At 61.6% G+C, this 57,671-nt stretch carries 48 protein-coding genes, 3 pseudogenes and 1 other annotated feature (1 of these 52 running past the window's edge); of the genes and pseudogenes, 23 read left to right on the forward strand and 28 right to left on the reverse strand.

What is annotated here, in order from left to right; genetic code table 11:
• Positions 1-548: 548 nt before the first annotated feature.
• The 5 genes and pseudogenes from AWB72_RS19220 to AWB72_RS19240 all read right to left on the reverse strand — a co-directional run bounded on the left by AWB72_RS19220 (position 549) and on the right by AWB72_RS19240 (position 5,388).
• Positions 549-1,755, reverse strand: a pseudogene (locus AWB72_RS19220) (DesA family fatty acid desaturase).
• A 444-nt stretch (positions 1,756-2,199) separates the two neighbouring features.
• The gene (locus AWB72_RS19225) at positions 2,200-2,586 is read right to left on the reverse strand and encodes a hypothetical protein (RefSeq protein WP_087128447.1); all 387 of its coding nucleotides are present in this window, start codon (positions 2,584-2,586) and stop codon (positions 2,200-2,202) included.
• Positions 2,587-2,663: 77 nt separating this feature from the next.
• The gene (locus AWB72_RS19230; RefSeq protein WP_143754646.1) at positions 2,664-2,930 is read right to left on the reverse strand and encodes a hypothetical protein; all 267 of its coding nucleotides are present in this window, start codon (positions 2,928-2,930) and stop codon (positions 2,664-2,666) included.
• Between the two features lie 83 nt (positions 2,931-3,013).
• Positions 3,014-3,418 (reverse strand): type II toxin-antitoxin system HicB family antitoxin, encoded by a 405-nt coding sequence (locus AWB72_RS19235; protein WP_087128633.1) that lies wholly within the window; start codon positions 3,416-3,418, stop codon positions 3,014-3,016.
• 778 nt (positions 3,419-4,196) lie between these two features.
• Positions 4,197-5,388 (reverse strand): IS3 family transposase gene (locus tag AWB72_RS19240; RefSeq protein ID WP_374728907.1). Its coding sequence is split into 2 segments (ribosomal slippage): positions 4,197-5,091 and positions 5,090-5,388, totalling 1,194 coding nucleotides; the frame shifts between segments, so codons are not numbered across the junction.
• Between AWB72_RS19240 and AWB72_RS29470 the strand changes: the two are divergent.
• Both AWB72_RS29470 and AWB72_RS19255 read left to right on the forward strand, forming a co-directional pair.
• Positions 5,344-6,290: pseudogene (locus AWB72_RS29470) on the forward strand (IS3 family transposase); the annotation flags it as partial. The gene AWB72_RS19240 and the pseudogene AWB72_RS29470 overlap by 45 nt on opposite strands.
• Positions 5,646-5,762, forward strand: a sequence feature (AL1L pseudoknot). It overlaps the preceding pseudogene by 117 nt.
• 69 nt (positions 6,291-6,359) lie before the next feature.
• A pseudogene (locus AWB72_RS19255) lies at positions 6,360-6,998 on the forward strand (transposase); the annotation flags it as partial.
• A 173-nt stretch (positions 6,999-7,171) separates the two neighbouring features.
• Here AWB72_RS19255 and AWB72_RS19260 read toward each other — a convergent pair.
• From AWB72_RS19260 to AWB72_RS28600, 3 genes are all read right to left on the reverse strand, one after another.
• The gene (locus AWB72_RS19260) at positions 7,172-7,429 is read right to left on the reverse strand and encodes a DUF6429 family protein (protein WP_087128454.1); all 258 of its coding nucleotides are present in this window, start codon (positions 7,427-7,429) and stop codon (positions 7,172-7,174) included.
• On the reverse strand, positions 7,426-8,520 hold the full coding sequence (locus AWB72_RS19265; RefSeq protein WP_087128456.1) for an IS630 family transposase: 1,095 nt from the start codon (positions 8,518-8,520) through the stop codon (positions 7,426-7,428). Before AWB72_RS19265 ends, AWB72_RS19260 begins: the two co-directional genes overlap by 4 nt.
• A gap of 3,133 nt (positions 8,521-11,653) precedes the next feature.
• Positions 11,654-12,049, reverse strand: coding sequence for a hypothetical protein (locus tag AWB72_RS28600; RefSeq protein WP_143754649.1), 396 nt, complete (start codon positions 12,047-12,049; stop codon positions 11,654-11,656).
• An 849-nt stretch (positions 12,050-12,898) separates the two neighbouring features.
• Between AWB72_RS28600 and AWB72_RS19300 the strand changes: the two genes are divergently transcribed.
• Complete coding sequence (locus AWB72_RS19300; protein WP_244285689.1) at positions 12,899-13,855, forward strand: SGNH/GDSL hydrolase family protein; 957 nt, start codon at positions 12,899-12,901, stop codon at positions 13,853-13,855.
• A gap of 869 nt (positions 13,856-14,724) precedes the next feature.
• The gene (locus AWB72_RS19305) at positions 14,725-15,540 is read left to right on the forward strand and encodes a class I SAM-dependent methyltransferase (protein WP_087128467.1); all 816 of its coding nucleotides are present in this window, start codon (positions 14,725-14,727) and stop codon (positions 15,538-15,540) included.
• A gap of 44 nt (positions 15,541-15,584) precedes the next feature.
• Here the strand turns inward: AWB72_RS19305 and AWB72_RS19310 are convergent, their stop codons facing one another.
• From AWB72_RS19310 to AWB72_RS19340, 7 genes are all read right to left on the reverse strand, one after another.
• Positions 15,585-16,799 carry a lipopolysaccharide biosynthesis protein gene (locus AWB72_RS19310; protein ID WP_244285690.1) on the reverse strand — a complete coding sequence of 405 codons (1,215 nt, stop codon included), beginning with the start codon at positions 16,797-16,799 and terminating at the stop codon, positions 15,585-15,587.
• 77 nt (positions 16,800-16,876) lie between these two features.
• Positions 16,877-18,028 carry a glycoside hydrolase family 99-like domain-containing protein gene (locus AWB72_RS19315; RefSeq protein ID WP_208863158.1) on the reverse strand — a complete coding sequence of 384 codons (1,152 nt, stop codon included), beginning with the start codon at positions 18,026-18,028 and terminating at the stop codon, positions 16,877-16,879.
• On the reverse strand, positions 18,025-19,254 hold the full coding sequence (locus tag AWB72_RS19320) for an O-antigen ligase family protein (RefSeq protein ID WP_143754650.1): 1,230 nt from the start codon (positions 19,252-19,254) through the stop codon (positions 18,025-18,027). Before AWB72_RS19320 ends, AWB72_RS19315 begins: the two co-directional genes overlap by 4 nt.
• A 141-nt stretch (positions 19,255-19,395) precedes the next feature.
• Positions 19,396-20,283 (reverse strand): glycosyltransferase family 2 protein, encoded by an 888-nt coding sequence (locus AWB72_RS19325; protein WP_159459382.1) that lies wholly within the window; start codon positions 20,281-20,283, stop codon positions 19,396-19,398.
• Between the two features lie 38 nt (positions 20,284-20,321).
• Positions 20,322-21,221 (reverse strand): glycosyltransferase family 2 protein, encoded by a 900-nt coding sequence (locus AWB72_RS19330; protein ID WP_087128472.1) that lies wholly within the window; start codon positions 21,219-21,221, stop codon positions 20,322-20,324.
• A gap of 77 nt (positions 21,222-21,298) precedes the next feature.
• The gene (locus AWB72_RS19335) at positions 21,299-23,536 is read right to left on the reverse strand and encodes a polysaccharide biosynthesis tyrosine autokinase (protein ID WP_087128473.1); all 2,238 of its coding nucleotides are present in this window, start codon (positions 23,534-23,536) and stop codon (positions 21,299-21,301) included.
• A 103-nt stretch (positions 23,537-23,639) separates the two neighbouring features.
• On the reverse strand, positions 23,640-24,911 hold the full coding sequence (locus AWB72_RS19340; protein ID WP_208863159.1) for a DUF1972 domain-containing protein: 1,272 nt from the start codon (positions 24,909-24,911) through the stop codon (positions 23,640-23,642).
• A 260-nt stretch (positions 24,912-25,171) separates the two neighbouring features.
• On the opposite strand from AWB72_RS19340, the gene AWB72_RS19345 reads away from it, so the two are divergent.
• Both AWB72_RS19345 and AWB72_RS28945 read left to right on the forward strand, forming a co-directional pair.
• Entirely contained in the window at positions 25,172-26,272 is a 1,101-nt protein-coding gene (locus AWB72_RS19345) for a GNAT family N-acetyltransferase (protein ID WP_087128477.1), read from the forward strand.
• A 131-nt stretch (positions 26,273-26,403) separates the two neighbouring features.
• Positions 26,404-26,568, forward strand: a complete 165-nt coding sequence (locus tag AWB72_RS28945; RefSeq protein WP_159459384.1) for a hypothetical protein — start codon at positions 26,404-26,406, stop codon at positions 26,566-26,568.
• A 25-nt stretch (positions 26,569-26,593) separates the two neighbouring features.
• Here AWB72_RS28945 and AWB72_RS19355 read toward each other — a convergent pair whose 3' ends face one another.
• Positions 26,594-27,634, reverse strand: a complete 1,041-nt coding sequence (locus AWB72_RS19355) for a helix-turn-helix domain-containing protein (RefSeq protein WP_159459385.1) — start codon at positions 27,632-27,634, stop codon at positions 26,594-26,596.
• A 37-nt stretch (positions 27,635-27,671) separates the two neighbouring features.
• Positions 27,672-28,607 carry a GNAT family N-acetyltransferase gene (locus AWB72_RS19360; protein WP_159459386.1) on the reverse strand — a complete coding sequence of 312 codons (936 nt, stop codon included), beginning with the start codon at positions 28,605-28,607 and terminating at the stop codon, positions 27,672-27,674.
• 1,127 nt (positions 28,608-29,734) lie between these two features.
• On the opposite strand from AWB72_RS19360, the gene AWB72_RS19365 reads away from it, so the two are divergent.
• From AWB72_RS19365 to AWB72_RS19380, 4 genes are all read left to right on the forward strand, one after another.
• Complete coding sequence (locus tag AWB72_RS19365; RefSeq protein ID WP_087128483.1) at positions 29,735-30,595, forward strand: hypothetical protein; 861 nt, start codon at positions 29,735-29,737, stop codon at positions 30,593-30,595.
• A gap of 26 nt (positions 30,596-30,621) precedes the next feature.
• On the forward strand, positions 30,622-31,881 hold the full coding sequence (locus tag AWB72_RS19370; RefSeq protein ID WP_159459387.1) for a flippase: 1,260 nt from the start codon (positions 30,622-30,624) through the stop codon (positions 31,879-31,881).
• A 171-nt stretch (positions 31,882-32,052) separates the two neighbouring features.
• Positions 32,053-32,364, forward strand: coding sequence for a DUF4148 domain-containing protein (locus AWB72_RS19375; protein WP_087128486.1), 312 nt, complete (start codon positions 32,053-32,055; stop codon positions 32,362-32,364).
• 222 nt (positions 32,365-32,586) lie between these two features.
• Positions 32,587-33,360 (forward strand): DUF2242 domain-containing protein, encoded by a 774-nt coding sequence (locus AWB72_RS19380; protein ID WP_087128488.1) that lies wholly within the window; start codon positions 32,587-32,589, stop codon positions 33,358-33,360.
• 88 nt (positions 33,361-33,448) lie between these two features.
• Here AWB72_RS19380 and AWB72_RS19385 read toward each other — a convergent pair whose 3' ends face one another.
• Positions 33,449-33,823, reverse strand: a complete 375-nt coding sequence (locus AWB72_RS19385; RefSeq protein WP_087128489.1) for a BON domain-containing protein — start codon at positions 33,821-33,823, stop codon at positions 33,449-33,451.
• Positions 33,824-34,364: 541 nt separating this feature from the next.
• On the opposite strand from AWB72_RS19385, the gene AWB72_RS19390 reads away from it, so the two are divergent.
• From AWB72_RS19390 to AWB72_RS19405, 4 genes are all read left to right on the forward strand, one after another.
• Entirely contained in the window at positions 34,365-35,846 is a 1,482-nt protein-coding gene (locus AWB72_RS19390; protein ID WP_087128491.1) for a TAXI family TRAP transporter solute-binding subunit, read from the forward strand.
• 176 nt (positions 35,847-36,022) lie between these two features.
• On the forward strand, positions 36,023-36,703 hold the full coding sequence (locus tag AWB72_RS19395) for a 2-hydroxychromene-2-carboxylate isomerase (RefSeq protein WP_040051091.1): 681 nt from the start codon (positions 36,023-36,025) through the stop codon (positions 36,701-36,703).
• Between the two features lie 176 nt (positions 36,704-36,879).
• Positions 36,880-37,848, forward strand: coding sequence for a LysR family transcriptional regulator (locus tag AWB72_RS19400; RefSeq protein WP_087128492.1), 969 nt, complete (start codon positions 36,880-36,882; stop codon positions 37,846-37,848).
• A 17-nt stretch (positions 37,849-37,865) separates the two neighbouring features.
• Entirely contained in the window at positions 37,866-38,783 is a 918-nt protein-coding gene (locus AWB72_RS19405) for an AraC family transcriptional regulator (RefSeq protein ID WP_087128494.1), read from the forward strand.
• A gap of 9 nt (positions 38,784-38,792) precedes the next feature.
• Here AWB72_RS19405 and xdhC read toward each other — a convergent pair whose 3' ends face one another.
• From xdhC to xdhA, 3 genes are read right to left on the reverse strand one after another with little or no spacing between them, the layout of a single operon-like run.
• Positions 38,793-39,290, reverse strand: coding sequence for a xanthine dehydrogenase accessory protein XdhC (gene xdhC, locus AWB72_RS19410; protein WP_087128495.1), 498 nt, complete (start codon positions 39,288-39,290; stop codon positions 38,793-38,795).
• A complete protein-coding gene (xdhB, locus tag AWB72_RS19415) occupies positions 39,287-41,650 on the reverse strand; it encodes a xanthine dehydrogenase molybdopterin binding subunit (protein ID WP_087128497.1) in 2,364 nt (787 codons plus the stop codon). Before xdhB ends, xdhC begins: the two co-directional genes overlap by 4 nt.
• Positions 41,651-41,662: 12 nt before the next feature.
• A complete protein-coding gene (gene xdhA, locus AWB72_RS19420) occupies positions 41,663-43,177 on the reverse strand; it encodes a xanthine dehydrogenase small subunit (protein ID WP_087128498.1) in 1,515 nt (504 codons plus the stop codon).
• Between the two features lie 341 nt (positions 43,178-43,518).
• Between xdhA and AWB72_RS19425 the strand changes: the two genes are divergently transcribed.
• Positions 43,519-44,736 (forward strand): MFS transporter, encoded by a 1,218-nt coding sequence (locus AWB72_RS19425; protein ID WP_087128500.1) that lies wholly within the window; start codon positions 43,519-43,521, stop codon positions 44,734-44,736.
• 23 nt (positions 44,737-44,759) lie between these two features.
• Here the strand turns inward: AWB72_RS19425 and AWB72_RS19430 are convergent, their stop codons facing one another.
• Both AWB72_RS19430 and AWB72_RS19435 read right to left on the reverse strand, forming a co-directional pair.
• On the reverse strand, positions 44,760-45,065 hold the full coding sequence (locus AWB72_RS19430; RefSeq protein WP_040051098.1) for an addiction module antidote protein: 306 nt from the start codon (positions 45,063-45,065) through the stop codon (positions 44,760-44,762).
• Positions 45,066-45,068: 3 nt separating this feature from the next.
• Complete coding sequence (locus tag AWB72_RS19435; protein WP_087128501.1) at positions 45,069-45,374, reverse strand: type II toxin-antitoxin system RelE/ParE family toxin; 306 nt, start codon at positions 45,372-45,374, stop codon at positions 45,069-45,071.
• Positions 45,375-45,534: 160 nt separating this feature from the next.
• Here AWB72_RS19435 and AWB72_RS19440 point away from each other — a divergent pair, with 160 nt between their 5' ends.
• From AWB72_RS19440 to AWB72_RS19450, 3 genes are all read left to right on the forward strand, one after another.
• Entirely contained in the window at positions 45,535-46,281 is a 747-nt protein-coding gene (locus AWB72_RS19440) for a GntR family transcriptional regulator (RefSeq protein ID WP_040051100.1), read from the forward strand.
• A 15-nt stretch (positions 46,282-46,296) separates the two neighbouring features.
• Positions 46,297-47,730: a multidrug transporter subunit MdtD gene (gene mdtD, locus AWB72_RS19445; RefSeq protein WP_087128503.1), complete on the forward strand. Its 1,434-nt coding sequence runs from the start codon at positions 46,297-46,299 to the stop codon at positions 47,728-47,730.
• 233 nt (positions 47,731-47,963) lie between these two features.
• The gene (locus AWB72_RS19450) at positions 47,964-49,235 is read left to right on the forward strand and encodes an EAL domain-containing protein (protein WP_087128504.1); all 1,272 of its coding nucleotides are present in this window, start codon (positions 47,964-47,966) and stop codon (positions 49,233-49,235) included.
• Positions 49,236-49,257: 22 nt separating this feature from the next.
• Here the strand turns inward: AWB72_RS19450 and AWB72_RS29195 are convergent, their stop codons facing one another.
• From AWB72_RS29195 to xseA, 3 genes are all read right to left on the reverse strand, one after another.
• Entirely contained in the window at positions 49,258-49,410 is a 153-nt protein-coding gene (locus AWB72_RS29195) for a hypothetical protein (RefSeq protein WP_167550969.1), read from the reverse strand.
• A gap of 150 nt (positions 49,411-49,560) precedes the next feature.
• Positions 49,561-50,142 (reverse strand): superoxide dismutase [Fe], encoded by a 582-nt coding sequence (gene sodB / locus AWB72_RS19455; RefSeq protein WP_040051104.1) that lies wholly within the window; start codon positions 50,140-50,142, stop codon positions 49,561-49,563.
• Between the two features lie 206 nt (positions 50,143-50,348).
• The gene (xseA, locus tag AWB72_RS19460) at positions 50,349-51,716 is read right to left on the reverse strand and encodes an exodeoxyribonuclease VII large subunit (protein ID WP_087128506.1); all 1,368 of its coding nucleotides are present in this window, start codon (positions 51,714-51,716) and stop codon (positions 50,349-50,351) included.
• Positions 51,717-52,191: 475 nt separating this feature from the next.
• Between xseA and lpxK the strand changes: the two genes are divergently transcribed.
• From lpxK to AWB72_RS19485, 5 genes are all read left to right on the forward strand, one after another.
• Positions 52,192-53,208 (forward strand): tetraacyldisaccharide 4'-kinase, encoded by a 1,017-nt coding sequence (gene lpxK, locus AWB72_RS19465; protein WP_087128507.1) that lies wholly within the window; start codon positions 52,192-52,194, stop codon positions 53,206-53,208.
• On the forward strand, positions 53,189-53,395 hold the full coding sequence (locus tag AWB72_RS19470) for a Trm112 family protein (protein WP_087128509.1): 207 nt from the start codon (positions 53,189-53,191) through the stop codon (positions 53,393-53,395). The genes lpxK and AWB72_RS19470 overlap by 20 nt, the downstream gene beginning before the upstream one ends.
• A 19-nt stretch (positions 53,396-53,414) precedes the next feature.
• On the forward strand, positions 53,415-54,206 hold the full coding sequence (gene kdsB / locus AWB72_RS19475) for a 3-deoxy-manno-octulosonate cytidylyltransferase (protein ID WP_087128511.1): 792 nt from the start codon (positions 53,415-53,417) through the stop codon (positions 54,204-54,206).
• Positions 54,207-54,493: 287 nt separating this feature from the next.
• Positions 54,494-55,156 carry an adenylate kinase gene (gene adk / locus AWB72_RS19480; protein WP_087128512.1) on the forward strand — a complete coding sequence of 221 codons (663 nt, stop codon included), beginning with the start codon at positions 54,494-54,496 and terminating at the stop codon, positions 55,154-55,156.
• A 131-nt stretch (positions 55,157-55,287) separates the two neighbouring features.
• Positions 55,288-56,046, forward strand: a complete 759-nt coding sequence (locus AWB72_RS19485; RefSeq protein WP_087128514.1) for a 3-hydroxyacyl-CoA dehydrogenase — start codon at positions 55,288-55,290, stop codon at positions 56,044-56,046.
• A 22-nt stretch (positions 56,047-56,068) separates the two neighbouring features.
• Here AWB72_RS19485 and AWB72_RS19490 read toward each other — a convergent pair whose 3' ends face one another.
• Positions 56,069-56,914 carry a SirB1 family protein gene (locus AWB72_RS19490; protein WP_087128516.1) on the reverse strand — a complete coding sequence of 282 codons (846 nt, stop codon included), beginning with the start codon at positions 56,912-56,914 and terminating at the stop codon, positions 56,069-56,071.
• Positions 56,914-57,671: the 3' portion of a murein biosynthesis integral membrane protein MurJ gene (gene murJ / locus AWB72_RS19495; protein ID WP_040051111.1), read on the reverse strand. The gene runs 793 nt beyond the window's last position; only the last 758 of its 1,551 coding nucleotides appear in the window; the start codon falls outside the window, past its right edge; its stop codon occupies positions 56,914-56,916. The genes AWB72_RS19490 and murJ overlap by 1 nt, the downstream gene beginning before the upstream one ends.

A 57,671-nucleotide genomic window follows, 5' to 3' on the forward strand; every position in this document is an offset into this window, starting at 1 on the left:
GCCTCGTGAGTTTCGTCGGCAAGCAGTTTCTCCAACCTAAGCGTGACCGGGTGTCCGGTTATGCGGGGGCAAGTCCACCACGGCCAGTTCTACCGCACCTTTACTGGCGCGATCGCTTGCTTCGCCTAGTCAACACGTTTCATCTCCTTCCACAGCAGTCCGGGGCCATTGATGAGCTCTTGCGTCGACTCGATCGTTACGAGGATGGGAGGTACAAACGCTGACCAAGGTCGGCCGCTGCAGCTTGTGCGCCTGTTCAATTCACCACAGACGATCGCACGAGCCGTCAATCGCTTGCAACTCGCCCAGCACGTACCATCGGGGGCGATATTGGACGGCGGGACATGCCGTTAATAGCAAGAGGTATTCGTCCGGTGCCGAGATCGCGCGAATACGTTCATCAGTTCCGCAACCGAAAGAATATTGCCCGGTCCGTAACAGGCGCCCCGCATGCGTACGAGGCGCCCTGACGGCTGCGCATCTTCCTCCCCGCCGGCGGGCGCTACGAGCTTCATCGCGGGGTCAATACCGACGGACACCGGTGATCGTTAGACCGCGTACTGGCGCAGACGCAATGGAAACGCCTCGATCGCCTGGATGCCGCTGTGCTCAGCCGCGCGGCACCACTTCTGCAACTGCTGAACAGCTGTTCGCGCGACGCACTCGAATGAGCCCAGATAACCAACGGTCCGTGACGCAACTCGATGCAGGTGCGCAGCGTCGAGTTATCTATCCACGCGCCGGGGAATGGCGGCAGCTGAGACGGCTTGCCGCAAGCGGCCGACGCCTGCGGCCGAAGCAATTCGCGCACGCTGCACCGAAGCACAATCTTTTCCCGGCGACGGAGGTGCCGGTCCCTCGCTAAGGCCTGGACGCAGACGACTTCCGCAGACTTTAGATATGAGGCCATGACCTCATGGCGGTGACGCAGTACCGCGCTTGCAGCGTGGCGCCGTCGACTGTGCGCTTGCCGGCGATCAGGCGCGGCGGCAGCGACACTTTCCTGACAGTCGCGAGCTTGAGCGCCGACAGGATGCGAATGTACATCCAGCCCACATCGAGTTCGTACCACTTGTTCGACAGCTTAGCGGACGTCGGATATGCATGGTGATTGCTGTGAAGTTCCTCCCCTTCGATTAGGATGCCGAATGCAATCGCGTTCGTGCTCGCGTCATCGGTATCGAAGTTGCGATAGCCGAGGAAGTGCCCGAAGCCGTTGACAACGCCGCCCGCCCAGAAAGGGATCCACATCATCTCCACCGCCCACACCGCCACGCCGAGCACGCCGAACAGCGCAACGTCAATGACCATCAGCAGGCTGACGCCAAGATTTCGGTATCTCATATATACATTTCGCTCTAGCCAGTCCGTAGGCATACCCGAACCGAACCTGCGCAAGGTCTCCTCACTCAGCGACTCGGCGGTGTACAGCTCCGCTCCCTCAAAGACTACTTTACGGACTCCGCGCATTCGCGGACTATGCGGGTCATCCGCCGTCTCGCACTTCGCGTGATGCTTCCTATGCACCGCGGCCCAGGAGCCGCCGGATATGCCAGTCGTCAACCAAAGCCAAAACCGAAAGAAATGACGGACGGCCGGGTGCAGGTCGAGCGAGCGGTGCGCGAGGCAGCGATGAAGGTATAGCGTCACGCTAACGATCGTGATGTGCGTCATCACGATCGTGCTCAGCAATACTTGCCACCATGAAAGCGCAACTAGGCCACTGGAGAGGAACAGGAGCAGATTGCCTAACATATAAACTTCTTTCAGCCGCTGAGCGACAGATGTGTGCTTGTTCACTGGCATGACAGCTAAAAGATTTGGTATCCGGCAAAGCCCATTCTCAGCCGCCCGCGTCTCAACCACCTGCCGCCTGGCATCAAGGCCGAGCGCTAAGGCCGGCTCAACTTGATCCCCCGCACCCAGCTATCGACGCGCTTGTTTCCATGACGAAGCTAATGAATTTCCCTGCAACGTAAATTTCCTGTCCGTCATGACGCGGGCGTCGACTTCTGCGATGTCGCTCGCGGCACCTGGCGATGCGGCAGATACTTTCGATAAATCGGGGGCAGAAGGAAAGTGCAATCCCGTTCCGCATCGCAAGAGTTTTCGATGCCGCGCGAATTACGAGAAATATCGACGCGACGCATGGCGCTCCGCGAAACCTGGCCATACGTGCCCACGTCTGGGGTCGCAGTATCACAGCGATGTGCGCGCCGTTGCTGCCGTTGCGTCGATTTGAAGAGTGGCTTGCAACTCAACCCAACGAGAGATAACCGTCGGGTCTCCCGTCAAAAACAGCGGCGAGGACACCCATTCAGTAACATCGTCGTCCGACCAGGCCATCTCAAAGATCCGCAAATCCTCGTCTCTGCTCCTCCCGAATCCAACCAATTCTGTGCAAGAGTGAAGGCCGTAGAGCGAAACGACATCTGTCGATACGTTATATACAGCGCACACTCCGCGAAGCGCTATTCTCCACGCATCGTTGCGATTCGCCGCAAGCATGAATACAGTTTGCTTTCCGGGAAACTCCAAGATCATGCGATACAGATGTTTTCTGCAGTCTTCGCTTAGCTGGGTCATATCAATCCCCTCTCAACTCTGCCCCGCACGAATCCAAAATTCGTCAGTACGTGGTCGTATTCCCCGTCGTAGTGGTCTCACGTATCGCCGTCAGTTCGCGCTTCCTGAACCACTTCCTTCTCCGGGCTGTTTTCCGTGCTCTGTTCGACGGCCTTTTCGTCGTCGTCCTCGGCGATCCGCATCCCATCATCCGTCGCATTCGCTGCGGCCTGCCTGCTAATCCTGCTCTCCGTCGGTCCTTCCGCATCTACCGGTTCATCGATCATGATCTTTTCACCTCCATCGAGATGAGCTGCAACGACGCGTTGCGCTCGTACCGCATTTTGAGCGATACGAACAACCATAAGTCTTTACTTCTATATTCTTTACTTAGACGCCCATTGATGTTCAATCTGGCATCGCGAGCCACGGCCGGGATCGCGGACATTTATCCATTTCTATGCCCCCCAACTTCACGCGCCGCAGCGAGTGCAAAGAACGCAGAGCGCGTCAGATGACGCTGTTTTGCGCACGCATCGACTTGACGCAGCAGGCTCTCCGGAAGGCTGAACTCAACGCTTACAGCCTGCGATGTGACCCGCACCAGGTTGATCTCGACGTACATCCAAATGCCCTGACCATCGTCCATTGCCAACGACTGGAGTTCCGACATGCTGCCGGTCGGCGCGGGTATGAGCTGCTCACTTCGGTCGTACTGCAGTTCCACCGCGCCCTGTGCATTCGACCGGAGTTCATCGAGCGTGGCGCCATGAGCGCAGGCGAGGGGTAGATCGGCGAAGCTAGCGCGGAAACCGCTACGGCTGTCACCGTGCACATATATTGGGTATTGCATAAGGTCTTCCCTCTGACTGCCCACGTTTGGAGCCGATACTCATAGTTTGGTCGCGAAAACGCTTCCGTCAACGAAGGCCAACTACCCGCGCGCCGTCAGTGTAGGGAAACCGTGGCAACGGTAAGCTGGCCGCCACAGAGCTCGTGTCTGCAGTTTCGGCCCATCAAATAGGCCCATCGTTTGGTGAACAAGCCGTCAAGCAGCGATTCTAGATAAGTGCGTCAAGATCGGCTTTTCATACGGTCAGCAGGATATCGCCACTTGCTCAAAGTCGAATCGATGAGTGCATAGCTGATGCGCCTTTGGTCTGCCCGCTCAGCGTCCTCAGCTTGAAGAACGAGGTGGCGCGTCCGACGGTCCCGGTTGTAGGGCGTTTCGTTCGCCGTAGTGGGAAGTGCATTCTTATTTTCTAGTCGCATAAATACCTCTGAAGGCCGCCTCCATAAAACGCGAGGCGTGTTCCGACTGTACACCTTTGAACGCCGCGGGAGATGATTTATTTTGGCCAGCTTACGCGGCTGGGTCATCGTATTTCGCACTCCCGATCTCATTGATGCGGACTTATAGGCAGGATGATGAAAGGCGCTTTAATGCGTTGCTTTGCGACCTCTGCCGCCGCGTATAGAAGATGAATGGCCTAGATGCGCAGTGCTACGCCGGGTCGTCGCCTTCGATGCGCGGGTGTCAAACGCCTTTACCGACGCTCATGACCATGGCGGTCTCGAAAAGTAGACCAGCGAGGCGCTGAGGTCGGTCGTCAATCGTGGAGAGCAATGGTCTAAGCTGCGAGTCGCATCTTATTAAATTGTTGGGTGAAGGCGGCAGGAGATAGATAGCCAAGACGGGCCTGCTTTCGCTGCCGGTTGTAAAAGATCTCGATACATTCGGTGACGGCTTGTCGAGCCTCAGCGCGCGTCGCGAATCGGCAGTGATACACGAGTTCGTTTTTGAGCGACCCCCAAAAGCTTTTCATTGGCGCATGGTCGTAGCAATCGCCCTTGCGGCTCATCGACATCGTCATGCCGAACTGTTTTGTCAGATCCCGATAATGGCGGGAGCAGTATTGGGCGCCGCGATCGGAATGGACAATCAGTGCCGCCGGTGGCCGCTTGAGCGACACCGCGCTGAATAACGCCTGCATCACCAGGCTGCGAGTCATCCGTTCGCTCATGGCGTAGCCGACCAACTCGCCTTTGAACAGGTCTTTGATACCAGCAAGATACAACCAGCCCTCGTCGGTCCACAGGTACGTGATATCACTTACCCAAGCCTGGTTCGGCGCGCTCATGTCGAAATTGCGTTCCAGCAAATTCGGTGCGACTGGCAGATCGTGCTTGGAGTCTGTCGTATTTCTGAATTTTCGCTTTTGCTTGCATCGAAGTCCCAGTTTGGAGCGAATGCGCCTGATGCGATGAAGGCCAACGCGCACGCCGTGATCACTCAGATCGGCTTGCAACCGCTCTCGCCCATACGTGTGCCGGGTTCGTTCATGGGCCGCGGCAATCTGGACTTCAAGCCGGGCGTTCTCTCGTGCACGCGGCGACTCGGCGCGTCGACGCCAAGCGTAATAGCTACTGGCTCCCACCCCAAACACCCGACACAGCACAGCGATCGGATATTCCTGTCGCATCGCTTCAATCCGGTCGTATTTCACCGCGACCCCTTCGCGAAATAGACCGTCGCTTTTTTAAGATGTCGCGCTCCATCGTAACTGTTGCCAGCTCTTGCTTGACCCGCGCCAATTCCGCTTCTAGCTCGTTCTGTGGCTTTTGCGTCCCACCAACTTTCGCCAGCGTCCCTTTTCGTTCAGCAACGACCCAGGCGCCCAGCGTCTTGACTGACAACGATAATCGGCTGGCGGCTTCCTGAACCGCCCCGGAAATGTAGGAGACTTCGGATCTTGGCTGTAACGGGAGATTTGAAGCATGGAAAGCGAAGGCAAGGCAAGGAAGCCCACCGGGACGCGATATTCGGATGAGGTCCGTGAGCGAGCGGTGCGGATGGTGTTCGAGCACCAACACGAGTATCAAACGCAGGGGGCGGCAATCCGCTCGATCGCCTCGAAGATGGGGATGTCGCGAGAGACGCTTCGCAACTGGATCATTCAGGCTGAGCGCGACCGTGGCCAACGAGCGGGCGCGACAATTTCGGAGCTGGCGCGTCTGAAGGAACTGGAGCGCGAGAATCGTGAACTGCGCACGGCCAACGAGATCCTGCGCAAGGCCTCCGCATATTTCGCGCAGGCGGAGCTCGACCGCCGATCGAAGCCATGATCGCGTTCATCGATGAGCATCGCGACGTCTACGGTATCGAGCCGATCTGCCGCCTGCTGCCGATCGCGCCGTCGACGTATTACCGGCACGCTGGGCGGCGCAGCGATCCGGAGCAATGGCCAGCACGAGCGCATCGCGATATTGAACTGAATGCCCTCATCCGGGCGGTCTGGGACGAGAACTTCGGCGTGTATGGAGTGCGCAAGGTCTGGCGCCAGTTGTTGCGCGATGGCGTGAAGGTCGCGCGCTGCACGGTTGCGCGCCTGATGAAGGTGATGGGCCTCGAAGGTGTGCGGCGTGGGCGCCGGATCAAGACGACGCAGCGCGACGATGCGGTGCCGTGCCCGCTGGACCGGGTCAAACGTCAATTCCGGGCCGAACGGCCTAACGCGCTGTGGGTCGCAGATTTTACCTATTGCTGGACATGGTCGGGCTTTGTCTATGTGGCCTTCGTGACCGATGTGTTTGCGCGCCGTATCGTCGGTTGGCGCGTGTCGGCATCGATGCGAACTGATTTCGTGCTGGATGCACTGAACCAGGCGTTACACGATCGCCAGCCACCGCCCGGGCTCATTCACCATAGCGACCACGGGTCGCAAGGCGGATTCAACCGGTCGTCGCAACACCTTTAATCGAGGGGGTGTTGCATGGTGCGAAGCGCAAAGCAGGTGTATCGGTTGACGGGTCGAGCAGCGATGTACTCCCCGGGCGCCCCATCACTTGGACATGAGGTTGAGCGTCGGTTCTGGCAACAGATCGCGACCGGCATTACAAGCGAGAAAGCGGCGCAGGCGGTAGGCGCATCACAAGCGGTAGGCTCGCGTTGGTTCCGCTATCGTGGCAGCATGCCACTATTCATGTCCAAACCTATCGCTGGTCGATACCTGTCGTTCGCTGAGCGGGAAGAAATAGCCTTGCTCTCTGTCCAGGGGTTCGGGGTGCGCGAGATCGCCCGCCGTATCGGACGGAATGCATCGACCGTATCACGAGAACTTACGCGCAATGCTGCGACTCGAGGTGGGTGTCTCGAGTATCGTGCTTCGGTTGCGCAGTGGAAGGCTGAACGGTTCGCTAAACGACCCAAGCCCGCGAAACTGGCGACTAATGTAGAACTGCGTCAATATGTACGGGAGCGCCTGGAGGGCAAGGTACATGACGCTGACGGTCGTAAAATTGACGGGCCCAAGCAGACGCCGTTCAAGGGGCGAAATAAACCGCATCGCGGGGACCGAAAGTGGGTCAATGGTTGGTCACCTGAACAAATTGCTAATCGGTTGCAGGTAGATTTCCCGGATGATGAATCGATCCTAGATATTTGTCGCTTTTGCCACCCTTGGCCTGTTTCAACAGTTTTATTTGATTTTGGCAGTTATGCTGAGGGGAGCCTGTCGGTGTCATGGCCGAAACGCCTTGTTTTTACGACTGCCCCCCGGAATGTCTATCTTTTCAGGCCGAATACAGCTATAACTAGTGTCCTGAGTTAGAAGTTCGTTGAATCAAGTTTTGGTCGCTCGCGAATGACGAAGTGTTGGTTGAAGAGCCGCTCGGACTCGCGCAGTCCTTCTTCGGTAAAGATCACAGATTTGTTCTTGTTGACTGGGTCTTCGATGAGACCGCGTTCGTAGAGCCGGTTCAGCACATCCCAGTCGAAACCCTTCCATGCGCGGTATCGGTCATGCAGGGTCAGGTAGAGAAGTGCCAGGGCAACTTCATCGATTGCATCGGTGTTGATATTCATGATGCTCTTCCCGGGGCCTTCTGGACCCGCATGCAAAACCGTTCGAGACTGGCCAGAATCTCATCGGCCGACTTGTTCCAGGCAAACGGTTGGGGATCGGCGTTGTAGATGTCCAGATATCGACGGATCGCGTCTTCCAGTTGACGTGTCGATCGATGCGTACCGCGTCGAAGGTACTTTTCAGTCAGCGAGGCAAACCAGCGCTCGACCTGATTTAGCCAGGACGCCGAGGTGGGCGTGAAGTGAACATGGAAGCGAGGATGACGAGCGAACCATGCTTTGATCGCGCGTGTTTTGTGCGTGCCATAGTTGTCCATCACCAGGTGCACATCCAGATGCGACGGCACACTGGATTCAATGGTGCGCAGAAACCGCACGAATTCGCTGCTGCGATGGCGCCGATGTACCTCGCCGATCACTTCGCCGGTGGCAATATCCAGCGCGGCGAACAAGGTGGTCGTGCCGTGGCGCATGTAATCGTGCGTGCGTCGTTCCGGGATGCCAGGTGCCAATGGCAACATCGGCTGCGTGCGATCGAGCGCCTGAATCTGGCTCTTCTCGTCCACGCACAACACCATAGCCTTAAGCGGTGGATCCAGGTAAAGCCCGACGATATCTCGTACCTTGTCGACGAACATCGGATCACTGGAGAGTTTGAACGTTTCCTGCCGATGCGGCTGCAAACCAAAAGCACGCCAGATCCGCGTGACAGCCGTCTGCGACAACTTCATCTCACGAGCCATCGTGCGCGTGCTCCAGTGAGTCGCGCCAACAGGTACGCACTCGAGCGTCTTTGCAATGACCGCATCGACGCGTGCGTCATCAATTGTCCTCGGCGCGCCCGCCCGAGGCGCATCGAGCAGTCCGTCCAGACGATGCACTACAAACCGCGCCCGCCACTTCGAGACGGTTTGCTGAGTGACCCGCTGTTTCGCCGCAACGCTCTTGTTGTCCAAGCCATCGGCACAGGCCAACACGATGCGTGCTCGCAACGCGAGGGCCTGTGCGGTCTTGCGTCGCATCGTCAGTGCTTGCAGTGCTACGCGCTCCGAATTGCTCAGCACGAGCTCCCCTTTGGGCCGTCCGCTCATCTTTGCCGCCTCGCATCAAGTGCCATACAGACACTTTAGTACGCGATCGCCATCATTCAATGAATTTTCAACTCAGGACACTAGTCATCTATTGGTAATTCGCAACGATTAGCGGACAAGAACTAGTGTGGCCCTTTCCACCGTCTTTCTCATGCTACGGCCGAGTGTCTTATTAAGTTGTGGACGCGCGGCTAACTTAACAAGGATTTGAAATGGAGCAAACTATTGAGACCTTCCTGAATGCTATAAGTGAGGACCTAGCAGCCGTGATAGACGATATGGCGTCTAAGGGTAAGGACGTTAAAGATATCGCAGACTCGCTCAATATCCCGAAAGAGCAATACGAGGGGCTGTCTCTGTTCGTATCAGACCGATACGAGTACTGGATGCTGTTTCAACGCCGTACGAATCTGCATCACAAGCTAGCGAAAGTTTCACCCAATATAACGAAACCGCTAATCGACGCTATAGCCGATTCATTAGATGCAGGTAGAGAGCCACAGTATATCGAACATGAGCTATATGAGGCCATACGAGTATTGGACCAGATAGTACGTATTCATGGTGAGCTAATCCCTACCTTCCATTAGACCAATGAGCGGCAGCGAGTTGCGCGCACGCTGGACTACGCAAATAAAAAGGCGACCCGACACGGGGCAAGTTCTTTGTAGATCTGGCCCGTAACACACAGAGCACAGATACCTAGTAGAGCATGGTGTTTGCCAAAACTTGTTCCCTGCAATAGTTCCGGAAACCTCGCCCTTACTGGCTCTACCTAGCAACTAAATCGCTTGCTTTCCTCGCCACAGGGCGTACTGTGGAACGCGTGCGCCGGCTCATGAGTCAGGCTGACGTACGGTCCTTTATTGAAGTTTTCGGCCCACCCTCGGTGGACCTCTTTGTTTGTGACAATGCAGTTCGACAAATACGACTAATACACTTCCACGCGGTCCGGGTACACGCCCGTTTCCCGCGCAGCCTCCTCCACTTGATCCGGGCTGTCGTATCCGTCGAAAGAGCCAATGTCCGCCTCGCCGACAAGGAGACAGCCCGCCCACCGTCCAGAAGGTGCGCGGTAGATACGGAGCGTAATAGGCTCGTGTTTTTCGTTTTCCAATTCAGGGTCCCAAGTGGGCCACGCAATGATTACAGAATAGCGCGATATCCGCCCCGGCAGTTGACTAAAATGGGCCGGGTTAAATTGGACCGAGTGACTAGTGTTGGCAGCGGCGTGAATTTCGTCTAAACGGACGGTTTGAAACGCACCATGGCGAAGGCGATCACGCGGTCGCGGGATCGGTGCCGTCCTGGTCTTTCATGCGGTAGCTTTTGCCTTCGATGAGGACGGGCTTGACTTTAGTCCGCGCCAACGACGCCGATAACTGAGCGTCCGCATTGGCCGAGCATCAACGCTGCTCCATTCAGAAATAACGTAATGGCCGGTTGCGGCTTGGAATCGACGCCTGAATGTCTGAACGACAGTACGCGCGAGTGACCCTTCATGGCCGGGTTGTGTCGGACCGCTGTGCAAATTCATCGCCGGAAAGCGGCCACCGGAATTCCGCTCCCGGAAGCGGCCGGTCGTCAACGCGAACTCCCGGACCCGTTGCAGCCGCTGGACCGTAGCCATTTGAACGGCTGCTTCCGAGGCTTGAACGGTCGCCCGCGACAATGCCGCTCGCACCGAACCGCGAAGCTGTCGCTAGACAGAACGCGAAGCTCTTCAAAAGGGCAACGCCTACCTCGGTCGATGGCCCCTATCGCCGCCGACCGTAGAGAACGTCCTGAAGTCGTCACGAAGGATTTTAACCGGCGAAATGGTGCCTGTCATCACCTTCCGGGTTGCGATCGAAACGATCCTTTGGTGATTGACGTGCAACGCTTTGTTGTCCCCTTCTACTGAGCCATCCGAACCAAAAATGTCGATCAAGCACTCGTGTGTGACTTGAATTCGAAACGTCTTGTTGACAATTCGCTGCTTGAAGAAGATATCTCCGTCCAAGCGCAGCACAGGTAGTTGAGGTGGTGCAGTCATGAAGGAACGTCCTTTATAGCCATGCGAATATAGCCATGCGAACTGCTGAAGCACTTACCCGGGAGGTTCACTGGTTTGCGCCGCACCGCTGCTGCGACAAGTCAACGTCTATAGAGCCGAGCGCGCCGACGTGCGTAGGCTGAACCGCGGCTGTACGCGTCTTCTTCGGTAGGGAACATAACTGCGCTGTCGTGGCGAGCCTCGGTGATTTTGGGTCCTGTCAGGTCTATGTCGACAACGGTGAAGGCGAAGCCGCCAGCAACCAGCGGGTGTACCACGACGTGGTACTCATGATTTCCAACCTTAATCAAGCGCGACATGGCGAATTCCATCGGTAGCGAAACACAACGAGGTAATCATTGTGCGCACTTTCTGGGCCACGAAAAGACAGTTTAAGAAGCCTGCTGCTCTGTCGACGTCGAATGACTGGTAAACAGGCACATGTGAGCGAAAACGACTCGCCAGCATGTGCATGGCGGCGTTCCGGCCCGACTATGCCGATAATTAGACATTCGGATAGCGAAGCGGTGGGGAGAAACCGTGACAAGGAGACATTTCGATTCTCAGCGACCGAGAATTGGCGAACTTCGAAGAGGTTATTCAGACTGGCGCTGCACCGGCACTTCCATCGTTGGCACACCCGTCGATAAACCGCTTTGCTTGCCGTTCCGCATATCTGAATCCGTTATCGAGAGTAAGGAAGTTGAGCTGCTCGGGAAGACTAATGACAGGCGAAGCGCCCGAGTCGAATGAAGCAATCGTCCAAGAGACAGCGTACCGGACCTGCTGGCCGTCAAGGGACGGCGATTGGCTAGCAACGACGCGCACGTCGATGGTATACCCGCGATAGGGCACACACGACTGGTTTTCCATGCTCGCTCCCTTTGCACACCTTGAGCGGCATGTAGAAACACTATACGTGCTATCTAAGTCGCACGCCGGAAAACTGCCCGGCAGCGCGAACGGAACCAAAACAGCGGCGCCCTTCAGCGCCGCAATGAATAGGGAGGGGTAAGACCTGTGCGCAAGACGGATTCGAGAGTGATGTCGCCGTGCACTGCATGACGGTTCACCGCGACGATGGCGTCAAATCGGCGGTCAACACAGTTGATCAGGCGCACCCCAGCGCGCGCGAGCTCCGATCCGCATAACGATGCTTTCTTCGGTGTCGCGGTCAACGTGTACCACTGCTGGTGGGACCCTCAGTTGGACGAAGCGCTTACCTCGATCGGCAATGACAATCGCATTGTCGCTGATCATGTTTCCGACTGGATGGTTCGGACGACCGATTCGTCGCTCGATGGGGGCATGATGGGAGACGGCGTGATCGCCCTGAAGGGGCTCCCGGCGAAGTGCTGAGAATTCGGCTATGACGATATGCTTCAAGTCGAGATTTTTTCGCGCGACAACTGGTGGAAACTTCCGCTCGACCTCGGCTTGCAAACATGCGCGAAGCGATTGCAAGCGGTCGGCTGAGCGTCGAGCCAGCGACATGTCAAATCCTAAGTAATACGCATCGCATGCTCTTCAAGGAAGCGTGCGGCCGGCCTAACGACGAATCGGAACGGCTCATGCCACATAAGAGCGGTCAATTGAACGTCCGCTGATATCTCCTGTCGAGCGTCGCCTCCTGGCCGGTTGAGGCAGTGCCTCCGGCAATTTGCTCGCCGGAAAGCCGCCATCGAGCAGGGACGAACGAGACCTTGGTCTTTAAAACCAAATGTCGACCTTGACGGGCGGTTCATGGGCCGACTGCGACCGGCAACTCCTCTGAGAATTACGAAGCTCTCATTTGAATGCCTTCGTCGAAGTAAAAATGGCTTTCTTCGGTCAATTGAATAAACAGCGGCCGCGACAGATTTGCCGCCCGGACTTAGTTATGTAGCCACATACGGGTAAACCATCTTTTCGGTCAAAAGCCCATGCACCATATTGGTTCGGTGTCCGAACGATACCCGGCGCGACCAACAACGAGTCTGGAGAGCACGAATGCGAAACCGTTCACTTCCGAGGCTGTTTGCTCGCGCTGTCGCGCCGCTATTAGCGGTCGCAGCGCTGATGTCCGCGCCTGCTTCCTTCGCACACGATCAGCGAGATCGCGATGTGAGCGACGGATGGCTATCGACTTGGACCGCGAGCGCCGACCGCAACAACAACATCACGACGCCGCAGAACTTCAATGCCGCGACGACCATCCGGCAGATCGTGCACACGAGCGTCGGAGGCAATCAGGTACGCGTGCGGCTCACCAATGAGTTCGGTCAGTCGCCGGTCACCGTTGGCCCCGTCCATATCGCGGTATCGGCGGGCGGATCGAAGATCTACCCCAACACGGACAGGACGTTGACGTTCGGCGGTAAAACCTCCGTCACGCTTTACGCTGGCGCGCCGATACTCAGTGACCCTCTCGATATTACCGTCGGGCCGTTCGCGAACCTTGCGATCAGCCTGTTCCTGCCGCAAGCGACTAAGCTTGAGACCGTACATCAGCTTGCAGTGCAAAACGCCTACGTATCGAGTGGCGACAACACGGCCGCGCCAGACCAGCCTTCGCCCAAGACTTACACGAACCGCTTCTATCTGTCGGGCGTGCTCGTCAACACGCGCGGTCGCACCGATGCCATCGTCGCATTCGGCGATTCCATCACGGACGGCTACGCCTCGACGGTCGATGCAAATCGCCGCTGGCCGGACAATCTCTCGCAGCGGCTCAACAGCGGACAGTCTCGCCACGGCACGGCCATTCTCAACGAAGCGATCAGCGGAAACAGAGTGCTGAGCGATGGCGCCGGGGTGAGCGCACTCGCACGCTACGATCGCGACGTGCTCAGCCAGCAAGGCGTCAAGTGGGTAATCATGCTGGAAGGCATCAACGATATCGGTTGGCCTGGCACTGCGCTTGATCCATCGGCGCCTCAGGCCACGGCGGAAGAAATCATCGATGGCTACAGACAGATCATCGCGCGTACCCATCTGCGGGGCATTCGCATCATGGGGGGCACGCTCACGCCCTTCCGCAATGCACTGCAAGGTACGCCGAACGAAGGCTATTACACGTCTCAGAAGGAAGCGGTGCGGCAGGCCGTCAACAACTGGATCCGCAATAGCCGCGAGTTCGATGCCGTCGTGGATTTCGATGCCGTGATTCGCGATCCCGCGCACCCGATCTCGATGCAGACGCGATACGATAGCGGCGATCATCTGCATCCGAACGATGCCGGGTACGTTGCGATGGCAAATGCGATCGACCTGTCGGTCCTGCGCGGTCGGGACGCGGACAGAGATAACGACGAACAGTAGTCCAGCTTTGCTTCGTCAGTGAGGCCAAGGCCCCGCGATTAGCTCGGCGTTGGCCTCTTCACACTTGGCGAAAGGGATCGCCACGCGTGAAAACATTTAGCTCTATAAGTCGGGACCTAGGCAAACCCCTCTTCTGGGTACCGGAAGATGATTCATCAATTCAAAGCATCGGTGATGCGGCGGATTTCGGAGAGTACCGGTCGTCCGCACGACCTTCATATGGCTCTGTTGAGCGGCAGAAAGTGGGCCACCAGCGGTCCAATGTGCTCTTTGCCGTCGGGCGCGTGGGCGGAAAGTTCAGGGTAATGAACCAAAACTGCGGACGGTTCAAAGTTTAGCGATCCAGGGTTCAAGATAGCCTGAGCGCTGGTCTCGCAAAGCCTTATTTCCACAGCGCGACGAGTTTCGAGTTTAGTGAGTTTCGACTCGACGCTCATCGGACGCTGAACGCTGCTCGTCCAGACCCGAACTCGTGCGCGAAGCACATCGCCCGACGCCGATAGCCGGGAGAAGTCATGAGGTTGCGAACTGAACCCACACGAGGAACGCTCAAAGTTGTTTCGCAAGAGGCGCGCCCGCGTGCCGGTGATCCGACACCAACGAGCCGTTTCTGTTGCGCCTCGCAAAACGGCGTTTGGCATTGCCCTCTTCTGTCGCTTGTCCGTCGGCGATCTCGAATACGCGCTCACGGCTGCAAGAGCGAAGATTCAGCCGCCGGGTCGCGCCCAGCGCCGTGACGCGTCTTCCAAAAGAATAAATGCCTCGAAACCAAGCGGCGTCGTTTAAGATATGCATGGCATGGCGCCGCCGCCATTTCCGGCACGGCCATAATCGTTCGCACCACGTAATACCATACGAGGGTGACGGCAATGACCACGATGACCCCGGTCGGCAACTTTCGAAAACGCCTGAAGCGTCGCGTCAAGTGGCCGCTGATCGCCATCGTCGCGGCCTTGCCCGATAGCGTGCAGACCCTGCTCTACCTCCCGCGCGTCCGCAAGTTCGCGCAGCATGTACCCGTCCTGAAGGTCGTGTACACGGGCTGCTACCGCACCCATCCGCTCGACAAGGCGCTCGGCACCGAAACGGGCGGCATTGAACCGCCCGAAGCCATCTATGGCGACGACAAGAACGCCGGCAGCTTTCCCTACATGGGCTCGCAGCCGAGCACCGTCCGGCTCGCCCTTCGGCAACTCGGCGATCTGCGCGATCACGCCTTCGTCGACATCGGCTGCGGCAAAGGCCGGCCAATGATCGTCGCGACCGAATTTCCGTTTCGCGAGATCATCGGCTACGACCTCGCCTCGCGTCTCGTGGACATCGCCAATCGCAACGCGCGGATCGTCGCGCGCCGCTTTCCGGAGCGTGTGCCGATGCGCGCCTACGCGGCCGATGCGCTGCAGGCCGACTTTCCGCCCGGCAAGCTGGTCGTCTATCTATTCAACCCCTTCGGCATTCAGACGATGACACGGCTGCTCGACAGCCTCACCGCCGCATACGAGCGCGGCGCGATCGAAGCGTTGTCGATCGTGTATCTCAACCCTTTATGCAAAGAGCTTTTCGATGCTTCGCCTATCCTCGATTGCCGCTTTTCCGCTTCGGTGCCTTACGCGGCGGATGAAATAGGCTACGACGAGGGCGTGACGCAAACCGTGCACATCTGGACGTCGCGGCCGCGCGCCTGAACGTGAGCGGGCGCGCCTCGTTCAGAGAATCGCCCGCATCGGCTTCATGCAGCCCTTTCGGAAAGCGGACTGCGCTTCGCGAACGACACACGATAAGTCAACACGATCCCCAGCACCGTGAGCACCGCGCCCGAAAGCGAAAACGCCTGAACGCTTTGCTGAACCGGCAAGCCCGCCAGCTTCGTGAGAAACAAGGTCGTCAGAAGCGCAATGCAACTCGTGAGCTGGAACAAAAAATCCGTGCGCTGCGACCTGATGGCGAGAAAGACCTGTGCAAGAGGCAGAAAGACGAGTTGCAACGTGAACAGCGGAATCAGCCGATAAAACAGCTCGATCGTCTCCTGCCAGTCCGGGCCGAGCGTCAGCCTTACGAGCGGCGCGAAGAGCAGGCTTCCCGCGAGCGCATAGAGCGCACCGAAGAGCGCGAGCGTGCGCGCATACGTGACATAGACCTGGCGCAAGCCTTCGCCACCGTCGTTTTTCGACACGGCGGCCACTGCATCGCGCCGGAATACGCCGCCCAGACTTTGCCCGACGAGCGCCACGGGGAAAAAGCCGAGCCGGTACGCCGCCGCGAAATACCCGCCGCTCTCCGCGCCGAACCATAACGGGATGACGATCGAAAGCGAGTAATGCACGACCGAATTGCATAGCGTGGACGGCAGGATATAGATCGCAAAGCTGCGGTTGTCGATGAAGAAGCGCCTCGAAAGCCGGCACGCGAAGCCCTGCTTGCGCCCGCTTCTGATGATGCTCAACGTCATCGCGAGCGCAACGCCGAACGTGATCCACGTGTACCAGACGAACGGATTCGATCCTCGCGAAACATCGAAGACGTGATCGACGAGCAGGAAGCCGACAAACGCCGCGTTGATGGCGATGCGCGAAAGCGCCATGCGTCCATACCAGCGCAAGCTGTTGTAGTACAGCGACGCCGCCATCTGAATGAACGACGCAAGCGAGTACAGCTCGATGAGCCACAGATCGGGATGACCGAGCAACGATGTCAAGACGAACGACATCAACGCAACGACGGCCGCCAGAAGGCTCGCGTTGACGAAGGCGCTGAACGACTCCGCCGGCGAATCATCGACACACGCGAGTTCATAGCGGAACGCAAGGATGGAACTGGTGAAGGAGCCGATCGCCAGCCAGTAATTAAACGTGCCGAGCGTGCCCGGGCCGTACCAGTGGCCCAGAAGATACACACAGGCGAACATCACGATCTGGCCCACGATCACCAGGGACATTGACACCATTGAATCTCTTGGGTTGGTCAGGCTTCCCTGATTTTGGCGGCGCATGTCGAAATAGCCTCTCCACTGCTTGAAGGAAATCATGGCGACGTGGTGCCTGCGATCGGCACATGTCCATCGCGCGCGGTGCTGTTCTCGCGGCGCACCTGTGTCGATGACGTTCGTATCTGCTTCAGATAGTCGAAGCCCCATTTCCTGGTCGGCTCAATATAGGAGCCTTCACCGAACTCGTTCCAGCAGCAGATGACCACCGTGCGCAGCGTCTTCTCGGGATACTGGTCGAGCACGGCCTGCGCCTGTCGAAGATGCTCGCCGAACTCGCCCGGCGTGCCGTACGACATGTCGTGCAGCCTGTCGGGACTCCCTCCCCACGGACGCTTGTCCCAGCCGGAGGTGACGGGCACGAAGTACGGCAGCTTCGAATGCGCGAGGATCCACATCCAGCTTTTGCGGTATCCTCCGGCCAGTTCCGCATACGAATGCGACAGCGGCGTGTTTCGCGACCAGCTTCCGTCGAGTCCGAAATGGTAGTTGTACGCGCTGATCGCGGCGTATCCCATGTCGGGGAGATCCTGCTCGACGGGGCCCGCCACGGCCTGGCTCGTCGCGACGAAATAGATGCCCGGCAGGCCCGCCTGGACCGCTTTCTCACGCGCGCGTTCGAAGAGCTGTGACACGTCCGTGCCGAAAGAAGACGCCTTGCCTTGAAGATCGTAAGGCGCAAAGATGAAGACGACCGGCATGCCGTTCACGCGGTAATACGACGCCTGCCCGAAGTAATGCGCGATCCAGTAATCGACGATGGCATCGAACTGTTCGACGGAACTCGGCGTATCGGTGTGGTTGGCCCAGAGTATCGAAAACTTGACCGAGGAGCGCGCGGGCGATTTCAAATAGGCGTCGATCGCCTGCGTGAGCGCCGCGCCTCCCTCGTTGACCCAGTACCAGTCGTAAATGACGAAGTCGATGCCGTAATCGTGCATCCACTGAAGCTGACGTGTCGCGACATCGACACTGCCCTCGTCATACCAGCCGAGAAGCGGCTCTCGGCCGCCGTACTTGCGAATCGCGTCCCACGGATGATCGTTGACGAGCGGCGGGGAATGCTTCCACCCGGGATAGTAGTAGACGCCGACGTTATCGCGCTTGACCACGTTATCGTCGGCGCATGCCGTCGACAGCAGCAGTGCGCTGAAGAGCGCGACGGCCCAACAAAACGCGCACTTCATCATCGCGCCCCTGTCGCTTCGTCGACGTCGAGCCGAACTCGCCGCTGTCCCGCGCGCCGGAACGAAGCGCCTCTGGCGTACGCGGCCACTTCCGATCTGTCGGAAAACAGCAGGACGAAGAACATGACCGGGAGGTATTTATAGAACCCGTTCACGAATGCCGCAACGAAAATGTACAGGCCCAGCAAACAAAGCAGCCGTGCCGATGCACGCCGCCGTATCGCTACCTTGAGCGCGATCAGATGCGGAATGAGATACGCGGAGAAAACGAATATGCCGTACGCGTAGAACGCGCTGAGGAAGTCGTTATGGAACCAGATATTGAGTCCGATCTTGCGCGAGTTGAAGTCGAACGAGCTGGAAAAATTCCGGCCGACGAAGAAGTCGAGCCCGTTGAAGTCCGATATCGCCGAGAACCAGCTGTCCCAGATAATCACTCGGCTCAGGCGGTCGAAGTTGTTGATCACCGTGTCGAAGAACGAAAGGTACTGGTAGAGAAAGCTGCCAAAGAGGAAGTCCATCATGTCCTTCATATTGGCGATGACGAACCCCGCGATCACGAAGATGACCACGGTGATCAGGATCTCTCGCGCCTGCAAGCGGAAGTTCGCGACGAGATAGGCCGCGCCCATCACGATGATCGGTGTGCGCGACCCCGTGTACAGCGTAAGAAAAAGAAAGATCGCGGCGAGCAGGAAGTGTCTGGCCTTGTGGCTGAAAGACGCCACGTATGTCCACCAAAGACAGGCAAAGGCAAGCAGGTACGACGCTACATGAGGGAGCCGATACATGCCCTGGTTATAAAGCCTGAGAAATTCGATGTCTCTCGATCCCGAGAGGAATACGTCCGGGTCGGCCTCGGAGCTTCCCGCGTTGATGCCGACGAGCGCCGGCAGGAAAAGTATCGCGAAGACATACGTGGCGTGGCTGATCGCGGCGGGACTGACCCGCGAGTTCTTCGCGTAAAAGAACGCCGAGAAAAACTGCGCGAGAAAGAGAATGTCGGATAGGTCCTCGATTGATACGGCGAAGCGAAAGAAGTTGACCACCGCGGAAAAGCCGAGGCACAGGATGCACGCGATGAACCACAGACGGTCGAGCCGGTTGCGCGTCAGGCGGAACATCAACAATAGCGACACCGGAATCGACGCGACATACACCGGCACCGCCACGAAGTAATTGACGATATTGTCGAGAGCGAAGGCGCCGACAATATAGTAGATGAGCATGTCATCCATCTCACGGCGCATTTCGAGCGACCTCCCGGACGCAATGCCTCGTCGCCATCGAACGATATGGCGTCGTGTTGTCGAGCCATGCCGCTGCATGAACGTTCATGCCGCTGCAAACATCGAACGAAATCTGTCGCATCATCTTCCCGGCCGCAAGATGAAAGTCGTCGTGATCTTCCGCATTAGTTTCTTAGGATAGCAAACTGATGATACGCCTGCCCAAAGACATTTTGAAATCACCGATCGCGATGCGAGATAGTTTCGGTAAGACTTGATGAACCAGTAGTAGGTCACCACGCGCCAGCGCGGCGTGTAGACGCCGAAGATGGTGTCGCGAAGCTCATACGTCTTCGCGATAGTCGAAAACTTGAGGCTGTTCGAGGCGCTCTTTTCGTGTATCCGATAGCGGATCAGCGGCTCGGGCACATTGCCGAATCGCGCACCGAGCTTGAGAAAGCGCGCGAAGATGTCGTAGTCTTCTGCCGGAACGTTTTCCTGAATGTACGGAATGCGCTTGAAGAAGGTCGTGCGGCCGAGCACGGTGGCGTGAAGCACGCCGTTCTCCCCTTTCAGTATGGTCCTTTCGATCTCACCGTGCGTTGCAGGGAAATTGGTCTGGCAGATGACGACGTTGGTCGAGTCGTGGAACATGATCGCGTTGCTGCCGACCACGTCGAGTTCATGTCGGGTGATGTAATCGTACTGGCGTTCTATGCGCTCGGGGTGAAGCACATCGTCCGGGTCCATGCGCATGACGAACGTCGCGGACGCATTCGCGATGCCCACGTTCAGTGCATTGGCAAAGCCCACATTGACCGGCAGCGCGATGATCTTCATGTTCGGCAAGGCATGGACTGCCTGGCGGGCGATGCTCAGCGAATCATCCTTCGAACCGTCGTCGACGAAGATGATTTCTCGCGGCAAGCGCGTCGATGTCCGCACCGAGTCCAAAAAGTCCTCGAGATAGCGGCCATTGTTGTAATTGGCCACGACGAGGCTCACATCCACCATCTTGTTGGTCCGCATTCGCCACTCCTTAACCGTCTTCATCTCCGATCAGCGGCCTACACGTTCTTGCGCGCCGCCATCTTCATCGTGTTGCGAACGCGAATTCTTCGGGTGCGTTCGCGCAGCCAGTCACATTCCGGCGCTGTGGCGTTGATGCTTTTCGCCAGAACGCCCGTGCTGAGAAAGTACTCGAGCGCTTTCTTCACGCCTGAATCCGAGGGCCAGAGAAACTTCCTGAGTGTCCCGCTCTCTATCGAACAACCATGCCGCTCGAGCATTTCGCTCGCTATCCGCACATGTGCGTCTCGCTGACGTTCGGTGCGCCAGGAATCCGCGCGATCGTGATGCGTGCGGTATCGCAGCAGCGGAAGCGAGATATTGGCGAACTCGCCGTGCGTGGCGAGTTCGGTCCACAACCTGTAGTCCTCGACGTACTTGTCGTCGGCCCGGTACTGCAGACTTCGTTGCTGAATCACACGCGCGCGCATCATCACCGTCGGGTGCGCGAAGCAGCTTTCGATCATCAGCAAGGCCTTGCATTCCTCATCGGTAGCCGGCGTCGATACGTACTGAAGCGAACGCCCGAATTTGACGATGTCCGTTCCGCACGCCACCAGACGCGGCTCCGCTTCCATGCGTTCGAGCTGAATCGAAAAACGCATGGGATGCGCGACATCGTCCGCGTCCATTCGCGCCAGATACATCCCATTCGCATGGCTGATGCCGAGGTTCAGCGCCGCGACGATACCGGCCTTCTCCTGAGACAGAAGCTGCACGCGCGGATCATCCCGGCTGATCCGCGTGGCGATGGCATGCGTCTGATCGTCCGATCCGTCGTTGACGATCAACAACTCGAAGTTTCGGTACCGCTGCTGAAGGATCGACCGGATTGCCTCCTCGATGAATGCCTCACCGTTATGCACTGGCATCAGCACGGAAATCCTGGGTTGTGGCATATGTCGTTGTAGACGAAGGTGAGCCTGTGACCGCGAGAATCGCCCGCTTTCCGACTGGCGTTCCAAGTCGGGACTCGCTATTCGATGAGCCGGGGCGGTTCGGGATACGGGTGCGGCGTATAGCGATAGGCGCCGTAGGTCGGACCGAATCCGTAGCGGCCGAGACTCGGATTCGCGCCGTTGAAGATCACGCCGGCCGGAACCACGCCGTTCTGCGAAAGCCGCTTCACGCACTCCGTCATATCGCCCGCCTTGGTGACGCCCGCCTGTGCAACGATGAACACGGTGCCCGTCGACGAAGCGAGCACGGTCGCATCGGTGGCGGTCAGGATGGGCGCGGAATCCATCAGCACCACGTCGTACTTGAGCGACAGATCCTTGATCAGATCCTGCACGTTCTTCCGGGCAAGCAGTTCCGACGGGTTATGCGGAAGCGAACCCCTCGGAATGAAATCGAGGTCCGGCCCGACCTTGCGAGTCACGGTCTCCAGACTCGCCTCGCCGGTGATCACTTCCGTGAAGCCCGCGTTGGCCTGCGCGCCGAAGCAGAGATGCAGATGCCCGTCGCGAAGATCGCAGTCGATCAGCAGAACGCGCTTGCCTGTCGTCGCGAGGAGAGCCGCGAGATTGGCCGACACGAACGACTTGCCGACTCCCGGCGTCGGGCCCGTCACCATCACCACGGCGTTCTTCGCCTGATCGAGTGCGAACTGCAAGGCCGTGCGCAAGCCTCGCAAGCTCTCGATCGACGGATCATGCGGCGCTTCGTAGGCCAGCAGCTTGCAAGGGCGCTTCGTGCCGCGCCGCGAGAACGACGCCTGGATCTTGCTGAACGGCACGGTCGAAAACACGCTCAGGCCAACGCTCTTCTCGATCTGCGACGGAGAACTGAAACCGCCGAACAGCACGCTGCGCGTATAGGCCGCCACGGTGGACGCGATGAGCCCGAAGAGCAGCGTGGCCGCGAGCACGAGCGATTTCTTCGGCTTCACGCCTTTTTCCGGCAAGTCCGGCGTGTCCACGAGCCGCACGTTGCCCACTTTGCCGGCCTTCACCAGCATGAGTTGCTGGGCGTTAGTCACGAGCGACGTATAGAGATCCGTGTTCACCTTCACGTCGAGCATGACCCTCGCCAGTTCCTGCTGCAGCTCGGGCAGCCGCTTGATCTTGCCCTCGAAGTCGTCCGCCTGCTTCTGCAGCGTGGCAATCTGCTGGTCCACTGCGAGCACGTCCTTGGAACTGCCGCTAAAACGCGAGGACAACTCTTGCTTCTTCTGGATGAACTGGATCAGCCGTGCCTTCGTTTCGGAAGACTGGGTGAGCATGATGCCGGCTTCCACGTCCAGATCGAAGGTGCCGTGCTCGTCGCGAAATCGCGTCAGCCGCTCCTGGGATGCCCGCAGCTGCTGCTTCAGCAAAGGCAGTTGCGTATCCAGAAACCTGAGCGATTGCGCCGCTTCCTCGGCTTTTCTGTCGACGTTCTGCCGGACATATTCTCTGCCGATCTGCGTCATCAGATCGCGCAGATAGACGTTGTCCTTGCCCTGCAACGTGGCGATGACCACGCCGGATTGCTTGATCTTTTCCTGAATGTTCAGACTCGACTGGATGTCCGCGATCGTCTCGGCGCGCGAGCGGCGAGTCAACGAAAACGCCGCGCCGGGCTTGCCGGCGAGCGAATCGACCATCAGCCGGATATCGCCGTTCCGGACGCGAAACACTTCCTTGTGCCCGATGCGTCCCTCCACGCCCGCTTCCACTCCGGGTCCGGTCAGCTCGTACCGATCACCGGGCAGAACGGTCAGCGTGAAGGTCTTTTCCTCGCTTCGCGTGGGTACATCGAAGGACGAAACCTTGATGGTTTCCGTGCCCCACGTGTAACCGCCGTGCCCGAACAAGCCGGGGTTCGACACCTCCGACGCTTCCTTTGCGACGAGCCGCCCGATGATCGGCACACGCTTGGGCGCGGTGATGATGTACGCGTGCACCGCATCGACTGCGCGCGACACGACGAGGCGCGACCCGAGTATTTGCGCTTCGGCCGGAGCGGTCGATTTCACATCGAAGAGCGCCGATACGTCCGCAATGGTGCTTCGGCTAGACGAGATTTCGGGACTGTCCTCGACCTGCAGCATGATGTCGGCCTGATACACCGGCGGCGCGAGGAAGGCATACAGCACGCCCGCCAGCACACAGGCGATCGTGACGAGCACCATCATTCGACGCTGCTCGATCAGGATGTCGATGAGCCGCACGAATCCGTATTCGTCGGACTCTTCCGTTCGGTCCAGCGCGGGTGATTTGCCGTGATTCATCGTGTTCGTTCCGGATTGCCGTGACTATCTGATGCGTTGCAGGAGCCTGTCGTCGTCGCATGACGCGCAAACGTCCCTTTTCTTGTGTGCGGCGTTCGGCGGCTCAGTGCCGGCCGGATATCTCGGTCTCCTCGAAGATGGCCTCGACCTCGACACTGGCAAGGTGAGGACGCGCCTCCGTCGCGGGAAGCGTGCTGCTCTTCATGGTGGCGGCGGGTTTGAACAGCATGCCGAGCGAAGCCGATTCGACTGCCGGCGGCACCGGGAAAACGTTCGGCTTCTTCTCGTTGACGAGATTGCGTTCGAGCAGCGCTTCGTACTGTGCGAGGACGCTGTCCCATCGGAATGCGCTGTCGAATCGGCGGCCGCTCGCCTCGCGCATCGCCCGCACGGTCGGCGGGTCGGCGAGCAACGCGGAGATGTGCAGGTCGCATTCGGATTCGTTGGCGAAGAAGCGCGCGTCGGGACCGGCGACCCAGCGGTTGAACTGATTGTCGTGCGCGATGATCGCGGAACTCGCGCCGAGCGATTCGACCAGCGACGGATTCGTGCCGCCCACCTGATGCCCGTGCAGATAAAAAAGCGCGTGATAGCGCAGCGCCTTCACGGTGTTCTGGTCATAGATCGCGCCTGGAAACAGGACTTCGGGACCGGCCGCGTCCATCACTTCGCGGTGGTACGCATTGCCGACGGGATCATATTTGCCGAGCACGACGAGCTTCGCGCCGCGCGGCCGGCGCGAGAACGCAGTCACGATCTCGACGATGGAATTCTCCGGCTCCGGACGCGCGATCACGAGCGCATAGCGGACCTGCCCGAGTCCGAGTTCACGCGGCACGGTGCAGCCCGATCCCTCGATCCGGTCCGCGCCATAGGGGATCATGGTGATCTTCCGGTTCTTCACGCGCGTCGCGAGATGCATCGCAATCGACGGATGGTCGGCGATGAGATGATTCCCCGTCCAGCAGCCGATGCGCTCGTTCATGTACAGCCATGTGCGCTCGTACCAGCGCCATTTGGTACGACGCCATTCGAGCCCGTCCATGTTGATGAGGTTCTTGACGCCGTGCGCACGAAGGTAAGTGCAAAAGACGGCCGTGTTGTAGCCCAGCGTGAGAACCAGCGGCGTCTCGCGTTTCGCCGCGATCTGAACAGCTTTCCAGTCGAACTCGACCGTGCCGAACGCACCGTCGCGCTTGACGGGGACGAAGATCCGCTTCACGCCGCACCAGGTGTCTTCCACGACTTGCGTGCCTCCGACCTGCCCCTGGCAATAGACCGTCACGATCCATCCTCGCTTGGTCAGGTAGAGCGCAAGCCGCTCGGCGAATGTCTCGAATCCGCCATGCTGTGCCGGGATGCCCCGCGTGCCCATGATTGACAGCTGCTTTTCTGACATGTTGATCGACCCGGTCGTTGGGATTCTCGCCACTACGGCATATAAGCCTCAAGGCTAGAGCGGGTCGTGTGGCGAATTCCGTCACTGTCGTGATCGAATCCGACAACCTGGATGGCCGGCGCCTTCGACTGCTCATCCGCATGACGGCTTGGCGGTTTTGAGCCCGCCTTTGACGGAAAGGAATAGATAGTTTTCCCTAGCATCGTGTTGGTCGACGCGAGAGGAAAAGAACTGCCATGAAGATCGAAAAGATTCCCATGTCCGCGGTTCCGGCTCCCTTGAAACCGCATTCCGTGAAGCGCTCGGCGGATCAGGCGCTGGACCCGCTGCATCCTCATCAGCCGAACAAAGGTCTGACCGAACGAACCCTTTTTCACGAACCGTGGTGGCTAGACGCCACGACGGATAACAACTGGCAGGCGGCCGTCGTGAAGACGGGCAACGAGACCATTGCCGAGATGCCTTACTCGGTCACGACGAAGAGCCGTCTGTGGCGCGTGTCGTATCTGCCGCCGCTCACGCGAACCCTCGGCCCCGTCATTCGCCGGCAAGCCGCGGACGCAGGCGGCCCCGAGTGGGTGCATCGCCTCGAAGTCACGCGACAACTGATCGCGCAGTTACCCGACTGCGCGCACTTTCATCAGCTCGCCGACCCAAGCGCCTCCGATGCCGAAGCCGCCGCGTTCAGGCTCGCGGGCTACAACGTGTCCGTGCAGTTCACGCTCAGACTGTCGCCGGACGCGGACGAGGAATCTGCGTGGAGCAGGCTCAGATGGAACACGCGAAACCGCATTCGACGTTCGTCCGAGCGTTTCCTCATACGGGAGATCGAAAATGTCGATACCTTCGTCGACTTCTACGATGCGAATCTCGTCACGCGCCGCCTCGAGAACGAATACGGCTCCGAGGTCATGCGGCGCGTGCTGCGAGAAGTATTCGCGCGCCGTGCGGGCACGATCATCGGTTCGTTCGATCACGACGGCTCGTTGTGCGCCGCGACCGCGCTCGTCTGGGACCGCTGCAACCTCTACTACCTGCTGACGACGCGGCAAGCCACGTCGCATAGCGGTGCGGTCGCGCTGCTTGTCTGGGAGGCGATGAAGATTGCACGCGAAAGAAAGCTGGACCTCGACTTCGACGGCACGTCGACTGCGGGCATTCTTCAGTTTCTGGCGGGCTTCGGTGGACATCTGATCCACCGATACCAGTTCGAGAAGATACGGGCCGATTTCGCCATTTGCCGCGGCATCCGAAGCCGATCGCGTGAGCGCGCGAAGCGACGGAGCGAGGCGAGCAAGTCGGAGCGGTCTAGCGAAACGAACGAGTCTAATCGTTAGTTTTACGTATTAATGATTCTATCTATAGGCCGGACGATAAGGATGGCTATGCCAAGGGCAATTGACTCAAAATGACAGAGACCTTGATCGAGCGCGTACAGGAACTGATCGACCGCGCAAAGAAACTCCGCATGAAATCCGTCGCCATACCGGTGAGCGAACTCGAAGAACTCGTGCGTCGATGCGAAGTCGATCGCGCCGATCGTCTCGTGCTCGCGGCGAAGGGACGCCTCAACGCGGAGCAGGACCGCGCGCTCGAGAAGCTCGCAAAGCGCCTCTACGCGCTCTGGCGATGACGGGTGGACCAACAACGAGACTTCGTCACGCGCACGAATGCAAGGGTGCGCGATATCGCGAGTCGCTGGATCGAACGAGCACGCGGCGGCCACTGGCGTTGCGCGAGCGATATTCCGTGGGCGTGGTCGACAGATGCTTCTTGAACAGTTTCGCGAGCTGCCCGCCGCTGCCGATACCGCAGCGGCGCGCAATCTTGTCGACGGGCAGTTGCGATTCGATCAGCATCCTGCAACTCAACTCGAGTCGCGCCCGCTGCAGATAGTCCGATGGCGTCACGCCGATTTCCGCCTTGAAGCGGCGCAGGAAATTCCGCTCGCTCATGGCGGCGACTTCGGCGGCCAGTTCGATCGAGATGGGACGCTCGGCGTTGGCCTGAAGCCAGCGCGCCGACGCCATGATCTTGTCGCTGACGGGATGCGGCAATTCCGCGCCGGCGGAGAAATCGGCCTCGGTGTCGTCGGCGTCGTCGGCGTCCGGCGCAAGCGCGCGCGCGAGCCGCTCGAGCATGCCGTCGCGCGGATTGTCCCTGGGCGTCCGCAACGCAGCCCGGACTGCATGCGCGCTGTGCGACTGATCGTGCCGATGAATGCGATGAACGTTGGGCGCATCGGCATGCGGTTCGTCGTATCGCGCGGAGAGTCCGGCGGCGTCCAGAATGAGCTGGCCCTCGGAGATCGGGCACACGATCGTGCTCACCGCGTGGCGCTGGCGCACCCACGCCGACAACCGTTCGTCGCAGGCCGCGCGCTCGGCGCCCGCGCCGCCCGCGATGAACAGCAGAATCGTCGGGCTCGACGCGCGCTGCGCGGCGGTGTTCTCCGTGCAGACATGTACTGACGACGAACTGACGACCGATCCTCCCGAAGCCGACAACAGCGACACGTTATAAAGCGGCGCACCGTCCGATGGCGCTCGCGCGGATGCGTTCGCGCGCTGAAAGATTTCGATGACCGCCGCGACGCCTGGCAGCGAGAATCCGTCGAACAGGACGATTTCGACATCGACGCTTGCGATACGCAACTGCGTCGATACTTCTTTGCACCACTGACTTTGAGTTGAGTTCATATCTTTCTCCAGGCAAGGATGCATGCTTGCAATCGCGCTACGTGTTTTCGTGACGCACCGGCATGGATGGCCGACGGCTTGCGCGTGCTTCGCGCATGGCATGAACGACGCGTCCCCATGCCGAATGCGCGATTTCCAGGGTCGACACGGCCGCAACGTTTCCTTTGCTCCAGTAAGGCTTGAAACGTTCGTCGCCCACGCCGAGATCGAAATCCTGTTTGCGTTCCAGCGCCCACTTCACCCACGCTTCGACGGAGATCGCGCCGGGCATGAGCTTGGCGTGACTCGGATCGAAGCTGTTCATCACGCCCAGCATGCTGCTTTTACCCATGCCGACGAGACTCACCGCGATGGGCGCGTCGTTCATTTTGAGTACGAGGATGCGGGCACACGCGTCTTCATCGCCCTCGCCCGGCTGGTTGGCGAGCGCGACCAAAAAATCCCGGTACGCGCGCGAATAGAGCCACGTGCCCTTCTTGTTCGCACGCTCCGCCCACTCGCGCTTGCTCGCCAGCATCCAGTCGATCATCCGCGCGTTCTCTTCCGTGTCTTCCGGGCCGAGCATCGTCGCTTCGACCTTTCCCTTCTTCTCGATGCGCCGGCGCAGCGCGCCCGGCTTCCATCCCGACATCGTGCCGAGCGAAGCCGCGAAGCTCTCCCAGTTCGCTTCGCGCGACAGGCGCGCGACCGCATACGAATCGACCGTGTTTCTTATCAGCCCGTCATGCTCGACGGCGAGCTGATACAGATGACTCGCGCAGCCGAGGTAAGGAAGCACGATGAGATCGGCCGCGCACCGCTTTTGCGCCGCGAGCCAGATGGACTTCGTCAGTTGAACCGAGGCGTGATCGGGATCGGCCAGCACGGTCGTATAGTCCGCCGAATCCGGACCCAGCGGCTGCAACACGGTCCAGAGACGGTGACGCGAACGCACCAGCGGCCACACCGCGATGAGGCGTCGATCGCGGCGCACCGTGATGACCCGAAGCGATCTGCCCGCCGGCTTTGCGACCCGGTCCCACGCCAACCAACAGACGATAAAAGATTCGTGGTGCTTGCCCTGCGCGCGAACCCATAGCTCATGCCATTGCTCACGCAACGCATGAAAACTCTCAGGTGTGTTGATAACATCAATTTCTTCGAGAGGCTCGTACATTCGCAGTCCTATCTGTGAGGGTGTTATCCGTTTCATAGGACGTGAGCAAAGCGTCGTTCAACTGCGCTTGCCATTGCTTCTCGTGCTAATCGCCGCTTGTCGTCGTAGCAAACCGCTCGCGGCGCCGCCTGACGCGACGATATTGCAATGTCAAAGGGATAATGAAAGGAACACCTTTCAGCACACGCTCAAGGACGTCTCTTAAGGCCCGTCTTTCTTCACTAGCCCGCAATGTCGCGTTACATTCCGTGTGATACTGGGGAAAACGATAACGTCGCTTGCTTAATCGGGCTTCCGAGTCACCGATAACAGATCACTGCCCGAATTCGAGCGTGCATCGCGACTCATGTTGCGACCTATTCTCACTTAACCCGGAATGACTCCGGCTTCAGAACCATAGAAGTCCTGGGGAATTCAGTCGGGCAGAAAGCTTGTAATAGTGTGAAGTATGTAGCGAGATATTCGGCTTGCAGCCCCCGCCGTCGCACAAATTGCAGAGAAACCTGGCTGTCTGCAATGTGTCTGATACTGCATGCTGATAGAACCAGCGAACTGTGTGTCAGCGCACACAGTTTCCGCTTGATTAAATGCACCCCGAAAAAATTGCCATGTTCTGACAAACCCAAAGCGGTCTCCGTCAAATCTCTCTATGATACGACCGGGGATCGCGCGGCTTCCGCCACAGAGCACGGGCCCTTGGTTCGCATCCACAACTACACAACACTGTGCCGACCTAATTTTGCAGTCCGATTTGCTTGCTTGGCGTCGACCTGTTTATTATCTGAGGGCGGCATCCGCCGGGCGGTCATGCCCGATGCAACTGTCTCGTCGAAGACGGCGAACGTTGCGCACCGAAGTCCCTATTCGTTCGTGCTTAGACTCCACTCGCGAGGTTTTTCCGGGCATCGCGAGACCTGCGCCACGCCTGCCAACGGAGGTAAGGGATGCAACGTGAAATCGTCCAGAATGATGTCGAACGGCTGGATGGAAACAAGTACAACAACGAAGTCCATTACGTCGTAGTCATTTATTACGCGAACTATATTGCGAGAATCGCGAAGGTCGCATCGGCGCTGAATGAAACACAAAGCGTCAGGACGTTGCGCCTGATAATCAACAACGCTGAAATCGATGACCGCGCAGTCAAACAACATTTCGACTATCTCACCGCGCCGGTGTACGTGCTACGGCACGACAATGCCGGTCTGGAATTCGGCGCGTACCAATTAGGACTCGACGATCTGCGCCACGCCGGTGCCGATGATTTTCCCTGCCTTTTCGCCAACGACACGGTCGGCAGTCATTATCCGATCAACAAGTTTTTCATTCGAAAGTTCAGCCGCGCGGCCCAGGCTGATCTTGGTCCGAATGTCGTTATCGGCAATATAGACTCCGTGCCTCGGCGGCTCGAACTGTGCGGCGAACATACGAGCCGCTGGGTGCGCTCGAATCTGTTTCTCATGGACAAGCAAGCGTTGCAAAACCTGCATAACCAGATTTACGTGCCGGCGCTCAATGCGTGCATCAATGAAAGCCCGAACGAAGACGAATTTTTCTCCGACCACGTTGCGCCTTCGCTGCGGTCTCATATTTCGCATTGGCTGTTTTCCGGCTCGCCGGACGCCTGGTATAAATCAGAGCCGCTGTCGCCTGATAATTATCGGCGAATGGCCGCGAAAGCACGCTGCATCTTGCAAGAGCTTTTTCTCAGCATGCGTCTGGAAGGCGCTCAGGCCGCGCTCGTCCAGCCGCAGTTGAGCCGTGCGGAAAAAGCGATGGTTATCCTCGGTCTTGCGGCGGTCTAACGAAAACAACCATGTCGATGAAAAAGGTGATTGCCGCGCTGTACTCGGTTCAGTTGCTGAACTATGCCGTGCCCATCGTGACGTTGCCCTACTTGTCGCGCGTGCTCGGGCCGACGGGGTTCGGCATCGTCGGGTACGCGCAAACCGTCGCGCAGATGTTGCTGATCCTCGTGGAGTTCGGCTTCGACCTCACGAGTGCGCGCAAAGTCGCCATTCATGCGAACGAACCCGAAACGCTCAACAAAATCTATTGGACTACCGTCAGCGCAAAATCGCTGCTTGCCGTAGTTTGCTGTATCGCGCTGACCGGCATCGCCTTTCTCGGACACGGCAGCGATGCCAATCGCGTGTCGATGCTTCTCAGCATGTTCATCATCTGGGGAAGCGTGCTCACGCCTGTATGGTTTTATCAGGGCACGCAGCGAATGCCGACCCTCGCCCTTTCGATGCTGCTCGTCCGCGCGGTCATGCTGGTCCCGCTTTTCATTTTCGTCAGAACGCCGGCAGACGTGAATATCGCCGCCGCCTTGCAGTTTTCTCCGCCGTTGATTGCGGGAACGCTATTGACGATATGGCTTTTCACGGCACGACAGGTCTCATTCGGATGCAAGGTCACGGTCCGCGATATCGTCCACGACATGAAGGATGCATATCACATATTCGTGAGTTCGGCGCTGACATCGGTTTATATGTACGCGAACGTCGTGTTCCTGCGCGCCATTGCGGGCAACGCCGATGTCGGATACTACGTCGCCGCGGAAAAACTGACGACGCCGCTTCGCCAGCTTTCCTTTCCGTTGATCCAGGGTTATTTCCCGAGAGTCTGTCAGTTATACGCGAACGGGCAGGTTTCGTCGGCTGTTGAACTATTACGCCGCATCGTCACGATCTTCACTGTTTCGGGTGTAGCGCTTTTGATCGGTTTCCAGGTGTTAGGAAAGTGGTTCGTTGAACACTTTTACGGCGCCGGATTCAGCAAGACCTACGACATCTTGCAGGTAATGATATTGGTGCCCGCCATCATCGGTGTCGCCGCGACGCTGGTGCAGTTATGCATCGTGGCTTCGGGTAATCAGAGCGTGTTGAAGCGCATTTATGTCGGCGGCGCGGTCTTTCATCTTTGCCAGATGCCGTTGGCGATCTACCTCTGGGGCGGCGTAGGAGCGGCGTGGTCGGTGGCCGCAACGGAGTTCTTCATGACCGTGGTCATCTGGTTCAGGACCGCGAGGATCAACACTCACCTCCTGGCGAACGGTCAGTCCAAGAATGCGGCAGGAACGCCCTGATCATCGACACGCTCGCCAAGCCGCATCGATCCATTGATGTCAATCCGACAATTCTGATTTCGTCGTATTAGGGTTTTTACTAGGTTCCGACGCGCCTACACTGCCTCTCAACGACGAAGCAGTGCCAAACCCGCTGCAACGTTCCCCGAATCAGAATGCGGAGATTTCATCATGTTCAAGTCGATCGTTCCTGCCATCGTCATCGCGTCTGCCCTGGCTGTTCCGGCTTTCGCCCAGGCGCAAGACACTGGCGCCCTCACCCGCGCCGAGGTCAAGGCGCAACTGGCTCAACTCGAACGCGCCGGCTACAACCCGGCCGGCGATCAGACCACTTACCCGGCCAACATCCAGGCCGCGCAAGCCCGGCTGCAAGCGCAGCAAGGCGTCGCCGCGACGTCGTTCGGCGGCGCGACCGAAAGTGCATCGGCATCCGGTGGCGCGCAACGCGCAGCCGTGAACGCGGTCGACTACAGCCGCCCGTAACATCGCCCAAGCGACTTGCCGCTCGCCGGCCCGGCTTGCACGCCGGGCTTTTGGGCGTCCGGAAACGTCGCACAAAAGACCGAACTACCCGCCTTTCAGCCGGTCATATCACTGTAAGCCACGGATTTCAAAAAGATTTCGGATTTCGCTTTTTCCACCGACGAGTCCGACGGCACTACAATTTGTGTCTGCCGTGTCACACATCTCGTTCTCGCCGCCGCCATGCCCATCTCGTCGTTGCGCCTTGCTGTCGTTTCCCTCGGTCTTCTTGCTCTCGCCGCTTGCGGAGGCCGTGCCGCCACCACTCCAACCTATCAGCAGGAGCTTTTCAATTCCGGCACGAGCCCGTTCGCGCACAATTTCGACGCCACCGTGAACGCAACCTGCGAAGCCGCGCGCCGCGCGCTGCTGTCGCAAGGCTTCCTCACGACGATGGCCCAGCCCGATACCGTCGATGCCACCAAGAACTTCCAGCCGACCGCCGACACGCACGTCGTCGTGTCGTTCCACGTCGTCTGCACGCCGGGCGAGAACACGGCGAATCAGAGCATCGCTTATGTGAATGCCGTGCAGGACGGCTATACGCTGAAGAAAAGCGATACGTCGGCGAGCGTCGGCCTGAGCGTGCTCGGCTCGCTTTCGCTGCCGATCCGCTCGAACAGCGACGCGATGGTCAAGATTTCGAGCGAAACCGTCCCGGCCGGCAAGTTCTATGACCGCTTCTTCAATCTGATGGGCCACTATCTGCGGACGGTGCCGCGCAGTTCGCCCGTTGCCGCCGATGAAATCGACAGCAAGCCGCTCGCGCCGTCGCTGATCGTGACGTCGCCCGAACTGACGCCGACGCCGATCGTCGTGGAGGCGCCCGCCGCCGCCGCGACCGCCATTCAGGCGCCGGAAGCCGCAGCCGAGACGAAGCGGCAGGCGCAGGCCGCGGCGGCATCGGACCCGGTGGCGGCATCGGCGGCGGAGCCGGCATCGGCCGTCGTGCACTAAAAATCGAGCAAGCACAAACGACAACGGGCCCCGGCAAAAACCGGAGCCCGTTCGGACCTGCTTCGAAGCGGTCCGTTCGACCGTTCGATTATTTCCCGCCGTTCTGCGCGCTCAGCGTGAGCTTGTTCGAAACCGACTTCACGCCCGACACGCCCTTCGCCACTTCTTCCGCCTGCGCGATTTGCGCGCCTTCCGGCACCGTGCCGGTCAGCGTGACCGCGCCGCCACGCGCACGGACGAAGACATTCGACACGTCGAAGCCTTGCGCCTTCGACAGCGCGCGGCGCACCGCGTAACCGAGCGAGCGATCGCTCTTCTTGGTCGCCGATTTCTCCGCCTTGGTCGGCGCAGCGGATTCGGTGCTGGTGGTGGCCGCCGCATCGCTCGACTGGGCATAGGCGCTCGACGCCACCGTCACGCAGACCACGACGCCCAGAGCCTTCAACAGATCGACTGCTTTCATGGTTTCTCCTTTTGTTTCGCTTGTTGACTTCGCACAGTGCTACTTCGCTCGTTTGCACATCAAACCGGACCGCATCGCGCGATCGTGGCCGCGCGAATCGTCGATGAGAACGACTGACGATTGCGCGGCGAAGAAGCCCGCGATGCTGTGATGCAATGCTGCGAGAGGCTGGCGAACGAAACAAACCCGGCCGATCGATCGGGCTCGATGGCCCTCGGCTCGTCTATGGAATCCTGCCGCACGGCGCGCTCGATGCGCACTGTCGCGCCAGGTGGCGCGGCCCTGAAAGCCCAAATATCGGGCCGCGGATAGAAATTTTCTTATCGTACGGCGGCGAACGTCAATTTAGCCCAGCGCGGCCATTAGCGCAAAGCATTTAACGACGCGCGCGCCGTTGCTGCGACGGCTCGCAACAGTGCGATGAACGCGTCCACACGCGTGTAACACTCATCGGCTGAGGCCGCGCCGCCGCGATCGACAGACCGCCCGCGCCGCGCCTTCGGTTAAGCTCTCGGGCAGGAATCCGACTCGACGCATCGACATGACCCAGCCTGAAGCGGATACCGAATCCGCACAATCCGACGCGAAGTCCAAATCGCGGCGCCGTCCGCAACCGAAGATCGTCGCGCGCTTCGTGGCGATTTCCTGGCGCGATTTCGCGATGACTTTCGGCCCGATCGTTCTCGTGGCCATCGTCGCGCTGTATTTCGCCGTGCGCCTGATCCAGCCGGCGCCGCCGAACTCGCTGACCATCGCCGCCGGTCCGAAGGGCAGCTCGTTCTGGAACAGCGCGCAGAAGTACAGGAAGATCCTCGCGCGCAACCGCGTGACGCTCAACGTGATCGAAACGCAGGGTTCCTTCGACAACCTCACGCGCCTCTCGGATCCGAAATCCGGCGTCGATGTCGGCTTCGTGCAGGGCGGCATGACCAAGCCCGGCGCGACGCCCGACAATCTCGAATCGCTCGGCAGCGTGGCGTACGTGCCGCTCGCGGTGTTCTATCGCGGCGCGCCCGTATCGCGATTGTCGGAACTCAAAGGCAGGCGGCTCGCGATCGGCGCGGAAGGTAGCGGCACGCGCGCGCTCGCGCTGACGCTTTTGAAGGCGAATCACATCGAGCCTGGCGGCGACACGCCGCTTCTGCCGCTCGCCGGCGACGCCGCCGCGAAGGCGCTTGAAGACGGCCAGGTCGACGCGGTTTTCCTCACCGGCGATTCCGCGCAGCCGCCGACGATGGCCAAGCTCGTGCGCACGCCCGGCATCCGCTTCATGGATTTCGCCCAGGCCGATGCCTATGCGCGCCGCTTTCCGTATCTGACGGAAATCGAACTGCCGATGGGCGCGTTCGATCTCGCCACGAACCTGCCGCCGCGCCCGGTGCACATGATCGCGCCGACCGCCGAGCTGATCGCGCGCGACAGCCTGCATCCCGCGCTGTCGGATCTGCTCGTCGAGGCCGCGCGCGAAGTCCACAGCCGCGCGAACCTGCTGCAGCGGGCGAACGAATTTCCCGCGCCGCTGGCCCACGAATTCCGGATCAGCGACAACGCCGAGCGTTATTACAAGTCGGGCAAGAGTTTCCTGTACCGCACGCTGCCGTTCTGGCTCGCGAGTCTCGCGGATCGCGTGCTCGTCGTGCTGGTGCCGCTGATCGTCGTGCTCATTCCCGGCTTGCGGCTCGTGCCGGGGCTGTATCGCTGGCGCGTGAAGTCGCGCATCTATCGCTGGTATGGCGCGCTGATTGCGATCGAACGGGAAACGATCAGCGGCCCGGACACCGCGCAGCGCGATGCCCTGCTCGACCGCATCGACGGGATCGAATCCGCGGTGAATCGCATGAAGATGCCGCTCGCGTTCGCGGATCAGTTCTACGTGCTGCGCGAGCATATCGGCTTCGTGCGCGAGCGGCTGGCGAATGCCGCCGTCGCTCCGGGCGATACCGATGCCGACGCCACGCGCCGCCGGGCGGCTGCATCGGCGCAAGCGTCGTCGCGTGCAGACACGGAGCAAGGCAGCACGTAATATCTAAAGGTTCGATCGTGGAAAGCGATCGAGAGGACACGCGGCGCTTTTTGGCCACGAAGAATGCAGGACACGACGCCCGCGCCTGATGAAGACCGGCAAAAGCTCGCGACACCCGCACCATCCAGCGACGAGCGACGAGGCCACGCCAGGCGCCAAAAGCAAGGAGAAACGACATGAGTGCCCCGCATTCGACCGCTGGCGGTCGACCGTACTTTTTCTTCGATTTCATCTCGCCGTTCTCCTACCTGCTCCTCGAGCAGCATGAGAAGTGGCCCGACATTCCGTTCGAATTCGTGCCGGTGCAATTGCTGAAGCTGCTCGACCGCTGGAAGCAGCCGCACGCCGCGACAATTCCCTCGAAGCGCGTCTTCACGTATCGCCACGCGCTCTTTCGCGCCGAACAGCTCGGCATTCCGTTTCGCATGCCGCCCGCGCATCCGTTCGATCCGGTGAAGGCGCTGCGCCTCGCCGTGCTCGCGGATGGCAATATCACGTGCGTGCGCGACATCTTTCGCTTCATCTGGCGCGAAGGGCGCGATCCGTCGACGCCCGAAGGCTTTCGCGCGCTGTGCGAGCGCGTCGGCATGCCGGAGGCGGAATCGCGCATCGACGATGAAGACCTGAAGGCGAAGCTGCGCGACAACAACGACCGCGCCGTGCAGATGGGCGTGTTCGGCGTGCCGACGTTTATCGTCAACGATCAGATTTTCTGGGGCGAAGACACGCTGCCGATGGTGCTGTACGTGGCGCGCTCGCCGAACTGGCTCGAAGCCGCCGAGGTGAAGCGCATCAGCAATCTGCCGATGGCGCCGAGGGAAACGGACTTCGGCAACGCGGCGGAAATCGGCGCCTGAGCGCACGGGGCGGGCACGCGGCGCGATCGTGGCGCAACCGTGGCGCAATCGCCGATGCCGCGCATAGGGCTTGCGCTATGGCGTCAATAATCGGAACGCGGTTAACTTCGGGTGCGGCGTGGCGCGCGTGAAGAAGCGGCGCGCCGCCGCGCCCTTCGTTTTTTCGTCCCAGGCCCATGAACGATCCCGCCGATTCCCTCGACATCTGGCTCATTCGCGTGTTGCGCACGCTGCTTCTGGAGCGCAGCGTCACGCAGACCGCGCAGCGGCTGAACCAGACGCAGCCGGCAATCAGCACCGCGCTGCGCCGCCTGCGCGAAATCCTGGGCGACCCCATTCTCGTGCGCGGCAAGCAAGGCATGGTGCCGACCGAATACGGCGAGACGCTGCTCGCGCCGGCGCAGCGCGCGTTGCGCGAGGTGGAGTTCGTCGCCACGCCGCACGGCGATTTCGACGCCGCCAGTTCCCGCCGCACCTTTCGCGTCGCCGCGCCCGATTATCTGAACGATTTCTTCATGCCGACGCTCGTCGCCGCTTTCCGCGATGCCGCGCCGAACGCGCGGCTGGAGATCGAATCGCTGAATCCGATGCGCGATCACGAACGCGCGCTCGACGAAGGCGAGATCGATCTGATGTTCGCGAACTGGACGAAGCCCGAGCCGCGCTTCGAGCGCCACGACCTGTTCACCGATGTCTTCGTGTGCCTGATGCGCGCGAATCATCCGCTCGCGCGCGAGCCGCTGACCGTCGAGCGTTATGCGCGCGCCGCGCATCTCGCGCCGACGCCGTATAGCGGCGCGAAGCGGCATCCGATCGATATCGGTCTTGCTCGGGCGGGCGTGCGGCGTCGCATCGTCACGACGATTCCGTACTTCGGGCTGGTGCCGCAAGTGTTGTTGCAGTCGGATCTGATCTTCACCGCGCCGCGCCGCTTCGCGCAGCATTACGCGGCGATGCTGCCGCTCGCGGTGCTCGAATCGCCGGTGCCGTTTCCGCGCATCAAGTGCTATCAGCTTTCGCTGCCGCAGCCGGACGAATCCACGGATGTCGCGTGGTTGCGCGCGTTGATCGCGAGCGTGTCGGATTCGCTGACACGCAGAAAAGCCGCCGCCGCCGAGGAGTTGGCGGGCGCGATGTCGAAATAGCGCGTCGGGCTTCGGATATGGACGCACTCGACCGGTTGATCCAGCTCGCGCATCTTTCCGGCGCGCTCGACTTGCGCTGCCTGCTCGCCGGCCCGCTGGAACTCGATCACGCGAAAGCGCCGGCGGGCGAAGCGATCTATCACGTCGTTCTGGACGGCACATGCGAGGTCGTGCGCCACGGGCATCCGCCGATCGCGTTGAACGCGGGCGATATCCTCTTTCTGCCTCGCGGCGATGCGCATGTGCTTTCCATCGCGGCGGGCGCGGCATCGAAAGCCGACGCGATGCACGCGCGCGACAACGGCGCGGTCATTGTGCAAAGCAACTGCGGCGAGGAAGCGCCCGCGCTGGACCTGCTATGCGGCCGGTTTCTTCACGCGCCGCGCGCGTTGCTGATCGATGTGTTGCCTGATGTCGTGCACGTATCGTTCACGCGCGCGTCCGCGCCTTATCTCCCGCCGCTCGTCGCCGCCATGCGACGCGAAGCGGAGGAAGCGCAGCTTGGCGCGCCGTCGATCGTCGCGGCGTTATCGACCGCGCTTTTCACGATGCTCTTGCGCGCGTGGCTCGCCGAGCAGCCGACGCTCGCGGGCGTGCTCGGCTTGCTCGCGAACCGGCGGCTCGGCGCTGCGGTGATCGCGATGCTCGAGCGCCCCGCCGAACCGTGGACGCTCGAACTGCTCGCGAAGGAAGCCGCGATGTCGCGCGCCACGTTCATGCGCGCGTTCTCGGCGCATTCGGACAGTTCGCCCGCCGCGCTGCTGAGCCACGTGCGGATGCAACTCGCCGGCACGATGCTCACGCATACGACGAAGAGCATCGCGGATATCGCGGCGGAAGTCGGGTATCAGTCGGAAGCCGCTTTTTCGAAGCGGTTCAAGGAGATTCACGGCGTCGCGCCCGGCGGGTTCCGGGCGCGCAATGGGATCGCTTGAAGGAGGCGTTCACGCCGTAACGAACGCCCTCGCCGAAGAGAATCGCGCCGTGGTTTCCCGCACGCGCAACAGTTCCGCCGCCACGGCCAGCGCGATGGAAGGCGGCGCCTTATCGACGATTCCTTCGACGCCGATCGGACACGTCATCTCGCGCAAACGCTCCGCCGCCAGTCCACGTTCGACTAATCTGCGCTCGAACTTCACGCGCTTCGTCGCCGATCCGATCAGCCCGAAATACGCGAAGTCGTCGCGCCGCATGATCCGCTGCGTGAGCGCGAAGTCGAGCGAATGATCGTGCGTCATCACGATGAAATACGCCCCGGCGGGCGCTTCGTCGACGATGACGTCCGGCGTGTCCGTCGCTTCGATCTGCACGTTGGCGGGGACTTCGTCGGGGAACAGTTCGTCGCGCGCATCGACCCACTGGACGACGCACGGCAGCATCCCGAGCACCTTCGCGAGCGCGTGGCCGACATGGCCCGCGCCGAACAACACGACGTGCATCATGACCGCGCGCTCCTCACCGCGTTGACGGCGCGCAGAATTTCCTCGGCCGTCGCCGGCGCGTTCAGCGGCGGATTCACCTTGTGATCGCCGACCGCCGAGACCGCATCGCGGATCGCGAAGAACACCGAGAACGGCAGCAGGAGCGGCGGCTCGCCGACTGCCTTCGAGCGATGAATGCTGTCCTCCGCGTTGCGGTTCTTGAAAAGCGACACGCGGAAATCCGCGGGCATGTCGTTCACGGTCGGAATCTTGTACGTCGATGGCGCGTGCGTCATCAGCTTGCCGTTATCGTTCCACCAGAGCTCTTCGGTCGTGAGCCAGCCCATGCCCTGCACGAACGCGCCTTCCACCTGCCCGATGTCGAGCGCCGGATTCAGCGATGCGCCCACGTCATGCAACGCGTCCGCGCGCAGCACGCGCATTTCGCCGGTGAGCGTGTCGATGACCACTTCGGACACTGCCGCGCCGTACGAGTAGTAGTAGAACGGGCGGCCCTGCATCGACGCCTGATCCCAGTAGAGCTTGGGCGTCGCGTAGAAGCCGTCGGACCACAACTGCACGCGCGCGAGATACGCCTTCGCGACGACTTCGCCGAACGGAATCGCGTCATCGCCGACGATCACGCGGTCGTTCGCAAAGCGCACGTCCGCCGCCGTCACCGCGCCCGCGCCGAACTTCTCCGCCGCGAACGATGCGAGCCGCTCGCGCAACTGGCGCGCGGCGTCCTGCGCGGCCTTGCCGTTGAGGTCCGTTCCCGTCGATGCCGCCGTCGCCGACGTATTCGCCACCTTGCTCGTATCGGTCGCAGTCACGCGCACGCGCCCGAAGTCGATGCCAAGCTCGTGCGCCACCACTTGCGCGACCTTCGTGTTCAAGCCCTGCCCCATCTCCGTGCCGCCGTGGTTCACGAGGATCGAGCCATCGGTATAGATATGCACCAGCGCGCCGGCCTGATTGAAGTGCGTGACGTTGAACGCAATGCCGAACTTGACCGGCGTGAGCGCGAGGCCCTTCTTCAGAATCTCGTTGTTCGCGTTGAACTCGCGAACGGCTTCGCGGCGGCGGCAATAGTCGCTCGTCGCGGCCAGCTCGCCGATCAGCTCGTGCAGCACGTTGTCTTCGACCGTCTGCCCATACGGCGTGCGGTTGTTCTCCGTCTTGCCGTAGAGGTTGGCGAGGCGCACATCGAGCGAATCGCGGCCCACGGATCGCGCGATGTTGTCCATGATGTACTCGATGCCGAACGCGCCCTGCGGCCCGCCGAAGCCGCGAAACGCGGTGTTCGACTGCGTGTTGGTCTTGCCGCAATAGCCTTCGATCGCCACGTCGGACAGCCAGTACGCGTTGTCGAAGTGACAGACGGCGCGCGTCATCACAGGTCCCGACAGATCGGCGGAGAAGCCGCAGCGCGACGTCATGTCCACGGCGACGCCTTCGATCACGCCGTCATCGTCGTAGCCCACTTCGAAGTCGTACACGAAGTCGTGGCGCTTGCCGGTGATCATCATGTCGTCGTCGCGATCGGGGCGCAGCTTCACCGGACACAAGAGCTTCCACGCCGCCAGCGACGCGCAGCACGCGAACATCCCCGATTGCGATTCCTTGCCGCCGAAGCCGCCGCCCATGCGCCGGCATTCGACGAGCACGTTATGCGAATGCACGCCGAGCACGTGCGCGACGAGATGCTGCATCTCGGTCGGATGCTGCGTCGAGCAGTACACGTGCATGCCGTCGTCGTCCTTCGGCACGGCGTACGCGATCTGGCCTTCGAGATAGAACTGCTCCTGGCCGCCGAGCTTCATCGCGCCGCGTTCATGATGCGCGGCCTTCGACATGCGGGCCGCCGCGTCGCCGCGCGAGAGCTTCAGCGGATTGAGCACATACGATTGCGCGCGCCGCGCGTCCTCGGCGGTGAGCACGGCGGGCAAGTCTTCGAACGCGATATCCGCGCGGCGCGCCGCGAGCCGCGCCGTATCGTGCGATGTCGCGACGACGATGAACATCGGCTGGCCGACGTACTGCACGACGCCGGGCGCGAGAATCGGATCGTCGTGGATGATCGGGCCGCAGTCGTTGACGCCGGGAATGTCATCGGCGGTGAAGACGGCGACGACGCCGGGCGTCGCACGCACGGCATCGAGATTCATCGAGACGATCTTCGCGTGCGCTTTCGGGCTGAGGCCGAGCGCGGCGTGCAGCGTGCCCGCGACGAGCGGGATGTCGTCCGTATAGCTCGCGCGCCCGCTCACATGCAGATGCGCCGATTCATGCGGACGCGAAACGTGGACCTGCTTGAAATCGTCGGCGGCTTCGGCGGCGGATTGCGCTTCGGCGAGAAAGGCTTCGGCTTGCTGATTCATTTGTCTGTGTCCTCACTTCACTTCGACGAGTTCGATCGCGCGCACATCCAGCTTCGATTTTTCGAGCGGATTATGCGGACGCGTCTCCAGCCAGAAGCGATACAGCAGGCTCTTCGCCGTATCCAGCCGATACGCGCTCGACGCGCGCATGTCGGTGAGCGGCGCGTAGTCGTCGGCGAGCGCGCGCATCGCGGCTTGCGCGGTCGCTTCGTGCCATTGCGCATCGGCGAGCGCGGCTTCGGTGCGCGCGGCGCGCTTCGGCGTCGCGGCCATGCCGCCGAACGCGACGCGCGGCTCGCGGATCACGTCGCCATCCGCGATATACGCGAACGCGGCGCACACGGCGGAGATATCGGAGTCGAAACGCTTCGAGAGCTTGTACGTGCGAAAGCGCAGATTCGCGCGCTTGCCGGCGCGCGTCGGCACCTTGATGGCCGCGACGAATTCGTGCTCCGCCATGTCCTTCTTCTGATACGCGAGGTACAAATCTTCGAGCGGCATCTCGCGCATGCCGTCGATGCTCGCCAGCACCACGCGTGCGTTCAGCGCGATGAGGCCGGGCATCGAATCGCCGATGGGCGAGCCGTTCGCGACGTTGCCGCCGATCGTGCCCGCGTTGCGGATCGGCAATGACGCGAAGCGCAGCCACATTTCCTCGAGTTCGGGATACGTCTTGAACAGTTCCGCATACGCGCGCTCGACCGTCACGCCCGCGCCGATCTCGATCCACTCGTCCGTGGTCTCGACGCGCTTCATCGCCTCGATCTGGCCGATGTAGATGACGTCGCCGAGATCGCGCAACTGCTTCGTCACCCACAAGCCGACGTCCGTGCTGCCCGCGAGCAGGCGCGCGCCCGGCTTCTGCGCCTTGAGTTGCGCGAGGGCTTCGACGGTGCGCGGCGCGTCGAACTCGCGGCCCGCGTGCTCGTAGTGGAAAGTATCGCCGCGCTTGAGCGTATCGAGCGTGCGCGCGAGCGATTCGGCATTGAGCGGCGCGAGCGGCGCGTGATCGAACATGCGCTCGGCGGCATCGATGATCGGCCGATATCCCGTGCAGCGGCACAGATTGCCCGTGAGCGCATCGCTGATTTCCTGGCGCGTCGGCACGGTCTTGTGCGCGCAATTCGCGCTCGCGTGGCCGTGCTTCTCGTAGAGCGCGAACATCGACATGGCAAAGCCCGGCGTACAGAAGCCGCACTGCGAACCGTGACAATCGACGAGCGCCTGCTGCACCGGATGCAGCGAGCCGTCCGGTTGCCGCAGGTCCTCGACGGTGAAGAGCGCGCGGCCATCGAGCGTCGGCAGGAATTGCACGCACGCGTTGACCGCCTTGAACGCGACGCCGCCCGCGCCGTCCGGCTCGCCGACGACGACCGTGCACGCGCCGCAATCGCCTTCGGCGCAGCCTTCCTTGGTGCCGGTGCAGCGCGCGTCTTCGCGCAGGTATTGCAGGACGGTGCGAGTGGTGGACGCGCCGCTGACTTCGCGAACGGCGTTGCGATGGTAGAAACGGATGGGCTCGCTCATGGAATCGTGTCTCGCGGGGCTTCGATGTCTCTTGCTGGTTGCGCGGGGTGCGCAGCCGGTGGCGGTGAGGATCGGCGGCATCATTTTCAGATTAGTCCGACCGCCTCGATGGTTCGAAAGCTACCACTGCCAATATCCGTGACCCATAGCCGACATTGCATGTACGACATATTCGTGTCGCGATAAGTCCGCGAAGCCTTGCTGGACAAGCCTGGCGCCGATACCGCACGATCGTACGCGACGGCAATTTGGTCCATCCGGTTACAAAACGCCCGCGACGCTGCGCCGCAACATATGGGAGAATCACGGCTTCCCGCCGAGTTCAACCCCGCATTTTCCCTATGTCCACCGAGTCCCGCACCGCCGCGCCGCCAAGCGATCTGGCCGTCACCTTACGCATCGTGTCGGTCGTGCTGTACACGTTCCTCTGCTACCTGACGATCGGCATTCCGCTCGCGGTGCTGCCGGGCTTCGTGCACACGGATCTCGGCTATGGCTCGGTGATGGCGGGCGCCGCGATCAGCGTGCAGTACTTCGCGACACTGCTTTCGCGTCCGCTCGCCGGCCGCACCGCCGATACGCTCGGGCCGAAGAAAACCGTGCTCTACGGGCTGGCCGCGTGCGCGGCGAGCGGCGTGCTGCTGCTGGGATCGGCGCTCGCGGCGCAATGGCATGCGGTGAGCCTCGCGCTGCTAGTCGTCGCGCGGCTCGTGCTGGGCTTCGGCGAAAGCTGGGTCGGGACGGGATCGATCACGTGGGGCATCGGGCGCGTGGGCGTCGCGCATAACGCGAAGGTGATTTCGTGGAACGGCATCGCGACTTACGGCGCGCTCGCGATCGGCGCGCCGCTCGGCGTCGCGGTCGATCATTCGCTGGGCTTCGGCGCGCTCGCGTTGATCGTCATTGCGCTCGGCGCGATCGGCTACTGGCTCGCGACGCGCATGGCGAGCGTGCCCGTGGTGCACGGCGAGCGCATGTCGTATCGCAGCGTGTTCTTCCGCGTGCTGCCGTATGGCTTCGGGTTGGCGCTCGGATCGGCGGGCTTCGGTTCCATCGCCACCTTCATCACGCTTTTCTACGCGGCGCATAACTGGCCGAACGCCGCGCTTTCGCTGACCGTGTTCGGCACGACGTTCGTCGGCGCGCGCCTGCTGTTCGCGAACACGATCAAGACCTACGGCGGATTCCGCGTGGCGATCGTGTCGTTCGCGCTCGAATGCGCGGGCTTGTTGATGCTGTGGCTTTCGGCGGAACCGACGTTCGCGCTCGCGGGCGCGGCGCTGACGGGCTGCGGCTTCGCGCTCGTGTTCCCGGCGCTCGGCGTCGAGGCGGTCGGACTCGTGCCACCCGCGAGCCGGGGCGCGGCGCTGTCGGCGTATTCCGTGTTCCTGGATTTGTCGCTCGGATTGACCGGGCCGCTCGCGGGATATGTCGCGGGCGAGTTCGGGTATGGATCGGTGTTCCTGTTCGCGGCGGTCGCGGCGGCGATGGCCGTGGCGTTGTCGGTCGCGCTTTATATGCGGGCGGGGCGCGGGGTCGGTGGGGCGGCGACGGCTTGACGCCGCGCGCGTTCCGACTGTCGCTAGGAGCCGGCTTTCGAGCCGTGCAGTCGAAGCCCGAGCGCTTTGACGACTTTCAGGATCGTGCCGAAGCTCGGGTTCCCGTCTTCGGACAGCGCTTTATAAAGCCCTTCGCGGCTGATGCCGCTGTCGCGCGCAACTTGCGCCATGCCGCGCGCCCGGGCGATCACACCGAGCGCATGCGCGATGAAAGCGGGATCGTCAGCGCCTTCCTGAAGGCACGCGTCGAAGTACTCGGCGATGTCGTCGTCGGTTCGCAGGTGTTCGGCGGAATCCCAGGGGCGGGTTTTGAGTTTGGCTGCGGTCATCGTTCATTCCAGATCAAGGTAAGGCAACATTCCGTGCGCAGACTTGATGTCTCTCGCCTGGGTCGACTTGTCGCCACCACATAGAAGAATCACCAGCACATCTCCTCGCTGCACGTAATAGACGCGATAGCCCGGCCCGTGGTCAATGCGCATTTCGACAACCGGTGAGCCCGCCGAGTTGGTGTCTCCCGGATTTCCCATCGCTAATCGGTCGATGCGGGCTTGTATTCGGCGCTTGTCGATGCGGTCTTTCAGCGACTCAAACCAGTCATCGAAGATCTCGGTCGTGCGAATGGTCAACACGGTCATAGTAATCCATGGTTCACATCACGTAAACTGCAGTTCACACCGCGGCTTCCTCGCGGCAAGCCTGCTCGCGCTTGCCAATCACGAGAGCGTACGAGACTGCACTCCCCTTCGTCTCCACGCTTTGTCTTAAAATCGCCGCTTAGCCCACAGCGTCCGATTTATGAACTCGACCTCGGAAGACCGCTGGCGCGACTTGCGCCCGGACCCGGACAGCGACACGCCGCTTTATCTCCAACTCGCCCGCAAGCTCACCGACGCCATCCACGACAATCGCTGGAACGCCGGCGAAGCGCTGCCCTCGGAACGCGTGTTGTCCGAAGCGCTCGGCGTATCGCGGATCACGTCGAGAAAAGCCATCGCGCTGCTCGTCGAACAAGGGCTCATTCGACGCGAGCAAGGCGCCGGCAGCTTCATCCGGCCGCGCTACGAAGACCCGCTCTCGCGGCTCTCCAGCTTCTCGGAAATGCTCAGGCGACGCGGCTTCCAGCCCAGTTCGAAATGGCTCTCGCGCACCATCGAGCCGGCCAATCGCGAAGAAGTCATCCAGCTCGGGCTTTCGCCCGCCGCGACCGTCACGCGCCTGAAACGCCTGCGTCTCGCCGACGACATCGTGATGGCCGTCGAGAACTCCACCTTCCCCGCGTCGCTCGTCCCGGATCCGCTTTCCATCGGCGATTCGCTCTACAGCTATCTCGATGCGCGCGGCCTCTCCATCGTCCGCGCGCTCCAGCATTTCCGCGCGGTGAACGCGAGCCCGGAGATTGCTGAGCAAATGGGCATCGCGCCGCACGACGCACTGCTGCTCATCACGCGCGTGGGCTATACCGCCGATCAGCGCGCGATCGAGCTGACCGATACCTACTGTCGCAACGACTACTACGACTTCGTCGCCGAACTGCGCAAATAACGACGTCGCCCGCCCATGACCGATACCGCCGCAGCCCAGCCGTCCGACAGATCGCTTTCCATCATGCTGTGGCTCGTGGCAACGGGCTTCTTCATGCAGACGCTCGATTCCACGATCGTCAACACCGCGCTCCCCGCCATGGCGCGAAGCCTGGGCGAAGCGCCGCTGCGCATGCAGGGCGTCGTCATCGCCTACTCGCTCACGATGGCGATGATGATTCCCGTCTCCGGCTGGCTCGCGGACAAGCTCGGCACGAAGCGCGTGTTCTTCAGCGCGATCCTCGTGTTCACCATCGGCTCGCTGTTGTGCGCGAAGGCGCAGTCGCTGCAGGCGCTCGTCGCGTATCGCGTGGTGCAGGGCGTGGGCGGCGCGATGCTGCTGCCGGTCGGACGGCTCGCCGTGCTGCGCGTGTTTCCGGCGGAGCGCTATCTGTCCGCGCTCGCGTTCGTCGCGATTCCGGGGCTGATCGGGCCGCTCATCGGACCGACGCTCGGCGGCTGGCTCGTGCAGATCGCGTCGTGGCACTGGATCTTTCTGATCAACGTGCCGGTGGGCGTGATCGGCTGCATCGCGACGAACCTGTACATGCCCGACAGCCGCAATCCCGCGACGCCGCGCTTCGATCTGGCGGGCTATCTGCTGCTCGCCATCGGCATGGTCGCGCTGACGATCTCGCTCGACGGCCTCGCCGATCTCGGCTTGCAGCACGCCATCGTGCTCGTGCTGCTGATCCTGAGCTTCGGCTGCTTCGTCGCGTACGGCCTGCATGCGACGCGCGCCGCGCAGCCCATCTTCCCGCTCGATCTCTTCAAGATCCACACGTTCAGCGTCGGCTTGCTCGGCAATCTGTTCGCGCGCATCGGCAGCGGCGCGATGCCTTATCTGATCCCGCTGCTGCTGCAAGTGAGCCTCGGTTACAGCGCGTTCGAAGCCGGCATGATGATGCTGCCCGTCGCCGCCGCCGGCATGCTGAGCAAGCGGCTCGTGACGCGGCTGATCGAGCGCTTCGGCTATCGGCCGGTGCTCGTCGTGAACACCGTGCTCGTCGGCCTGATGATGGCGAGCTTCTCGCTGACGAGCGCGCATCAGCCGCTCTGGCTGCGCCTCGTGCAGCTCGCCGCATTCGGCGCCGTCAATTCGATGCAGTTCACCGCGATGAACACGCTCACGCTGAAAGACCTGGGCACGGGCGGCGCGAGTAGCGGCAACAGCCTGTTCTCGCTCGTGCAGATGCTCTCGATGAGCCTCGGCGTGACCGTCGCCGGCGCGATTCTTTCGACCTTCACCGGACTCCTGCCGCGGGTGACGGAGACGAACTCGCTGCCCGCGTTCCACGCGACGTTTCTTTGCGTGGGCGTCATCACGGCGGCGACCGCTTGGATCTTCGGGCAGCTCGCGCCGGAAGTGCGCGGCGCGCCGCGAAAGCCGGATCCGCAGGAATCGAACTGAACGATGCACGGGCGATCCGCCACCCCGAAGTGCGCACCGCACCGCCCCGGTGCGCCCGGCACCGCGACGCGACGTTCTCGCGATGCTTCGCCTTCCCGCATCGCCAATGCACACACGAATGCCGCGCAATGCCCGGCCGATATTCGATTCGCACGCTTTTTGCTCGAACTATCGAACGCCCGATCTTGTAAACTGCCGGTATCTCAATAAGCCGATTCCCGCGCGCCCAAACCATGAGCATGGTTGACATCGATCCTCCCCGCTTCCAGCCGCCGCGCCCGGTCGCCGGCGACGACGGCTCGCGTCGCACCGTGCTGTACGGCGAGTACACGGTTTTCAGCGTGTTCCAGCCGGTGTTTTCGGTGTCGCACCGGCGCGCGATCGGCTATCACGCGTCGCTGCGTGCGCGGGACGATACGCATCGCCATGTGCCGTCGCATGAAGTCTTCACGCAGGCCGCGCGGCGCGGCGACCTGCTCGAACTCGGGCGGCTCGCGGAATCGCTTCATCTCGGCAACTTCAACGCATTCGACAGCCACGACGAATGGCTCTTTCTGAGCCTTCATCCCGCCGCGCTGATGGACACGAGTTACGGCGATGCCCTCCTCGCCGCGCTCAAGGACATCGGTTTGCCGCCGCAGCGCGTGGTGCTCGAAGTGCCCGAGCAGGCGGGCGGCGAGACCACGCGGTTCACGGAAATCGTCGATTCGCTGCGCAAGTCGGGCTTTCTGATCGCGCTCGACGGCTTCGGCGTGAAGCATTCGAACATCGACCGCGTGTGGCATCTGCGGCCGGACATCGTGACGCTCGACCGCTGCATCCTTCAGCAGGCGACCGAGCATTCCCATATCGAACGCGTCCTGCCGCGGCTCGTGTCGCTGCTGCATGAATCCGGGCAACTCGTGCTGATGGGCGGCTTGACGACCGAACGCGACGCGCTCATCGCGCTGGAATGCAACGTCGATTTCGTGCAGGGCGCGTATTTCGCGCAGCCGAGCGTCGATGCCGTGCACAGCGAAGTCGCCGCGAGCACGATGGATGCGCTGTCCGCTGCATCTCGCGAACGCGTCGCGGCCCGCGAGCGCGCGCAGGCGGCACGTCTGGAGCCGTACGTGAGCGGACTGGAACGCGCGGCCGTCAAGCTGATGGAAGGCGAAACGCTGATGGCCGCGACGAGCGAGCTGCTGCAACTCGCCGATACCGCGCGCTGCTTCCTGCTCGATCACGCCGGGCGTCAGATCGGCGATAACGTCGTGCCGGTCGTGCGCACGTCGCAGCGCGCGAAGCGCTTCAGCCCGCTGCTGCATTCGGAAGGCGCGAGCTGGGAGCGCCGGCCGTATTTCATCGAGGCGCTGCGTGCGCCGGGGCGCGTGCATCTGACGGCGCCGTATCTGTCGATCAACGAGGCGCACTTGTGCGTGACGGCGTCGATCGCGGCGCAAACGCCTTATGGCTTGCAGGTGCTATGCGTCGATATCAACTGGGAAGCGGCGCGGCGTCAGTAGAAATCAAGCTGTCCGAAATAAATCACGACTCTTCGTTCGATTCGGGCCGCAACAGGTCGAAGCCCGCCAGCGCGAGCACGCCCGACAGAACGATGAACGCCGTGGAATGCCGCCCGAAGTAAAGCAGCGCGGCAGCCGACCACGCCGTGAGGCATAAAGCTGCGAAGCGTTTCATGATGCGAATGCGTGCGATGCGTGCGACTAAACCGCCATTTTAACCGTCGGCATGAACGGCATCGCGCGTCGGACAGGCGCAAAAAAGCCCCCGCATGGAGGGCTTTTTTCGTATCGGCCGGCATCGTGAATAAACCGGCTAGAACAGCACTTACGCGCCGAAATTCTTCGCGGCGAAGTCCCAGTTCACGATGTTCCAGAACGCTTCGATGAACTTCGGACGCGCATTGCGATAGTCGATGTAGTACGCGTGTTCCCACACGTCCAGCGTCAGGAGCGGCTTGCTGTCAGTGGTGAGCGGCGTGGCGGCGTTGCTCGTCGACACGATGTCGAGCGTGCCGTCGGTCTTCTTCACGAGCCAGGCCCAGCCCGAGCCGAACGTGCCCACGGCGACCTTCGCGAACTCTTCCTTGAACTTGTCGACCGAACCGTACTTGGCGTTGATGGCGTCGGCCAGCGCGCCGCTCGGAGCGCCGCCGCCGTTCGGCGACAGGCTGTTCCAGAAGAACGTGTGATTCCACGTCTGCGCCGAGTTGTTGAACACGCCGCCCGACGACTTCTTCACGATCTCTTCGAGCGACATGTTCTCGAATTCGGTGCCCTTGATCAGCTCGTTGAGCTTGGTCACATAGGTCTGGTGGTGCTTGCCATAGTGATACTCGAGCGTTTCTTCCGACATGTGCGGAGCGAGCGCGTTCTTGGCGAACGGCAGCGGCGGGAGCGTATGTTCCATGATTGCGAGCTTCCTTTCTATGTGAATTGTGGGACTGTGAGGAGTGAAGCAGTGGAGCAATGGATTGTAGGCGAGTTGGGATAACCCCGCAAACCGCCGGCCTTTATGAGGAAGATCGCTTTCATACCGCTAAAAGAGGCGTAAAAAGTGCTCGCGATGATGCATCGGGCGGGATCGCGGCACGTCAAAAATGCGCCGCGCCCGCTTCAGAATTCGTCCGACAGACGCGGCTGGACATCGGCGAGCAGCACGTCCGCCGACCCTTCCGCGAGATGCACGGTGAGCGGGCGCTTCGGCTTCAGCGCATTCGGCGCACGCAGCGCGCGGCCCGTTTGCGCGTCGATCAACGCAGCGTAGCCGCGTTCCAGCGTGCGCTGCGGACTCAGCACCTGCAAGCGCGCCGACAACTCCGACAAGCACGCCTTCTCGCGCTCCCGCTGACGCTCGCTCGCCTGCCTGATGCGCCCCGCGAGCCGCTGCACATGCTCGCTTTGCGCGGCGATATCCGGGCGCTTGCGTTCCCATCGATACCGCACGAGCGCGAAATGCGCGCGCGCGTCGCGCACGGGCCGCGCGCCCGCCGCCGCGAGCCGGCTCGCGAGCTGCCGCAGATGCACGCGCTGCCGCGCAAGCCGTTCGGCGGGACTCACGAGCCGCCGCGCGAGCCAGTCGAGTTGCTGCGCGCGACGTTCCATCGACCGGCCGAAGCCGCGTGCCAGCGCCGCGTGCCGATGATCCAGCTCGCGCAACAGCAATACGCGCTGCGGGCTGACGAGTTCCGCCGCGCCGGTCGGCGTGGGCGCGCGGACATCGGCGGCGAAATCGGCGATGGTGAAGTCCGTCTCGTGGCCCACGCCGCTCACCACCGGCAGCCCGCTCGACGCGATCGCGCGTGCGAGCACTTCCTCGTTGAACGCCCACAAGTCTTCGATCGACCCGCCGCCGCGGCACACGATCAGCACATCGACTTCGCGCCGCGCGTTGGCGGCTTCGACCATCGCCGCGAGCTTCGCGCCGACGCCCGCGCCCTGCACCGGCGCCGGATACACGATGACCGGCACGTGCGGCGCACGGCGCGCGAGCGTGGTGAGCACATCGCGCAACGCGGCCGCCTGCAGCGACGTGACGATGCCGATGCCGCGCGGATGCGTCGGCAGCTTCCGCTTTCGCTCGGCGGCGAAGAGCCCTTCGCTTTCGAGCTGCGCCTTGAGCCGCAGGAACGCTTCGTACAGCCGTCCCTGGCCCGTGCGCCGCACCGCTTCGACGCTCAGTTGCAATTCGCCGCGCGGCTCGTACATCGTGACGAGCGCACGGACTTCGATCTTGTCGCCTTCGCGCGGCGTGAATTCGGCGTACTGAGCGCGGCTGCGGAACATCACGCAGCGCATCTGCGCGTTGGCGTCCTTGATCGAGAAGTACCAGTGGCCGCTCGCGGCGCGCGTGAAATTCGATACTTCGCCCGACACCCACACGAGCGGAAACGACCGTTCGAGCATTGTGCCGATCGCGCGATTGAGGACGGAAACGGGAATGACGGCGTCGCCGCCTGGCGTCGGCAAGGAGTCGGGAGTCATGGCCTGAAGTCGATGTAAGCGGACCGCGCCGATGCCGGCCGGTCTGGACAGATGCGTGCCAGTGTAGCAAGTGTCCACAAAGAAAGACTTACCGAAGCGCGTGCGCGATGCCCCTGAAAGGCTCGTGAGTTCGTGGCAACCCGTTGATTCGATGAGACAAATCTTAATAGACGAGCGCTTTTCCCGGAGCAACTCTTTCCCATCGCGGATGCAGCCGTTTTCGGCGGCAAGTTCTTCACAGACTTATCCACAGGACGTACGCCTCGAGCCGCGACTGGCGCGCGGCCCGCTCGCGCGATAGAGTGCCGGGTTCGTGCATCGGCGCGACGCCGTCCGGGGCTTGAAGCAGACGCCTTGGACCTCGAGGGCGCCGCGCCGGTCGAACCGTTCAACGAGAGACCGAAACCGAAGGAGTTGCCGTTGCGCGCCCTGCCGTATCCGACCTCTTTGCCGCGTCCCGACGCAAAGGCGGTCCATGTCTGACTTCAAGCCGCCGATCGAAAACTTCCTCGCCCGCCAATGGCGCCGGCGCGGTCCCGTCGCGTGGGCGCTGACGCCCTTCGCGTGCATTTTCGGCGCGATCGCCGCGACGCGCCGCGCGTGCTTCGAGCTGGGCTGGATGAAGCGCGTCGATGTGGGCGTGCCGGTGGTCGTCGTCGGCAACGTGACCGTCGGCGGGACCGGCAAGACGCCGACCGTCATCGCGCTCGTCGAAGCGCTGCGGGCGGCGGGCTTTCAGCCGGGCGTCGTCTCGCGCGGATACGGCGCGAAGGTCGCGCAGCCGACGAGCGTCACGCCGGCTAGCGCCGCCGCGCAGGTCGGCGACGAGCCGCTCTTGATCGCGCGCCGCACGCACGCGCCGGTGTTCGTGTGCCCGGACCGCGTCGCCGCCGCGCGCGCGCTGTTGCAGGCGCATCCGAACATCGACGCGATCGTGAGCGACGACGGCCTGCAGCACTATCGCCTCGCCCGCGCGTTCGAACTCGTCGTGTTCGACGACCGCCTCGGCGGCAACGGCTTCCTGCTGCCCGCCGGACCGCTGCGCGAGCCGATGTCGCGTCATCGCGATGCCACGCTCATCAACAGTCCCTACGACCGCACGCTGCCGCCGTGGCCGAACACGTTCGCGCTCGAACTCGAATCCGGCGACGCGTGGCGCCTCGACGATCCCTCCATGCGCCGTCCGCTCGCCGCGTTCGCGGGCGAGAAAGTGGTCGCGGCGGCGGGCATCGGATCGCCCGAGCGATTCTTCGCGACGCTGCGCGCGGCGGGCATCGCGCCCGCGACGCGCGCCTTCCCGGATCACTACGCGTATCGCGAAAATCCGTTCGCCGCCGTGGAGGCGGACGCCATCCTGATCACCGAGAAGGATGCAGTAAAATTCGGGGCCTGGCGCGATGCGCGCATCTGGGTCGTTCCCGTGCAGGCCGTACTCAGGCCTCGCCTCATCGCTCTCGTTGTGGAGAAACTCCGTGGACGCACGTCTGCTTGAAATCCTCGTCTGCCCGATCTGCAAGGGCCCGCTCAACTACGACCGCGGCGCGCAGGAACTCGTCTGCAACGCGGACAAGCTCGCCTATCCGATCCGCGACGGCATTCCCGTGATGCTCGTCGACGAAGCGCGCCAGACGGTCGAAGGCACGCCCGTGGAGCCGCTCAAGCCCGTCGGCGACGCGTAAGCGCCGCGGAGCCGTCGCCATGTCCGTGCCGTTCATCGCCGTCATTCCCGCGCGCCTCGCGTCCACGCGCCTGCCGAACAAGCCGCTCGCGGATCTCGGCGGCAAGCCGATGGTCGTGCGCGTCGCCGAGCGTGCGCGCGAATCGGGCGCGAGCCAGGTGCTCGTCGCGACCGATTCCGACCGCGTCGTCGAAGCAGCGCGCGATCACGGCATCGAAGTGATGCTCACGCGCTCCGATCATCCGACCGGCACCGACCGCCTCGCCGAAGTCGCGACGCGCCTGAACTGCAACGACGACGCGATCGTCGTCAACGTGCAGGGCGACGAACCGCTCGTCGATCCGCAGCTCGTGCGCGATGTCGCCGCGCATCTGGCGGCGCACGGCGAATGCGCGATCGCCACGGCCGCGCATCCCATCCACGATCCCGCCGACGTGTTCAATCCGAACGTCGTGAAAGTCGTGCTCGACGCGAAGAGCGTCGCGCTCTATTTCTCGCGCGCGCCGATTCCCTGGACCCGCGACGCGTGGCAGCCGCACTGGCCCGACGTCGCCGCGCTCTCCGCGCTGCCGGCCGTTCCCGAAAACGTGCTGCGACATATTGGCCTATACGCGTATCGCGCGAAGTTCCTGCGCGGCTTCCCGAATCTCGCCCAGGCGCCCATCGAAGCGGCCGAAGCGCTGGAGCAATTGCGCGCGATGTGGCACGGCGAGCGCATCGCGGTGCGCGTGACGCACGACGCCCCGCCGCCCGGCGTCGATACCCCGGCCGATCTCGCCCGCGTTCAGGCGCTCTTCGCCCGCGCCGGCTGAAAGCATCGCGCAACCGGTGTATACCCCCGCCAAACGCTTGTGCGGCGGGCATCGTCGCGGTTTCCATAGTCGCTATTAGGGCCGCGATCGTAATGAGCCGTGGCATAATCAGGCGATTGCGCGAGCCTCCCGGTCAGCGCCACGCTCAACGTTGCGCCGCTGTCCGCGGGTGCCGCGCCGGCTTTCGAATCGGCCGCGCCGTCCTGTCGTCGACGCCGCACGAGCGTCGGCATCCAATATGACGGGCCTCGTGCCGAGCGGTTTCTAGACGATTCGGAGATATCACCATGCGTTTGATCCTGTTGGGCGCGCCCGGCGCGGGCAAGGGCACCCAGGCAAACTTCATCAAGGAGAAATTCGGCATCCCGCAGATTTCGACCGGCGACATGCTGCGCGCGGCCGTCAAGGCGGGCTCGCCGCTCGGCGTCGAGGCGAAGCGCTTCATGGATGCAGGCGAGCTCGTGCCGGATCTGCTCATCATCAATCTGGTGAAAGAGCGTCTGCTCGAAAGCGACTGCGCGAACGGCTATCTGTTCGACGGTTTTCCGCGCACCATTCCGCAAGCGGAAGCCATGAAGAACGCCGGCGTCGTCATCGATTACGTGCTGGAAATCGACGTTCCGTTCGACGAGATCATCACGCGCATGAGCGGGCGTCGCGTGCATGCGGCGTCGGGCCGGACGTATCACGTCAAGTTCAATCCGCCGAAGAACGACATGCTCGACGACGTCACCGGCGAACCGCTGATCCAGCGCGAGGACGACAAGGAAGAAACGGTTCGCAAGCGTCTCGACGTGTACGAAGCGCAGACCAAGCCGCTGATCGCCTATTACAACGACTGGGCGAAGAGCGGTCCGTCGAATGGGCTGAAGGCGCCGGAGTATCGCCGCATTTCCGGCCTCGGCACCGTCGATGAAATCCGCGCGCGCGTGTTCGACGCATTGAAGTAAGGCAATCGCGCAAGGTATCGAAACCCGCTCCAAAAGAGCGGGTTTTTTTACGGCCTTTTTGCGGGCAATCCCGTGACTACAATCAGCGAGACTCGCCAGAAGGCATCTATCTACCCACAAGGAGACGAGACATGGAGATGAAGGACAACGTTGTGCTGATCACCGGCGGCGCATCGGGTTTGGGTGCGGCGACCGCGCGGCTCGTCGCGGCGAACGGCGGCAAGGTCGTGATCGCCGACATGAACGAGAAAGCGGGCGCCGCGCTCGCGCGCGAACTGTCGGGCGAATTCGTGAAATGCGACGTGAGCCAGGAGAACGACGCGCAACGCGCCGTCGATGCCGCGACGAAGCTCGGCACGCTGCGCGGGCTCGTGAACTGCGCGGGCATCGCGCCGGCCTCGAAGACGGTCGGACGCGACGGCCCTCACCCGCTCGATCTCTTCAGCAAGGTCGTCGCGGTGAATCTGATCGGCACGTTCAACATGATCCGGCTCGCGGCGAGCGCGATGTCGAAGAACGAGCCGAACGGCGCGGGCGAACGCGGCGTGATCGTGAGCACGGCGTCGGTGGCGGCGTACGACGGGCAGATCGGCCAGGCGGCGTATGCGGCGTCGAAGAGCGGTGTCGCCGGCATGACGCTGCCGATCGCGCGGGATTTGTCGAGAAACGGCATTCGCGTGATGACCATCGCGCCCGGTCTCTTTGAAACGCCGATGCTGCTCGGCATGCCGCAGGACGTGCAGGATGCGCTCGGCGCAATGGTCCCGTTTCCGCCGCGCCTGGGCAAGCCGGACGAATACGCGATGCTCGTCAAGCAGATCTTCGACAATCCGATGCTGAACGGCGAAGTGATCCGTCTGGACGGCGCGATCCGGCTTCAGCCGAAGTGATGTGAAATGAAGTGGCGCGCGCTCAGTCGTCGTTATGCTGCGCGCGCTGCCGAAGCTCGTACAGTTCGGATTCGACGACGGTCGCGTCTTCCGCATCGGGCCGGTCTTCGAGATAGCGTTCGAGGTCTTCGAGCGCCGGCCGCAGATAATCGAGCCGCGCATACGCGAAACCGCGATCGCGCACTTCCTCGATACTTCCTGGCAGCACGATCACGAGCCGCTGCTGCACCGCGAGCAGCCGCTGCCAGCGCTCGGTCTGCAAATAGATGCTCTTCAGATTGCGCAGCATCCGCGCGACGATTTCGCGGCGCGTCGCCGGCTGCAACAGCACGCGCAACGCGCTACCGATGGATTCGCCCGCGCGCTGCACATACGGCTCCAGCATCTCGACCATTTGCGCTTCGGAAAGCGTCTGGCCGGTCGTCGGATCGAGCATCAGATCGCTTTCCGGCGTCGTCACGCGCAAGAGGAAATGCCCCGGAAACGACACGCCGCGCACCGGCAGCCCAAGTTGCTCGGCCATTTCGAGGTAAATGACCGCGAGCGAAATCGGGATGCCCCGACGGCGGCGCAGCACCGCGTTCAGATGACTGTTGTCGGGATCGTAGTAATCGTTGAGATTGCTTGAAAAACCGAGTTCGCGGAAGAAATAGCGATTGAGCGCATCGACCTTTTGCCGGACATCGGCGTCCTCGGGCATGCGGCGGCGGGCGCGCACCACGAGTTCGTCCATCTCAGCGAGCACCGCCTGCATGTCGAGGTCAGGATAGGCGTCCTGCGCCAGCGACAAGGCGGCCTCCGTCAGCGGCAGACTTTCGTCGTCCGCCATCAGCGAGGAGAAGTAGTCGAGGATGCGCGTCGTCGTCATCAAAGCGTGCGTCTCTTGAAATAGGCGTACTTGAAGCCCATCGCCGACAGAATACCGAAATATAGCGCCGCGAACAGAACCAGGCTCGCTCCGAGCAGCATGATTCGTGCGAACGGCGTCGCGCGCATGCCGATCCAGTCGAAGTTCGCCGATACCCAGTGCATCGTGCCCGCCAGCACGAGGCACGCGCCGGTCAACTGCACGAAAAAGCGCAGCCAGCCCGGCGACGGCCGGTAAATCTGGCGGCGGCGCAGCCCGACGAACAACAGGAACGCGTTGGCGAGCGCGCCGAGACCGATCGAGAGCGTGAGGCCCGCGTGCGAGAAGATCGGCACGAAGATGTAATTGCTCACCTGCGTCATGATCAGCACGCCGACCGCGATCTTCACCGGCGTCTTGATGTCCTGCTTCGCGTAAAAGCCGGGCGCGAGAATCTTGATCAGAATCAGCCCGATCAGCCCGATTCCATACGCCGACAGCGCGCGGCCGACCATCACGACCGAATGGCCGTCGAACTTGCCGTAGTGGAAGAGCGTCGCCGTGAGCGGCTGCGCGAAGAAGAAAAGCGCGACGGCGCTCGGCGCGGCGAGCAGAAACGTGATGCGCAAGCCCCAGTCGAGCAGCGCGGAATATTCGACGGCGTCGGCATCGACGTGCGCTTTCGACAGGCTCGGCAGCAGGATGGTGCCGAGCGCCGCGCCGAGCAGCGCCGTGGGGAATTCCATCAGCCGGTCGGCATAGTTGATCCACGATACCG

It is taken from the genome of Caballeronia concitans, from assembly GCF_001544615.1.
In the GTDB taxonomy this organism is placed as follows: domain Bacteria; phylum Pseudomonadota; class Gammaproteobacteria; order Burkholderiales; family Burkholderiaceae; genus Caballeronia; species Caballeronia concitans.

Excerpts from the sequence above, each read along its gene's own strand:
- AWB72_RS19225 (WP_087128447.1), bottom strand. The coding sequence starts at position 2,586 with ATGACCCAGCTAAGCGAAGACTGCAGAAAACATCTGTATCGCATGATC.
- AWB72_RS19230 (WP_143754646.1), bottom strand. The coding sequence starts at position 2,930 with ATGGTTGTTCGTATCGCTCAAAATGCGGTACGAGCGCAACGCGTCGTT.
- AWB72_RS19235 (WP_087128633.1), bottom strand. The coding sequence starts at position 3,418 with ATGCAATACCCAATATATGTGCACGGTGACAGCCGTAGCGGTTTCCGC.
- AWB72_RS19260 (WP_087128454.1), bottom strand. The coding sequence starts at position 7,429 with ATGAATATCAACACCGATGCAATCGATGAAGTTGCCCTGGCACTTCTC.
- AWB72_RS19265 (WP_087128456.1), bottom strand. The coding sequence starts at position 8,520 with ATGAGCGGACGGCCCAAAGGGGAGCTCGTGCTGAGCAATTCGGAGCGC.
- AWB72_RS28600 (WP_143754649.1), bottom strand. The coding sequence starts at position 12,049 with ATGTCGCTGGCTCGACGCTCAGCCGACCGCTTGCAATCGCTTCGCGCA.
- AWB72_RS19305 (WP_087128467.1), top strand. The coding sequence starts at position 14,725 with ATGACCACGATGACCCCGGTCGGCAACTTTCGAAAACGCCTGAAGCGT.
- AWB72_RS19310 (WP_244285690.1), bottom strand. The coding sequence starts at position 16,799 with ATGGTGTCAATGTCCCTGGTGATCGTGGGCCAGATCGTGATGTTCGCC.
- AWB72_RS19315 (WP_208863158.1), bottom strand. The coding sequence starts at position 18,028 with ATGATGAAGTGCGCGTTTTGTTGGGCCGTCGCGCTCTTCAGCGCACTG.
- AWB72_RS19320 (WP_143754650.1), bottom strand. The coding sequence starts at position 19,254 with ATGCTCATCTACTATATTGTCGGCGCCTTCGCTCTCGACAATATCGTC.
- AWB72_RS19325 (WP_159459382.1), bottom strand. The coding sequence starts at position 20,283 with ATGCGGACCAACAAGATGGTGGATGTGAGCCTCGTCGTGGCCAATTAC.
- AWB72_RS19330 (WP_087128472.1), bottom strand. The coding sequence starts at position 21,221 with ATGCCACAACCCAGGATTTCCGTGCTGATGCCAGTGCATAACGGTGAG.
- AWB72_RS19335 (WP_087128473.1), bottom strand. The coding sequence starts at position 23,536 with ATGAATCACGGCAAATCACCCGCGCTGGACCGAACGGAAGAGTCCGAC.
- AWB72_RS19340 (WP_208863159.1), bottom strand. The coding sequence starts at position 24,911 with ATGGGCACGCGGGGCATCCCGGCACAGCATGGCGGATTCGAGACATTC.
- AWB72_RS19345 (WP_087128477.1), top strand. The coding sequence starts at position 25,172 with ATGAAGATCGAAAAGATTCCCATGTCCGCGGTTCCGGCTCCCTTGAAA.
- AWB72_RS28945 (WP_159459384.1), top strand. The coding sequence starts at position 26,404 with ATGAAATCCGTCGCCATACCGGTGAGCGAACTCGAAGAACTCGTGCGT.
- AWB72_RS19355 (WP_159459385.1), bottom strand. The coding sequence starts at position 27,634 with ATGAACTCAACTCAAAGTCAGTGGTGCAAAGAAGTATCGACGCAGTTG.
- AWB72_RS19365 (WP_087128483.1), top strand. The coding sequence starts at position 29,735 with ATGCAACGTGAAATCGTCCAGAATGATGTCGAACGGCTGGATGGAAAC.
- AWB72_RS19375 (WP_087128486.1), top strand. The coding sequence starts at position 32,053 with ATGTTCAAGTCGATCGTTCCTGCCATCGTCATCGCGTCTGCCCTGGCT.
- AWB72_RS19380 (WP_087128488.1), top strand. The coding sequence starts at position 32,587 with ATGCCCATCTCGTCGTTGCGCCTTGCTGTCGTTTCCCTCGGTCTTCTT.
- AWB72_RS19385 (WP_087128489.1), bottom strand. The coding sequence starts at position 33,823 with ATGAAAGCAGTCGATCTGTTGAAGGCTCTGGGCGTCGTGGTCTGCGTG.
- AWB72_RS19390 (WP_087128491.1), top strand. The coding sequence starts at position 34,365 with ATGACCCAGCCTGAAGCGGATACCGAATCCGCACAATCCGACGCGAAG.
- AWB72_RS19395 (WP_040051091.1), top strand. The coding sequence starts at position 36,023 with ATGAGTGCCCCGCATTCGACCGCTGGCGGTCGACCGTACTTTTTCTTC.
- AWB72_RS19400 (WP_087128492.1), top strand. The coding sequence starts at position 36,880 with ATGAACGATCCCGCCGATTCCCTCGACATCTGGCTCATTCGCGTGTTG.
- AWB72_RS19405 (WP_087128494.1), top strand. The coding sequence starts at position 37,866 with ATGGACGCACTCGACCGGTTGATCCAGCTCGCGCATCTTTCCGGCGCG.
- xdhC (WP_087128495.1), bottom strand. The coding sequence starts at position 39,290 with ATGATGCACGTCGTGTTGTTCGGCGCGGGCCATGTCGGCCACGCGCTC.
- xdhB (WP_087128497.1), bottom strand. The coding sequence starts at position 41,650 with ATGAATCAGCAAGCCGAAGCCTTTCTCGCCGAAGCGCAATCCGCCGCC.
- xdhA (WP_087128498.1), bottom strand. The coding sequence starts at position 43,177 with ATGAGCGAGCCCATCCGTTTCTACCATCGCAACGCCGTTCGCGAAGTC.
- AWB72_RS19425 (WP_087128500.1), top strand. The coding sequence starts at position 43,519 with ATGTCCACCGAGTCCCGCACCGCCGCGCCGCCAAGCGATCTGGCCGTC.
- AWB72_RS19430 (WP_040051098.1), bottom strand. The coding sequence starts at position 45,065 with ATGACCGCAGCCAAACTCAAAACCCGCCCCTGGGATTCCGCCGAACAC.
- AWB72_RS19435 (WP_087128501.1), bottom strand. The coding sequence starts at position 45,374 with ATGACCGTGTTGACCATTCGCACGACCGAGATCTTCGATGACTGGTTT.
- AWB72_RS19440 (WP_040051100.1), top strand. The coding sequence starts at position 45,535 with ATGAACTCGACCTCGGAAGACCGCTGGCGCGACTTGCGCCCGGACCCG.
- mdtD (WP_087128503.1), top strand. The coding sequence starts at position 46,297 with ATGACCGATACCGCCGCAGCCCAGCCGTCCGACAGATCGCTTTCCATC.
- AWB72_RS19450 (WP_087128504.1), top strand. The coding sequence starts at position 47,964 with ATGAGCATGGTTGACATCGATCCTCCCCGCTTCCAGCCGCCGCGCCCG.
- AWB72_RS29195 (WP_167550969.1), bottom strand. The coding sequence starts at position 49,410 with ATGAAACGCTTCGCAGCTTTATGCCTCACGGCGTGGTCGGCTGCCGCG.
- sodB (WP_040051104.1), bottom strand. The coding sequence starts at position 50,142 with ATGGAACATACGCTCCCGCCGCTGCCGTTCGCCAAGAACGCGCTCGCT.
- xseA (WP_087128506.1), bottom strand. The coding sequence starts at position 51,716 with ATGACTCCCGACTCCTTGCCGACGCCAGGCGGCGACGCCGTCATTCCC.
- lpxK (WP_087128507.1), top strand. The coding sequence starts at position 52,192 with ATGTCTGACTTCAAGCCGCCGATCGAAAACTTCCTCGCCCGCCAATGG.
- kdsB (WP_087128511.1), top strand. The coding sequence starts at position 53,415 with ATGTCCGTGCCGTTCATCGCCGTCATTCCCGCGCGCCTCGCGTCCACG.
- adk (WP_087128512.1), top strand. The coding sequence starts at position 54,494 with ATGCGTTTGATCCTGTTGGGCGCGCCCGGCGCGGGCAAGGGCACCCAG.
- AWB72_RS19485 (WP_087128514.1), top strand. The coding sequence starts at position 55,288 with ATGGAGATGAAGGACAACGTTGTGCTGATCACCGGCGGCGCATCGGGT.
- AWB72_RS19490 (WP_087128516.1), bottom strand. The coding sequence starts at position 56,914 with ATGACGACGACGCGCATCCTCGACTACTTCTCCTCGCTGATGGCGGAC.